Source organism: Rhodococcus sp. AG1013 (assembly GCF_003350365.1).
Classification (GTDB): domain Bacteria; phylum Actinomycetota; class Actinomycetes; order Mycobacteriales; family Mycobacteriaceae; genus Prescottella.
Window position 1 is genome coordinate 115,344 of record NZ_QQAT01000008.1, and the last position, 56,136, is coordinate 171,479.

General features: G+C 68.9%; 56 protein-coding genes and 2 pseudogenes (2 of these 58 running past the window's edge). 28 read left to right on the plus strand and 30 right to left on the minus strand.

Annotated elements, in window-relative coordinates:
* Both DEU38_RS12435 and DEU38_RS12440 read left to right on the plus strand, forming a co-directional pair.
* On the plus strand, window positions 1-398 hold the final stretch of the coding sequence (locus tag DEU38_RS12435; protein ID WP_114721564.1) for an SDR family NAD(P)-dependent oxidoreductase. The gene continues 427 nt to the left of window position 1, outside the view; 398 of the gene's 825 nt are visible here — the last part of the coding sequence; its start codon lies off the left edge, out of view; it ends in the stop codon at window positions 396-398.
* Window positions 399-543: 145 nt separating this feature from the next.
* Window positions 544-2,121, plus strand: a complete 1,578-nt coding sequence (locus tag DEU38_RS12440) for an AMP-binding protein (protein ID WP_114721760.1) — start codon at window positions 544-546, stop codon at window positions 2,119-2,121.
* A 60-nt stretch (window positions 2,122-2,181) separates the two neighbouring features.
* Here DEU38_RS12440 and DEU38_RS12445 read toward each other — a convergent pair whose 3' ends face one another.
* The 6 genes and pseudogenes from DEU38_RS12445 to DEU38_RS12470 all read right to left on the minus strand — a co-directional run bounded on the left by DEU38_RS12445 (window position 2,182) and on the right by DEU38_RS12470 (window position 7,858).
* Window positions 2,182-2,910 carry a hypothetical protein gene (locus DEU38_RS12445; RefSeq protein ID WP_114721566.1) on the minus strand — a complete coding sequence of 243 codons (729 nt, stop codon included), beginning with the start codon at window positions 2,908-2,910 and terminating at the stop codon, window positions 2,182-2,184.
* A 172-nt stretch (window positions 2,911-3,082) separates the two neighbouring features.
* Window positions 3,083-3,853 carry an FAD-binding oxidoreductase gene (locus DEU38_RS12450; RefSeq protein ID WP_114721568.1) on the minus strand — a complete coding sequence of 257 codons (771 nt, stop codon included), beginning with the start codon at window positions 3,851-3,853 and terminating at the stop codon, window positions 3,083-3,085.
* 35 nt (window positions 3,854-3,888) lie between these two features.
* Window positions 3,889-4,642: pseudogene (locus tag DEU38_RS12455) on the minus strand (NmrA/HSCARG family protein).
* A gap of 123 nt (window positions 4,643-4,765) precedes the next feature.
* A pseudogene (locus DEU38_RS12460) lies at window positions 4,766-4,987 on the minus strand (nuclear transport factor 2 family protein); the annotation flags it as partial.
* Window positions 4,988-5,023: 36 nt separating this feature from the next.
* A complete protein-coding gene (locus tag DEU38_RS12465) occupies window positions 5,024-6,241 on the minus strand; it encodes an ABC transporter substrate-binding protein (protein WP_114721570.1) in 1,218 nt (405 codons plus the stop codon).
* Between the two features lie 453 nt (window positions 6,242-6,694).
* The gene (locus tag DEU38_RS12470; protein WP_114721572.1) at window positions 6,695-7,858 is read right to left on the minus strand and encodes an FAD-binding oxidoreductase; all 1,164 of its coding nucleotides are present in this window, start codon (window positions 7,856-7,858) and stop codon (window positions 6,695-6,697) included.
* Window positions 7,859-8,102: 244 nt separating this feature from the next.
* Here DEU38_RS12470 and clpB point away from each other — a divergent pair, with 244 nt between their 5' ends.
* The gene (clpB, locus tag DEU38_RS12475; RefSeq protein ID WP_114721574.1) at window positions 8,103-10,655 is read left to right on the plus strand and encodes an ATP-dependent chaperone ClpB; all 2,553 of its coding nucleotides are present in this window, start codon (window positions 8,103-8,105) and stop codon (window positions 10,653-10,655) included.
* 59 nt (window positions 10,656-10,714) lie between these two features.
* Here clpB and DEU38_RS12480 read toward each other — a convergent pair whose 3' ends face one another.
* From DEU38_RS12480 to DEU38_RS12490, 3 genes are all read right to left on the minus strand, one after another.
* Window positions 10,715-11,293, minus strand: a complete 579-nt coding sequence (locus DEU38_RS12480; RefSeq protein ID WP_114721762.1) for a DUF1707 domain-containing protein — start codon at window positions 11,291-11,293, stop codon at window positions 10,715-10,717.
* Window positions 11,294-11,429: 136 nt separating this feature from the next.
* The gene (locus DEU38_RS12485; protein ID WP_114721576.1) at window positions 11,430-12,374 is read right to left on the minus strand and encodes a triacylglycerol lipase; all 945 of its coding nucleotides are present in this window, start codon (window positions 12,372-12,374) and stop codon (window positions 11,430-11,432) included.
* Between the two features lie 180 nt (window positions 12,375-12,554).
* Window positions 12,555-14,177: an NAD(P)/FAD-dependent oxidoreductase gene (locus DEU38_RS12490; protein ID WP_114721578.1), complete on the minus strand. Its 1,623-nt coding sequence runs from the start codon at window positions 14,175-14,177 to the stop codon at window positions 12,555-12,557.
* Window positions 14,178-14,442: 265 nt separating this feature from the next.
* On the opposite strand from DEU38_RS12490, the gene DEU38_RS12495 reads away from it, so the two are divergent.
* The 7 genes from DEU38_RS12495 (at window position 14,443) to pyrE (ending at window position 20,021) form a co-directional block, all read left to right on the plus strand.
* Window positions 14,443-14,826: an RNA-binding S4 domain-containing protein gene (locus tag DEU38_RS12495; RefSeq protein WP_114721581.1), complete on the plus strand. Its 384-nt coding sequence runs from the start codon at window positions 14,443-14,445 to the stop codon at window positions 14,824-14,826.
* A 102-nt stretch (window positions 14,827-14,928) separates the two neighbouring features.
* Entirely contained in the window at window positions 14,929-16,494 is a 1,566-nt protein-coding gene (locus DEU38_RS12500; RefSeq protein ID WP_114721583.1) for a DHA2 family efflux MFS transporter permease subunit, read from the plus strand.
* Window positions 16,478-17,071, plus strand: coding sequence for a TetR family transcriptional regulator (locus DEU38_RS12505; protein ID WP_254622639.1), 594 nt, complete (start codon window positions 16,478-16,480; stop codon window positions 17,069-17,071). Before DEU38_RS12500 ends, DEU38_RS12505 begins: the two co-directional genes overlap by 17 nt.
* 70 nt (window positions 17,072-17,141) lie before the next feature.
* Window positions 17,142-18,029 carry a DUF5666 domain-containing protein gene (locus DEU38_RS12510; protein ID WP_114721586.1) on the plus strand — a complete coding sequence of 296 codons (888 nt, stop codon included), beginning with the start codon at window positions 17,142-17,144 and terminating at the stop codon, window positions 18,027-18,029.
* Between the two features lie 62 nt (window positions 18,030-18,091).
* Complete coding sequence (locus tag DEU38_RS12515; protein WP_114721588.1) at window positions 18,092-18,760, plus strand: hypothetical protein; 669 nt, start codon at window positions 18,092-18,094, stop codon at window positions 18,758-18,760.
* Window positions 18,761-18,839: 79 nt separating this feature from the next.
* A complete protein-coding gene (locus tag DEU38_RS12520; protein WP_258557852.1) occupies window positions 18,840-19,403 on the plus strand; it encodes a LemA family protein in 564 nt (187 codons plus the stop codon).
* 84 nt (window positions 19,404-19,487) lie between these two features.
* On the plus strand, window positions 19,488-20,021 hold the full coding sequence (gene pyrE / locus DEU38_RS12525; protein WP_114721592.1) for an orotate phosphoribosyltransferase: 534 nt from the start codon (window positions 19,488-19,490) through the stop codon (window positions 20,019-20,021).
* Between the two features lie 191 nt (window positions 20,022-20,212).
* Here the strand turns inward: pyrE and DEU38_RS12530 are convergent, their stop codons facing one another.
* Window positions 20,213-21,409, minus strand: a complete 1,197-nt coding sequence (locus DEU38_RS12530; RefSeq protein WP_114721594.1) for a hypothetical protein — start codon at window positions 21,407-21,409, stop codon at window positions 20,213-20,215.
* Window positions 21,410-21,736: 327 nt separating this feature from the next.
* Complete coding sequence (locus tag DEU38_RS12535; protein WP_114721596.1) at window positions 21,737-22,246, minus strand: hypothetical protein; 510 nt, start codon at window positions 22,244-22,246, stop codon at window positions 21,737-21,739.
* A gap of 153 nt (window positions 22,247-22,399) precedes the next feature.
* Between DEU38_RS12535 and galT the strand changes: the two genes are divergently transcribed.
* Window positions 22,400-23,515 (plus strand): galactose-1-phosphate uridylyltransferase, encoded by a 1,116-nt coding sequence (galT, locus tag DEU38_RS12540; protein WP_114721598.1) that lies wholly within the window; start codon window positions 22,400-22,402, stop codon window positions 23,513-23,515.
* On the plus strand, window positions 23,512-24,687 hold the full coding sequence (gene galK, locus DEU38_RS12545; protein WP_114721600.1) for a galactokinase: 1,176 nt from the start codon (window positions 23,512-23,514) through the stop codon (window positions 24,685-24,687). The genes galT and galK overlap by 4 nt, the downstream gene beginning before the upstream one ends.
* A 193-nt stretch (window positions 24,688-24,880) precedes the next feature.
* Here galK and DEU38_RS12550 read toward each other — a convergent pair whose 3' ends face one another.
* Complete coding sequence (locus DEU38_RS12550) at window positions 24,881-26,128, minus strand: MFS transporter (RefSeq protein ID WP_114721602.1); 1,248 nt, start codon at window positions 26,126-26,128, stop codon at window positions 24,881-24,883.
* Window positions 26,129-26,147: 19 nt separating this feature from the next.
* Window positions 26,148-26,594, minus strand: a complete 447-nt coding sequence (locus DEU38_RS12555) for a MarR family winged helix-turn-helix transcriptional regulator (RefSeq protein WP_114721604.1) — start codon at window positions 26,592-26,594, stop codon at window positions 26,148-26,150.
* A gap of 151 nt (window positions 26,595-26,745) precedes the next feature.
* On the opposite strand from DEU38_RS12555, the gene DEU38_RS12560 reads away from it, so the two are divergent.
* Entirely contained in the window at window positions 26,746-27,483 is a 738-nt protein-coding gene (locus tag DEU38_RS12560) for a lysoplasmalogenase family protein (protein WP_114721606.1), read from the plus strand.
* Here DEU38_RS12560 and DEU38_RS12565 read toward each other — a convergent pair.
* Window positions 27,480-27,926 (minus strand): hypothetical protein, encoded by a 447-nt coding sequence (locus tag DEU38_RS12565; protein ID WP_114721764.1) that lies wholly within the window; start codon window positions 27,924-27,926, stop codon window positions 27,480-27,482. The genes DEU38_RS12560 and DEU38_RS12565 overlap by 4 nt on opposite strands.
* Before the next feature lie 99 nt (window positions 27,927-28,025).
* Between DEU38_RS12565 and DEU38_RS12570 the strand changes: the two genes are divergently transcribed.
* Genes DEU38_RS12570 through DEU38_RS12585 form a run of 4 tightly spaced genes read left to right on the plus strand, consistent with a single transcriptional unit; the run spans window position 28,026 to window position 31,351 of the window.
* On the plus strand, window positions 28,026-28,820 hold the full coding sequence (locus DEU38_RS12570; RefSeq protein ID WP_114721608.1) for an SDR family oxidoreductase: 795 nt from the start codon (window positions 28,026-28,028) through the stop codon (window positions 28,818-28,820).
* Window positions 28,821-28,852: 32 nt separating this feature from the next.
* Window positions 28,853-29,500: a DUF6636 domain-containing protein gene (locus DEU38_RS12575; RefSeq protein ID WP_181818761.1), complete on the plus strand. Its 648-nt coding sequence runs from the start codon at window positions 28,853-28,855 to the stop codon at window positions 29,498-29,500.
* On the plus strand, window positions 29,497-30,195 hold the full coding sequence (locus DEU38_RS12580) for a TrmH family RNA methyltransferase (RefSeq protein WP_114721610.1): 699 nt from the start codon (window positions 29,497-29,499) through the stop codon (window positions 30,193-30,195). The genes DEU38_RS12575 and DEU38_RS12580 overlap by 4 nt, the downstream gene beginning before the upstream one ends.
* Before the next feature lie 34 nt (window positions 30,196-30,229).
* Window positions 30,230-31,351, plus strand: a complete 1,122-nt coding sequence (locus tag DEU38_RS12585) for a glycoside hydrolase family 76 protein (protein ID WP_114721612.1) — start codon at window positions 30,230-30,232, stop codon at window positions 31,349-31,351.
* 7 nt (window positions 31,352-31,358) lie between these two features.
* On the opposite strand, the gene DEU38_RS12590 is transcribed toward DEU38_RS12585, so the two are convergent.
* Window positions 31,359-32,021: a DedA family protein gene (locus DEU38_RS12590; RefSeq protein ID WP_114721614.1), complete on the minus strand. Its 663-nt coding sequence runs from the start codon at window positions 32,019-32,021 to the stop codon at window positions 31,359-31,361.
* 2 nt (window positions 32,022-32,023) lie between these two features.
* Entirely contained in the window at window positions 32,024-32,755 is a 732-nt protein-coding gene (locus DEU38_RS12595; RefSeq protein WP_397484694.1) for a VTT domain-containing protein, read from the minus strand.
* Between the two features lie 194 nt (window positions 32,756-32,949).
* Here DEU38_RS12595 and fbaA point away from each other — a divergent pair, with 194 nt between their 5' ends.
* Window positions 32,950-33,987, plus strand: a complete 1,038-nt coding sequence (fbaA, locus tag DEU38_RS12600) for a class II fructose-bisphosphate aldolase (RefSeq protein ID WP_114721616.1) — start codon at window positions 32,950-32,952, stop codon at window positions 33,985-33,987.
* Window positions 33,988-34,083: 96 nt separating this feature from the next.
* Here fbaA and DEU38_RS12605 read toward each other — a convergent pair whose 3' ends face one another.
* Window positions 34,084-34,608 carry a hypothetical protein gene (locus DEU38_RS12605; RefSeq protein ID WP_114721618.1) on the minus strand — a complete coding sequence of 175 codons (525 nt, stop codon included), beginning with the start codon at window positions 34,606-34,608 and terminating at the stop codon, window positions 34,084-34,086.
* A 92-nt stretch (window positions 34,609-34,700) separates the two neighbouring features.
* Here DEU38_RS12605 and DEU38_RS12610 point away from each other — a divergent pair, with 92 nt between their 5' ends.
* The 3 genes from DEU38_RS12610 to DEU38_RS12620 are packed head-to-tail and all read left to right on the plus strand — an operon-like array spanning window position 34,701 to window position 37,236.
* Window positions 34,701-35,117, plus strand: coding sequence for a DUF3151 domain-containing protein (locus DEU38_RS12610; protein WP_114721620.1), 417 nt, complete (start codon window positions 34,701-34,703; stop codon window positions 35,115-35,117).
* Entirely contained in the window at window positions 35,104-36,249 is a 1,146-nt protein-coding gene (locus tag DEU38_RS12615; RefSeq protein ID WP_397484674.1) for an aromatic acid exporter family protein, read from the plus strand. The genes DEU38_RS12610 and DEU38_RS12615 overlap by 14 nt, the downstream gene beginning before the upstream one ends.
* Window positions 36,250-36,309: 60 nt before the next feature.
* Window positions 36,310-37,236, plus strand: coding sequence for a cation diffusion facilitator family transporter (locus DEU38_RS12620; protein WP_114721622.1), 927 nt, complete (start codon window positions 36,310-36,312; stop codon window positions 37,234-37,236).
* 18 nt (window positions 37,237-37,254) lie between these two features.
* Here DEU38_RS12620 and DEU38_RS12625 read toward each other — a convergent pair whose 3' ends face one another.
* Both DEU38_RS12625 and DEU38_RS12630 read right to left on the minus strand, forming a co-directional pair.
* Window positions 37,255-38,178 (minus strand): SDR family oxidoreductase, encoded by a 924-nt coding sequence (locus tag DEU38_RS12625; RefSeq protein WP_114721772.1) that lies wholly within the window; start codon window positions 38,176-38,178, stop codon window positions 37,255-37,257.
* Window positions 38,175-38,639: a pyridoxamine 5'-phosphate oxidase family protein gene (locus DEU38_RS12630; RefSeq protein ID WP_114721774.1), complete on the minus strand. Its 465-nt coding sequence runs from the start codon at window positions 38,637-38,639 to the stop codon at window positions 38,175-38,177. Before DEU38_RS12630 ends, DEU38_RS12625 begins: the two co-directional genes overlap by 4 nt.
* Window positions 38,640-38,701: 62 nt before the next feature.
* Here DEU38_RS12630 and DEU38_RS12635 point away from each other — a divergent pair, with 62 nt between their 5' ends.
* Window positions 38,702-39,658 carry a YafY family protein gene (locus tag DEU38_RS12635; protein WP_114721624.1) on the plus strand — a complete coding sequence of 319 codons (957 nt, stop codon included), beginning with the start codon at window positions 38,702-38,704 and terminating at the stop codon, window positions 39,656-39,658.
* 16 nt (window positions 39,659-39,674) lie between these two features.
* Here the strand turns inward: DEU38_RS12635 and DEU38_RS12640 are convergent, their stop codons facing one another.
* A complete protein-coding gene (locus tag DEU38_RS12640) occupies window positions 39,675-40,637 on the minus strand; it encodes a DUF389 domain-containing protein (RefSeq protein ID WP_114721822.1) in 963 nt (320 codons plus the stop codon).
* A 111-nt stretch (window positions 40,638-40,748) separates the two neighbouring features.
* Between DEU38_RS12640 and DEU38_RS12645 the strand changes: the two genes are divergently transcribed.
* Both DEU38_RS12645 and DEU38_RS12650 read left to right on the plus strand, forming a co-directional pair.
* Window positions 40,749-41,663: an aminotransferase class IV gene (locus tag DEU38_RS12645; protein WP_114721626.1), complete on the plus strand. Its 915-nt coding sequence runs from the start codon at window positions 40,749-40,751 to the stop codon at window positions 41,661-41,663.
* A 72-nt stretch (window positions 41,664-41,735) separates the two neighbouring features.
* On the plus strand, window positions 41,736-42,041 hold the full coding sequence (locus DEU38_RS12650) for a chorismate mutase (protein WP_114721628.1): 306 nt from the start codon (window positions 41,736-41,738) through the stop codon (window positions 42,039-42,041).
* 63 nt (window positions 42,042-42,104) lie between these two features.
* Here the strand turns inward: DEU38_RS12650 and DEU38_RS12655 are convergent, their stop codons facing one another.
* Together DEU38_RS12655 and DEU38_RS12660 are read right to left on the minus strand one after the other, a co-directional pair.
* Window positions 42,105-42,884 (minus strand): site-2 protease family protein, encoded by a 780-nt coding sequence (locus tag DEU38_RS12655; protein ID WP_114721630.1) that lies wholly within the window; start codon window positions 42,882-42,884, stop codon window positions 42,105-42,107.
* A 27-nt stretch (window positions 42,885-42,911) separates the two neighbouring features.
* Window positions 42,912-43,586 carry a hypothetical protein gene (locus tag DEU38_RS12660; protein WP_114721632.1) on the minus strand — a complete coding sequence of 225 codons (675 nt, stop codon included), beginning with the start codon at window positions 43,584-43,586 and terminating at the stop codon, window positions 42,912-42,914.
* 357 nt (window positions 43,587-43,943) lie between these two features.
* Between DEU38_RS12660 and DEU38_RS12665 the strand changes: the two genes are divergently transcribed.
* The gene (locus DEU38_RS12665) at window positions 43,944-45,233 is read left to right on the plus strand and encodes an adenylosuccinate synthase (RefSeq protein WP_114721634.1); all 1,290 of its coding nucleotides are present in this window, start codon (window positions 43,944-43,946) and stop codon (window positions 45,231-45,233) included.
* Window positions 45,234-45,316: 83 nt separating this feature from the next.
* Here the strand turns inward: DEU38_RS12665 and DEU38_RS12670 are convergent, their stop codons facing one another.
* Window positions 45,317-46,519 (minus strand): FAD-binding oxidoreductase, encoded by a 1,203-nt coding sequence (locus DEU38_RS12670; protein ID WP_114721636.1) that lies wholly within the window; start codon window positions 46,517-46,519, stop codon window positions 45,317-45,319.
* 194 nt (window positions 46,520-46,713) lie between these two features.
* Here DEU38_RS12670 and DEU38_RS12675 point away from each other — a divergent pair, with 194 nt between their 5' ends.
* The gene (locus DEU38_RS12675; protein ID WP_114721638.1) at window positions 46,714-48,078 is read left to right on the plus strand and encodes an ammonium transporter; all 1,365 of its coding nucleotides are present in this window, start codon (window positions 46,714-46,716) and stop codon (window positions 48,076-48,078) included.
* A gap of 144 nt (window positions 48,079-48,222) precedes the next feature.
* On the plus strand, window positions 48,223-48,774 hold the full coding sequence (locus tag DEU38_RS12680) for a GbsR/MarR family transcriptional regulator (protein ID WP_114721640.1): 552 nt from the start codon (window positions 48,223-48,225) through the stop codon (window positions 48,772-48,774).
* On the opposite strand, the gene DEU38_RS12685 is transcribed toward DEU38_RS12680, so the two are convergent.
* The 7 genes from DEU38_RS12685 to glnT all read right to left on the minus strand — a co-directional run bounded on the left by DEU38_RS12685 (window position 48,775) and on the right by glnT (window position 55,523).
* Window positions 48,775-49,824, minus strand: a complete 1,050-nt coding sequence (locus DEU38_RS12685) for an iron-siderophore ABC transporter substrate-binding protein (protein WP_114721642.1) — start codon at window positions 49,822-49,824, stop codon at window positions 48,775-48,777.
* An 83-nt stretch (window positions 49,825-49,907) separates the two neighbouring features.
* Window positions 49,908-50,285: a VOC family protein gene (locus DEU38_RS12690; RefSeq protein WP_114721644.1), complete on the minus strand. Its 378-nt coding sequence runs from the start codon at window positions 50,283-50,285 to the stop codon at window positions 49,908-49,910.
* A gap of 16 nt (window positions 50,286-50,301) precedes the next feature.
* Window positions 50,302-50,949: an XRE family transcriptional regulator gene (locus DEU38_RS12695; protein ID WP_114721646.1), complete on the minus strand. Its 648-nt coding sequence runs from the start codon at window positions 50,947-50,949 to the stop codon at window positions 50,302-50,304.
* 155 nt (window positions 50,950-51,104) lie between these two features.
* Window positions 51,105-52,454 carry an FMN-binding glutamate synthase family protein gene (locus tag DEU38_RS12700; RefSeq protein ID WP_114721648.1) on the minus strand — a complete coding sequence of 450 codons (1,350 nt, stop codon included), beginning with the start codon at window positions 52,452-52,454 and terminating at the stop codon, window positions 51,105-51,107.
* Window positions 52,455-52,479: 25 nt separating this feature from the next.
* Window positions 52,480-53,175, minus strand: coding sequence for a protein glxC (locus tag DEU38_RS12705; RefSeq protein WP_114721650.1), 696 nt, complete (start codon window positions 53,173-53,175; stop codon window positions 52,480-52,482).
* Window positions 53,163-54,059, minus strand: a complete 897-nt coding sequence (locus tag DEU38_RS12710; protein WP_114721652.1) for a glutamine amidotransferase family protein — start codon at window positions 54,057-54,059, stop codon at window positions 53,163-53,165. The genes DEU38_RS12705 and DEU38_RS12710 overlap by 13 nt, the downstream gene beginning before the upstream one ends.
* 36 nt (window positions 54,060-54,095) lie before the next feature.
* The gene (glnT, locus tag DEU38_RS12715) at window positions 54,096-55,523 is read right to left on the minus strand and encodes a type III glutamate--ammonia ligase (RefSeq protein ID WP_114721654.1); all 1,428 of its coding nucleotides are present in this window, start codon (window positions 55,521-55,523) and stop codon (window positions 54,096-54,098) included.
* Between the two features lie 289 nt (window positions 55,524-55,812).
* Between glnT and DEU38_RS12720 the strand changes: the two genes are divergently transcribed.
* Window positions 55,813-56,136, plus strand: the 5' portion of a protein-coding gene (locus tag DEU38_RS12720; protein ID WP_114721656.1) for an ethanolamine utilization protein. 54 nt of this gene lie beyond the right edge of the window; only the first 324 of its 378 coding nucleotides appear in the window; the start codon lies at window positions 55,813-55,815; its stop codon lies off the right edge, out of view.

A 56,136-nucleotide genomic window follows, 5' to 3' on the forward strand; every position in this document is an offset into this window, starting at 1 on the left:
CCTGCTCGGTGGGCGGCATCGCGATCACCCCGCGGATGACGGCGTACGCGGCGACGAAGCACGGTGTGCAGGCGCTCACCGAGTGCGTCTACCTCGAATGCGCGGAGGCGTTCCCGCAGATCCGGGTGTCGGTGTTCAGTCCGGGGCAGGTCGCGACGCGGATCTTCGAGGACGCCCCGGTGCACGACGCGACCGCGGCGGACGCCGGCTTCTGGCGTGACCAGATCCGGGAGGGGATGACCCCGGACGAGGCCGCGAAACTACTGTTCGACGGGATCGCGCGGGACGAGTTCTGGATCCTCACGCACCCCGACGCGTTCGAACGGCTCGCGTCCAAGCGCGCCCGGGTGCTGAGCGAGAAGCTGCGGCCCGACGCGCTGTTCGACGGCCGGAACTGACCGATCCTCTCGGTGTAACAGGTTCCAGTTCTGCGCAAATCCGGTTATCGTGTCGGTGACCCGGACCACACTGGCCGACCGTGGCGCGACCGGCGCTCGCAGCGCCGTGTCCGTGTCCGCGTCCGCGCGCGTAGAAGGAACACACATGACCGACGAGTTCACCGACGTTCTCCACCGCCCCCGCTTCCTGGCGGACCTGCTCATCACCGCGCTGGATCGCAACGCCGGCCGGCCGGCGCTCTACCTCGGCGACGTCGTGCTGACCGGCGGCCAGATGCGCGACCAGATCAGCTGTTTCATCCAGGCGCTCGAGTCGCTCGGCATCGGCAAGGGCTCCACCGTCGCGATGCTGTCGAAGAACCGCCCCGAGGTCCTCATCAGCGTCGGCGCGCAGATGATCCAGGGCTGCCGCAACACCGCGCTGGCGCCGATGGGCTCGGTCGACGACCACAGCTACATCTTGGGCGACGCCGAGATCGAGACGTTGATCTTCGATCCGACCGCGTTCGAGGGCCGTGCGGCCGACCTGAAGGCCGCGGTGCCGTCGCTGAAGAATCTGTTCTCCCTCGGGCCGTCCGAGGTGGGCGTCGACGTGCTCGCGCTGGCGGCGACGTTCACGCCGGAACCGCTGGTGGCCGCGGACGTCGACGGCGACGATCCGTCGAGCATGGTCTACACGGGCGGCACCACCGGCAAGCCGAAGGGCGTGGTCAACACCTTCCGATCGGGTGTGACGCTGCCGCAGATCCAGATGGCGGAGTGGCAGTTCCCGGACGAGATGCGGTTCCTGGCATGCACCCCGCTCTCGCACGCGGGCATGGCGTTCTTCGTGCCGACGCTGATGCGTGGCGGTTCGCTCGTGGTGCTGCCGGCGTTCGAGCCGGGTGCGGTGCTCGAGGCGATCGAGAAGTACAAGATCACCTCGACGATGCTGGTGCCCACCATGATCTACATGCTGCTCGACCATCCGGACCTGAAGACCCGCGACGTCTCCAGTCTGGAGACGCTGTTCTACGGCGCCGCCGCGATGTCTCCGACCCGGCTCCAGGAGGGCATCGCCAAGCTCGGCCCGATCTTCTTCCAGTACTTCGGCCAGAGCGAGTGCGGCATGACGATCACCGTCATGCGCAAGGAGGAGCACGACCCGGAGAACATCGAGCGGCTCGCGTCGTGCGGGCGCCCCGTGCCGTGGCTCGACGTGCGCCTGCTCGACGACGACCTCGACGAGGTGCCGCGCGGTGAGCTCGGCGAGATCTGCGTTCGTGGACCCTTGGTGATGAAGGAGTACTGGAAGAAGCCGGACGAGACCGCCGAGGCGCTGCGCGGTGGCTGGCTGCACACCGGCGACATCGCCCGCGCCGACAAGGACGGATTCCTGTTCATCGTCGATCGCAAGAAGGACATGATCGTCACGGGCGGGTTCAACGTGTTCCCGCGCGAGATCGAGGACGTCATCTCGGGGCACCCGGCCGTCGCGAGCGTCGCGGTCGTCGGAGTGCCCGACGAGAAGTGGGGTGAGGCCGTCAAGGCATGCGTCGTGCTGCGTGACGGCCAAACCGTGGAGGCGACCGAGTTGGCCGAACGAGTCCGCGCCGCAAAGGGTTCGGTGCACGCACCCAAGTCGGTCGACTTCGTCGACGCGCTGCCGCTCACCCCGCTCGGCAAGCTCGACAAGAAGGCCCTGCGCGCGCAGTTCTGGGCAGGGGCCGCGCGCTCGGTGTGACAAGAACGCCCGGCCGACGAGAATCCGTCGGCCGGGCGTTTCCGTGTCGGTGTTCGTCGGTCAGCTACCGGCCACCGCGCCGAAGATCTTGCCGAAGTCGATGCCGTTGATCACGTCGCTGACGGACCCGGTCGGGTTGGTCAGCGACCCGAACATCGAGGTACTGGCCGTGCTGACCGAGCCGAGGCCGGCGGAATCCAGGCTGCCGTTCGCCGACTCGACCGGGTTCTTGGCCCGCACCTTCACGCAGGCGCCGGTCGTCGGCCATTCCTGACTGGTGCTCCAGCCGAGGGGCTTGGCCTGCACGCCGCTGACCAGTTCGCTACCGGCCTGGGCGTCGTCGGAGACGCGGTAGGTCATTTCGAGGACCGCGTAGTTGCCGCCGGTCATGTCCCAGCCGCTGCCGCTCTCCCAGTACAGATTCTTTGCGGGGTCGTTGTTCAGATGGGTGGCGCCCCACTTCTGGCCTCCGGCCAGGTACCAGACGTTCAGCTTGGAGCTGTCCAGCGTCAGTGCCGGGTCGTGGAACTGCCCGATTTCCTTGAGCATCCAGATTCCGCTGCCGCGGCTCACCTTGGTCTGGTAAGTGACGGTGCCGCCGGGTGCGACCTCGGCCTTGTCGGCGGTCTGCTCGACGACGATGCCGTCACTGTTGAAGTTCTTGGTCGGCTGGCAGGCGGACTCCTGGGCGGCGGCGGTTCCGGCGCCGAGAGAGACGGTCATGCCGGTGGCGATCATGGCGGCACTGGCGCCGGCGGCGGCGACTCGTCGTAGCGTCGTACGGTTCACGGAAGAGCTCCATTCGGTCGGAAGTGGTGTCGGCTACTGCAGCCATCAGGACGCGTACCGCACCGCATCACCTGGAGCCGTACCCCCGAACGCGTCCTCGCTGACTATATGGACGCCCGTCCAGACCTGCAGGAGATTCGTTCATTTCATGCCGGGCGGACCCGACGAACTGCTAGTCGAGCGGGTCGAACCGGATGGCGTCGGCGGGGGTTCCGGTGGCGATCAACCGATCCCGGGTGGTTCGCACCATGGCAGGGGAACCGCACACGAGGACCTGGTGGTCGACGAACGCGCCGTGCGCCGCGACGACGTCGCCGAGCGTGCCCTCGAGCAGGTGGTCGTCGCCGAAGCCGGCCAGCGCACTGTCGCCCACGTGGTCGCGGATGCGCTCGTACCAATCGTCGGGGGCGCCGGGGTCGGTCACGTCCTCGACGACGGGAATCGTGGTGAGCCACGGCAACTGCTGCGTGAGCAGCCACAGCATGTCCGACGCGTACAGGTCCGCCACCGTCCGCCCGCCCACGAACAGATACACCTGCGGCGGGTTCGGCACCTGCACCAGGTCGAGAATGATCGAGCGCAGCGGGGCGAGGCCGGTGCCGCCGCCGACCATGACGACCGTCGGTCCCTCCTCGTCGACCGTGAGATCACCGCGCGGAGCGGAGATCTGCCACTGATCGCCGGGGCGTGTGTCCTCGACGATGCTGCGGCTCACCCAGCCGCCGGGGACAGTGCGGACGTGGAACTCGAGCTTGCCGTCGAGCGACGGAGGCAGCGCGGGCGAGAGGCGCCGGGGCAGGCGCGGATGCCCCGGCACGCTCACATCCACGTACTGGCCGGCGCGGAACGGCACGGCCTCACCGATCAGGCGCACCACCGCGACATCGCGGCGCAGGCGGTGGTGTTCGACGACGGTCGCGGTCCAGGAATCCTGCTGTTGCATACGACCATTGTTCCCGGTGATCGGGTCCGCCGCTGCTATCGCGCCGCGCCGAACGTGCTACCGGCCCAATCCGCGAACGACGTCCACCCCACGTCCGGGAACCTGGAATGCAGCCGCTCGAGGTCGACCCGGTAGCCGGGGCCGCGGCCATGGTGTCGGGAGTGGGTGCGTCACTTGCCAGTTCGATCCGCTCGCCGGCGAAGCGCTCGGGGGAGAGCAGACGTGGGCCGCGAACGCCCCGAGATCCCTGCGATCGAGTTGTTGCAGTGGGCGATCCGGCGGCAGCGGCAGGTCGAGCACGCCCTCCGTGCGGATCCGATCGGCGCCGCCGAGTGCATTGTCGAAGAAGTACGTCGGCCCCAGGATCGTGTGGGCGAGCCCGCTGGACGTCAGCTCGGCCTCGATGACGGCCTTGCTCTCGAAGTGCGGAACACCGCTGTGCTGGTCGGCGCCGGCCACCGAGCTGAACACCAGGTGCGGTACCCGGGCCCGACCGGCGGCCGCGACGATCGTGCGGCCCTGGGTGATCTCCTCCTCGACCCCGCCCTCGAACGGCGTCGTCATGGCGAAGACGGCCGCCACGTCGCGCATGGCCGCCGCCAACGACTCTCCGTCGTCCAGCGATCCGGTGACGATGTCGGCGCCCCGGTCGGCGAGGGATCGTGCCCTGGCCGACGTCGGGTTGCGCACCAGGGCACGCACCGGCGCGCCCCGGTCGAGGAGGGCCGTGCTGACCGCTCGCCCCTGTCCGCCCGTGGCGGCGAGAACCAGTATCGGATGGGTGGCCATCGGATCTCCTCCGGTCGGTGACACGGGGTGCTTCCCGCCGCGAGCGTACCCCCGGAAACGGCGTGGACACGACGGACCGGGGCCGTGTGCGGGCGAAGCGCCCGAACACGGCCCCGGTGGGTGTCAGTACGAGTAGAAGAAGCCGCGGTCTCGGCGGACCGCCACCTCCCTGCGGTGCGCGATGCGCCATCCGAGTTCGGTCCGTCGGTACCGCACCGTGTAGTGGCCGGCCACGTGGGTGTGTCTCGTCTCGGCGCCCGACCGGAACTCGAAATGCACTCGAGCCGCGGCCTCGTCGCCGTCCAGTTCGATCGACGGAACGTTCAGCAGATGGATGCCGGCGGCGCGTGCAGTGGCTGGATCGTCATGGCGTCTCCTCGATCACGCGGCGGGATTGCCGTACTGGCCGTTGAGCAGCTTGCTCGGCGGCACGAACCGGTACCCGTCGTCGGCCAGGTTGGGCGCGTGCGATTCCGGCGAGTAGTGGTAGCGCGGGAGGAACGCCGTTCGCGCGTTGTCGAGAACTTCCTGGGTCTCGAGCGCCTCGGCGAGCTTCTGCGGATCCGCGGCGGAGCCGACCTTGTCGGCCGCGGCCGCAACGAGCCCGAACGGGTCGTAGTTGTCGGCGAGGATGAGCGTCGAAGGAATCGACCCCATCGATGCCATCGACGACACCATCGTGTTCACCGTCGTGTCCGCGGCGTCGTAGACGGTGCTCGGGAACACCTGCATCACCAGGTTGGAGGCGGCCCGCGTGCCCAGAGCCCCGTCCGGCGCGGGCTTCGCGATCAGGGCAGTGCCGGAGACCGAGGTGTTGCCGATCAACGGGATGTGCCAGTCCAGTCGCTCGAGGCTCGTGAGCAGGTAACCCAGGGGCGCGCCGTACGCGTCGATGACCAGCGCCTGCGTGCCCTTGTTCTTCAGCGCCTGCAACTGGGCGGTCATGTCCAGTGCGGCCACGTCGTACTCCTCGGTGGCCGACATGCTGACGCCCTCGTCGGAGAGGGCGGAGTCCATCGCCTTACCGAATGCCTCACCGTAGGCGCTGCTTCCGTGGATGACGCCCACCTGCTGGTAGCCCTTGCTCTTCGCGTACCGGGCGAGGGAGACGGCGTACTCGGTGGGTGAGGGCGACAGATCGAAGTTGAGGGGGAACTCGCTCGGATCGGACGAGTTGTCGGTGGGGCCGATGTTGAACGACAGGATCTTGTTCTGCTTCAGGATCGGCAGCGTCGCCGCCGAGACCGTGGACGGGCCCGAGTTGAGGTAGAGGTCCGGTTTCTTGCCGGAGTTCACCGCGTCGCGCAGGTTGGACACCGCCTTGGTGGCGTCACCGCCGTCGTCGACGACGGTGAGTTCCACCGTGCGCCCGGCGATTCCGCCGTTCTTGTTGACCTCCTCGACGCCGGCCTTCGCGGCCAGGATCGAGGTCTGGGCATTCGCCGCCAACGAACCCTGGCCACTGATCGCCCCGGTGACCAGGACACGGTAGGGGCCGCTGTCCGAGGCGTCCTCGCCGGACGCCGAGCCGGAGCAGCCGGCGACGGCGACGGCGGAGGCCGCCAGTGCCGCGATGAACGCAGAATGCCGAATCTTCATGCAGGATCCCTCCGAATGGGCACGGCCGATGCCAGGCGATTGCCTGGGCGCGCTGACGCTAAGGGTGTGACGTGGATTACGTCAATAGCCTGTTCCGCCTCTAGGAAGTGGAGAAAGCTTTGTGAGGCAACATTATTGGATGCATGTGAGCGTGCAGGAGCGGGCCGGAACCCGGTGTCGGGTCCGGCTCGTGCTCGTTGGGATCGACGCTAGAGCGGGTGCGGCGCAGCGCCTACGGAGTCTCCCGCTGACCGGTCGGTTTTCTCGGCGCAGGCGGATTCAGGTTCCCGGGCGTATGCCGGTGGTGACGCGATGGTTGTGGAGTGCCTGCGGCCACGATCGTCGTCAACCACGTTGCGATCACCCAGCCGGACGTCGTGTCGGACGAGTCGGGGCCGGTGTTGTCGACCGGTGGCATCGGTGGGAGGTCGTCCATGCCTCGACTGTGCCCCGTCAGCGCAGTGGGTCGTGGGAGATCGACGACGCCGGCGTGCCGGTCCGCTGTAGTGCGTATGCGGTGGTCTTCACCATCGCCGGGGAACCGCAGATCTGCACCTGCCGGTCGGCCCAGGTTCCGAACTGCCCCACCACTCGGCCCAGCGGGCCGAGCAGGCGCTGGTGCATTCCCGGCGGCGGTTCGGGGCTGGGGTACGGGTGCCACCAGGGGTTCTCGTCTTCCTCGGTGACGGGCACGACCGTGAGCCAAGGGTTGCTCAGCGACAGGTGCCACAGCGTCTCGATGTCGTACAGGTCGCACGGGTACGTGCCGCCGACGAACAGGTGCACCCGCGGGTTGATGCCGCGATGGGCCATGTCCATGATCTGTGCGCGCAGCGGCGCGAGTCCGGTGCCGCCGGCGATCATCAGGACGTCCTGGCCGGACTCGCGGTCCACGTGCAGACCGCCGAGCGGGGAACTGAGCTGCCAGCGGTCGCCGACCGCGGTCTCGTTGACCATCGCGGGGCTCACCCAACCGCCGGACACCCGCCGGACGTGGAACTCGAGCTGGCCGAACGGGTTGGTGGGCATCGCCGGCGACAGGTATCGCCACATCTGGGGCCGCTGCGGGATCTGGACGCTGAGGTACTGCCCGGCGGAGTAGGGGATCGGGGAGTCGGACTCGAGCCGGATGATCGCGAGGTCCCGCAGCACCCGCTCGTGGCTGACGACGGTCGCCTCCCACAGCGCGGGGAAGTCGTCGGCGTCGGCGGCGTCGGACATCGTGGTGGTGATCAGGGCGATCAGCTCGCGCCACGCGGCATCGCTGTGCGGGCCCCACGGCCCGTCGGAGTCGGCGTCGCGCATCGCGTCGAGCAGTGCGTTGCCGGCGGCCGCGTAGTGCTCGCGCTGCACCCCGTACTTGCGATGATCGCGGCCCAGCTGCGCGAGAAACGGCAGCAGTCGGTCGGTGTCGTCGAGCCCGCGGACGATGAACTCGACCGCCGCGACGAGCTTGACCCGCTGGCCGTCCATCCCGGCCGGGAACAGCGAGCGGCTCTGCGGGATGCGGCCGAAGAACTGGGTGTAGAAGGTGTGGGCGAAGCGGTCGCGGGTGTCGGTAGACGAGGTGACGGCCGCAAATTGTGCACGAATGAGACTGATCTCGGCCGGTTCCACGTCGTCCTCCCTTGCATGCGGATCGGCTCCGACCGCAGTCGAGGATCGGAGCCGGTTACCAGTGTGCACCGCCGACGAGACCGTCCGGTTGTGGGCCTCGCCTAACCCGGGTGAGAATTCCCGAAGAATTCCGAAGTTGAGCGGAACAGACTCAACATTTCGTTCGTTGAGGAGAACGACAGCCGACCGGAATCCTCCGGCACGGCACAATGATCTTGTTCGTTCGTCGCAAGGAAGGTGACCAGTGGACTCATTCTCCCCCACCACCAAGACCCAGGCCGCGCTGACGGCTGCGTTGCAGTCGGCGTCCGCAGCAGGCAACCCGGACATCCGTCCCGCGCACCTGCTGGTGGCGCTGCTCGACCAGACCGACGGCATCGCCGCACCGCTGCTCAAGGCCGTCGGCGTCGATCCCACTGTGGTTCGACGCGAGGCCCAGGTGATGGTGGACCGGCTGCCGCGCGCCACCGGCGCCACCACCCAGCCGCAACTCGGCCGCGAGGCGATCGCCGCGATCACCGCCGCGCAGCACCTCGCCACCGAACTCGACGACGAGTACGTCTCCACCGAGCACGTCATGGTGGGTCTCGCGTCCGGAGATTCCGACGTCGCCAAGCTCCTCGTCGGCCACGGCGCCACCCCCGAGGCGCTGCGGGACGCGTTCACCGCCGTCCGCGGCAGCGCGCGCGTCACCAGCCCGGACCCGGAGGGCACCTATCAGGCGCTCGAGAAGTACTCGACCGACCTCACCGCGCAGGCCCGCGAGGGCAAGCTCGACCCGGTCATCGGGCGGGACACCGAGATCCGGCGCGTGGTGCAGGTGCTGAGCCGTCGCACCAAGAACAACCCGGTGCTCATCGGCGAACCCGGCGTCGGCAAGACCGCGATCGTCGAGGGTCTCGCGCAGCGCATCGTCGCCGGGGACGTCCCGGAGTCCCTGCGCGGCAAGACCGTCATCTCGCTCGACCTCGGATCGATGGTGGCCGGTGCCAAGTACCGCGGCGAGTTCGAGGAACGGCTCAAGGCCGTGCTCGACGACATCAAGAACTCGGCCGGCCAGGTCATCACGTTCATCGACGAGCTGCACACCATCGTCGGCGCCGGTGCGACCGGCGAGTCGGCGATGGACGCCGGCAACATGATCAAGCCGATGCTCGCCCGCGGTGAGCTGCGGCTGGTCGGCGCCACCACGCTCGACGAGTACCGCCAGTACATCGAGAAGGACGCCGCGCTCGAACGACGCTTCCAGCAGGTCCTCGTGGGCGAGCCGTCGGTGGAGGACACCGTCGGCATTCTTCGCGGACTCAAGGAGCGGTACGAGGTGCACCACGGCGTGCGCATCACCGACTCGGCGCTCGTTGCCGCCGCGACCCTGTCGGACCGCTACATCACCTCGCGCTTCCTGCCGGACAAGGCCATCGACCTCGTCGACGAGGCCGCGTCGCGGCTACGCATGGAGATCGACTCGCGGCCCGTCGAGATCGACGAGGTGGAGCGCGTCGTGCGTCGTCTCGAGATCGAGGAGATGGCGCTGACCAAGGAGACCGACGCGGCCTCCCAGGACCGGCTCGAGAAGCTGCGCGAGGAACTCGCCGACGATCGGGAGAAGCTGCGCCAGCTCACCGCCCGGTGGCAGAACGAGAAGAACGCCATCGACTCGGTGCGCGAGGTCAAGGAACAGCTCGAGGCGCTGCGCGGCGAGGAGGATCGCGCCGAACGCGACGGCGACCTCGGCAAGGTCGCCGAACTGCGGTACGGCCGGATTCCCGAGCTGGAGAAGCAACTCGAGGCCGCCGCGGCCGTATCGGACGGGGCGTCCGACGGTGCCGTCATGCTCAAGGAGGAGGTGGGTCCCGACGACGTCGCCGACGTCGTGTCCGCGTGGACCGGCATCCCCGCCGGCCGCATGATGGAGGGCGAGACCGCCAAGCTGCTGCGCATGGAGACCGAACTCGGCAAGCGCGTGGTCGGACAGGCGGACGCGGTGCAGGCTGTGTCCGACGCGGTGCGCCGCGCCCGGGCCGGCGTCGCCGACCCCAACCGGCCCACCGGCTCGTTCCTGTTCCTCGGTCCCACCGGCGTCGGCAAGACCGAGCTCGCGAAGGCGTTGGCCGAGTTCCTGTTCGACGACGAACGCGCGATGGTGCGGATCGACATGTCCGAGTACAGCGAGAAGCACTCGGTCGCGCGGCTCGTCGGTGCGCCCCCCGGCTACGTCGGTTACGAATCGGGTGGCCAGCTCACCGAGGCGGTGCGCCGACGGCCGTACACCGTCGTGCTGTTCGACGAGGTCGAGAAGGCACACCCGGACGTGTTCGACATCCTGCTCCAGGTGCTCGACGACGGCCGGCTCACCGACGGTCAGGGCCGCACGGTCGACTTCCGGAACACGATCCTGATCCTCACCTCCAACCTGGGTGCGGGCGGCGACCGTGAGCACGTGATGGCGGCGGTGCGTTCGGCGTTCAAGCCGGAGTTCGTCAACCGGCTCGACGACGTCGTCGTCTTCGACCCGCTGTCGGAGGAGCAGCTCGAGTCGATCGTCGACATCCAGCTGGATCAGCTGGCGGCCCGGCTCGCGGCCCGACGGCTCACGCTCGAGGTGGCGGACTCGGCCCGGTTCTGGCTCGCTGTGCGCGGCTACGACCCGCTGTACGGCGCGCGTCCGCTGCGCCGCCTCATCCAGCAGGCCATCGGCGACCAGCTGGCGAAGCTGCTGCTCGCGGGTACCGTCCGCGACGGCGACACGGTGCCGGTGACCGTCTCCGAGGACGGCGATCACCTGGTGCTCGGCTAGGCGCTGCGCGCCCGTGCGCCTTGTCGGTAGTAGCAGCTACCGGCTAGGCGCACGGGCCGTCAGGCCTCGAGTTCCTTGATTCGCTCCGCGGCCTCGCGTAACCGCTTCTTGCGTGCCTCGTCCTCGGACTCCTTGAGCTCGCCGTAGAGCTCCTCGTCCGAGTCGCTGAACCCCAGGATCATCCGCGGTAGGCCGAGTGTGACGATCAGGCTGGGCCACACCACCCACGCGTAGTCCCAGTCGACGACGTTGTTCAGGATCAGGAACGCCACCAGGGTGAGGCCGAGTACGAGCCAGTCGAGCGATTCGATCCACTTGCCGCGCCGCAGCAGTGACGCGAGCTCGGTCTCCGTGCTCTGCTGCGACGCCGGCATGGCGGCGTCGGCCGTACCGCTGACGGTGAACGGCACCTTGACGATTGCGCCGCCGTCCGCGCGCAGGGGTACGCCGCCGGGCAGATCCCGGAACGATTGCTGCACGCCGTCGAGCGTGCGTGCGTCCGCGATGCTGCCGGTGCGCTCGTAGAACTCGTCGACGTCCAATCGTCCTGCCGCGTAGTGCTCGCCGATCGCATTCAGCGCGTGCAGGCGCTCGTCGTCACTCAGTCGCAGACCACCGCCGCCGGATGTGCCGGTCACCGCCGTCACCTCCCAGTCGGACCCGAATCGTGTGGGTTCGATGGTAGCCGCCGGTCACACACCGTCTCGGGGTCGCCTACTCGGTCGTGAAACTCTTGCAGCCGGATTCGACGACCCGGTCGACGTGCAGGCCTGGTCAGCCCGTGAACGGCGGGACGAAGAAGCACGGGACCGGCCGCGGATGCTCCGGGTCGAGTGCGTTGAGGACGTGCGTCGCGGCGATCGGATCCGCGGCGATGCCCGCGTGTTCGGCGTAGTCCAGTGAACAGGCGTCCTGTACGACGATGTTGGTGGCGTTCGGGGCCTCGACGAAGCCGGCCGTATACGGCACGACGGCCTCGTCGTAGCGGGTCATGATGTTGGTGTACGTCACCTGCGGGACGTAGGGCCCGCCCTCGTTCATCTTGTTCATGAAGTCGGTGCCGGCCGCCATCTGGAAGCACGCCCCGCACAGCTGCTCGACCGTCTGCGCCTGAACCTCTTGCAGTCCCAAGCGTTTGACCGTCGGAGCCAGTTGGGAGACGCCGAGGGCGTCGATGCCCTTCCACAGCGGCGCCAGCGAGACGTACTTGTCGACCTTGTCGGCACCGCCGAGGAACTTCAGGTAGTAGCTGGGCATCAGCGTGCCCTGCGAGTGCCCGACGAGGTTCACCTTCGTCGCGCCGGTCGACGCGAGCACGCGGTCGACGAAGTCGCCGAACTGCTGCGCACTCTGCTCGATCGGCAGCATCCCGCCGATCGCGCTGACCGGCCACGGCATGCCCGGCACGCCGCCGTACGTCAGGGAGAAGACGCAGTACCCCTCGTTCGCGAGCAGGGGTGCGTACTTGCCCCAGTTGGTCTGCTGTCCGCCGCCGGTGCCGTGCACCAGGATCACCGGTTCGGGGTGCTCGGCCGTCGGCTTGCACGAGAAGTCGTTGGAACCGGGCAGCGATCCGGCGGGATTGGTCAACTCCGGCAGGATGCCGGAGAAGAATCCGTCCGGCACCGGCAACGGGGGAGCGGGAGCCGCCCCGGCCGTGCCGCCGATCAGTAGTGCTCCCGAAACCGCGATTACCAGCCCTGCGAACAACTTTCGCACGTAGTGTCCCTTCGTCCGGTGTGCCGTCCCGACCGCTCGAGGAACCTAACACAGGCGATACCGCCCGTAACGTGAAAATCGTGGACTGAAACACATGTGGTCCCCGCCGCCGACAGCTCGCGATGCACTTCGGCCCGACACCTTCTATGAGGTGCCGGGCCGCGCATGGAGCGGTGCGACTCAGGCTTCGAGGATCGCGAAGCCCTTGTAGCCGGATTCGGCGACCTCGGTGATGATCTCGCGGTAGGCGGAGAAACCGCCGAGGAACGGCATGAACACCCGCGGACGGCCGGGGATGTTGGCGCCGAGGTACCAGGAGTTCGCGGTGTTGAGCAGGGACGCCTCGGCGCGGGTGCGGCATTCCTCGACCCAGTCGGCGACGGACTCGGGGGTGCCCTCGATGCCGGCGGCGCCGCGGTCGTCGAGGTAGGCGATGGCGTCGGCCACCCAATCGACGTGGAGTTCGGAGTGCAGCACCATGTTCGCGAGCACCGACGGGCTGCCGGGGCCGGTGAGGTTGAAGAAGTTCGGGAAGCCGTCGATGCCGAGACCGAGGTAGGTCTCGGGGCCCGCGGCCCACTTCTCCTTCAGGCTGCGGCCGCCGCGTCCGACGATCTCGAGCTTCTCGAGCGAGCCGGTCATCGCGTCGAATCCGGTGGCGAGGACGATCGCGTCGAGGTCGTAGTGCGCGTCGGTGGTGTCGATGCCGTGCTCGTCCATGCCGACGATCGGCGCGGCCCTGAGGTTCACCAGTTCGACGTTGTCGCGGTTGTAGGTCTCGTAGTAGCCGCTGTCGGTGACGATGCGCTTGGCGCCGATCGCATGATCGGTGGGAATCAGCAGTTCCGCGATCGCCGGATCGTCGATGACGGCGCGGACCTTCTCCTCCCAGAACTGCCGAGCGGTGTCGTTCGCGGCGAGGTCGGTGAGCTGGTCGGGGAACGTCTTGGAATACAGGACGCCGCCGAGTTGCCAGCGCTCCTCGTAGGCGGCGCGGCGCTCCTCCTCGGACAGCTCGAGGGCGGAGTGGGGGATCGCGCGGTGCGGGGATCCGCCGCCGGACTCCCGCGACAACCGGCGACGCTCGGCGTAGGTCGCCTTCTGCCCGGCGCGGGTGGCGTCGTCGAGCGGCGCGTTGCCCGCGGGCACGGAGTAGTTCGCGGACCGCTGGAATACGAACAGGCGCTCGGCCTGCTCGGCGATGTGCGGGATGGACTGGATCCCGGACGATCCGGTGCCGATCACACCGACACGCTTGCCGGTGAAGTCGACGCCCTCGTGCGGCCAGTACGCGGTGTGGAAGACGTCGCCGGTGAACGTGTCCAGACCGGCGAAGTCGGGGGTGTTGGCGTTCGACAGCGGGCCGGCGGCGGCGACGAAGAAACGGGCCGACACGACGTCGCCGCGGTCGGTGCTCACCGTCCACCGCAGCGTGTCCTCGTCGAGAACCGCTGAGGTGACCCGGGTTTCGAACTGGATGTCACGACGGATGTCGAAACGATCCGCGACGTGGTTGATGTACCGGAGGATCTCGGGCTGGGTGGCGTACTTCTCGCTCCAGTCCCACTCCTGCTCGAGTTCGGGGGAGAAGGAGTACGAGTAGTCGACGGATTCGACGTCGCAGCGGGCGCCCGGGTAGCGATTCCAGAACCACACCCCGCCCACGCCGCTGGCGGCCTCGAACGCGCGCACCGTCAAGCCCTGCTTGCGGAGCCGGTAGACGGCGTACACGCCGGCGATGCCCGCGCCCACGACCACGGCGTCGTACGAGGCGGTGATGGGTGCCGAATCCTGTCCGTTCACTGAAGAGTCCTTCCATGAGCGCGAGGTGCCCGACCCTGAAGATGGACCAGACCCCGCGGTCCCTGCGATGAATCCACGCTATGGCGGGGTGGCATGCCTGGGCAGCGGACCATCCCGCCCAGCGGGTCGTTTCGGCGGAACAGGGACCTTCGGCGCTCGACGAAAACGGCGTCTTGCAGGGCGGATGTGTCCCGAGCCGGGGCGGGGAAGGTTCCCACCACGAGGGACGCAAGGGGGCCCTCCGCGACCTCGGTAACCTGGCGTCGTGCCTACCCCTACTCCTGACGCGACGAGCGCCCGCGTGGACAGTTGGACCTGGGCGGTGCGGCTGTTCAAGACCCGGTCCCAGGCGGCCACCGCGTGCCGGTCCGGTCATGTCCGGGTGAACGGCACACCGGCGAAGGCGTCCGTGCAGGTCAAGCCCGGCGACGAGGTGCGCGTGCGGGTCTCCGGTGTCGAGCGGATCGTCGTCGTGGTGCGGCCCATCGCGAAGCGGGTCGGCCCGCCGGTCGCCGCCGAGTGCATGCAGGACAACAGCCCGCCGCCGCCCTCGCCCGAGGTGATGGCGTCGCAGCCCCGCCGCGATCGTGGTGCGGGCCGGCCCACCAAGCGTGAGCGGCGCGACCTGGAGAAACTCCGCGGGTTGTAGGCCGGATCCGCGATCCGATCGAGACCCCCGGGACCGTTGACACCCCCGAGAAAGTGGCAGAGACTTTCAAAAGGGATGAGGTGCCAATTCGGAGGTTCTCTCATGATTTCGACCTCGGGTTCTGTTTCTGCCACGTCCCGCCGCCGCTGGTGGGCTCTGACGGCGCTGTCGGTCGCGGTCTTCGCGATCGGCATCGACCTGATGGTGCTCACGGTCGCGCTGCCCACGCTCGCCCGGGACCTCGACGCGACCACGTCGTCGCTGCAGTGGTTCTCGACGTCCTACACCCTGGTGCTCGCCGCGGCCCTGCTGCCCGCCGGCAGTTTCGGGGACCGGATCGGACGACGGAAGTTGCTGCTGATCGCGATGGCGCTGTTCGGTCTCGCGTCGCTCGCGTGCGCCTACTCACAGACCGGTGCACAGCTGATCGGCGCCCGTGCGGTGCTCGGACTCGCCGCTGCCGCGATCATGCCGATGTCGATGGCGGTGCTGCCGATCCTGTTCCCCGACAAGGCGGAGCAGCAGCGGGCGCTGACGATCTGGGTCACCGCCACCGCGCTCGGGTTGCCGCTCGGTCCGATCCTCGGTGGGTGGCTGCTCGGGCACTTCTGGTGGGGTTCGGTGTTTCTCGTGAACGTCCCGCTGGTGTGCGTCGGCCTCGTCGCGGTCGCGCTCCTGGTGCCCGAGTCGCGCAGCAGTGCGCCCGGACGTTTCGACGTCGCCGGCGCGCTGCTCTCCTCCACCGGGCTGCTGGCCCTGACCTACGGCTTCATCACCGCCGGCAGCGACGGCTGGGGTACCGACCAGGTCCTGGTGTCCCTCGGTGCGGGTGTCGTGCTGTTGGCGGCGTTCCTGTTGTGGCAGAGCCGGTCCGGGAACCCGATCATCGACCTCGCGCTGCTCGCCGATCGGGACTACGCGTTCGGCGCGGGGCTGACGACGCTCGTGAACTTCGTGATGTTCGGCCTGCTGTTCTCGCTGCCGCTGTATCTGGGCTCGGTGTTGGGGGCCGACGCGCTCGGTATCGGGGTGCGGTTGCTGCCGATGATCGCCGGACTGGTCCTGGGCACTCGACTCGCCGACCTGCTGGCCCGAATTCTGGGCCCGGGCACGCTCATCGCCCTCGGATTCGCGGCGCTGGTCGGAGCGTGCCTGCTCGGCACCACCATGACCGTCGACTCCGGCTACGGGCCGGCCGCGACGTGGCTGACGATCGCCGGTGTGGGGCTGGGGCTGGTGATGCCCACCGCGATGGCTGCCGCGATCGGCGCGCTGTCGCCCGAACGATCCGGGGCGGGATCGGCTCTGGTGCAAGCGCTTCGGCAGGCCGGCGGAACCATCGGCGTCGCCGTGCTGGGCACCGTCCTCGCCGCCGGCTATCACTCGCACCTGCCGTCCACGGCGCTGCCGGAGCCCGCGCAGTCCGCGGTCTCGGATTCGGTGAGCAGTGGTGTGGCCGTGGCCCGGTCGCTGAATCTGCCCACGCTCGAGGAGCAGGTGCAGGCGGCGTTCGTGCACGGCATGGTCTCGGCGCTGTGGGTCAGTGCCGCGCTCGCGGTCGTCGGCGGGGTGATCGCGATCATCGGCCTGCCCGTGCGCCGACAGGTCGAGACCGAGGCCGACTCGTCCGTCGATGAGGAACACTGGGCGCATGAGCACGTCGACTGAGCAGTTGGGACTGCGCGAACGGAAGAAGCTCCGGACGCGGGCCCAGATTCGCGAGCACGCGATGCGGCTGTTCACCGAACAGGGTTACGCCGCGACCACCGTCGAGCAGATCGCGGCCGCCGCGGAAGTCTCACCGAGCACGTTCTTCCGCTACTTCCCGAGCAAGGAGCAGTTGATCCTCATCGACGACCTCGATGCGCCGATCCTCGAGGCCGTCGCCGCGCAGCCGCCGGAGGTGCCCCCGCTGACTGCGTGTCGGCAGGCCTTCGAGCAGGTCCTGTCGGCGCTCTCGGCGGAGGAGCGAGAGGCGGAACGCACCCGGCAGCGGTTGCTGTTCGGTGTGCCCGAACTGCGCGCGGCGATGATTGGTGAGCTCACCCGATCGATCGGCGTCCTCGCGGACGCGATCGGTTCTCGCGTCGGCCGACCCGCCGACGAGTTCGAGGTTCGGGTTCTCGCCGGTGTCATCGCGGGCGCCGTGCTGGGCGCCGTCGGCGGTGATGCCGCAGATCCGCCGGATCTGGCCGTATTCGTGCGGGCGATCGAATTCCTCGAGCAGGGTATGCCCCTCTCGTGAGGTTTCAGACGCATCTCAGAATCCGGCTCTACCCTGAACTGTCGGCCGAAGAGAGTAGGTGTCTCGCACCATGACGAACCCCGAGGATCCGCGCGATCCCCGCACCCCGCAGGAACGCGCGTACGACCCAGCCGAACAGGCGCGGCCGTCGGACGAGACCGTCCAGTGGGCACGTACCGGCGACGACAGCACACAGCAGATTCCGCCGGTTGCCCCGGACCAGCCCACCGAGCAGTACTACACGGCCGATCCCTACCAGGCGTACGGTTCGCCGCCGCCGAATGCGACCCAGGCGTATCCCACGTACGACCCGCGCCTCGATCCGCAGGCTCCGCCGTCGAATCCGACGCAGGCGTACCCGACGTACTACGCGCAGGGCGGGTACCCGCCGCCCGGCTATCCGCCGCCCGGCCAGCCGCCGACCGGTGAGGTGCCGTCCATCGAGAACACGCCCGAGCACAAGCCCGGCCGCAGGGTGGGCCTGTGGGCGGCCGTCGGCGCCGGCGCCGTGCTGCTGGCGCTCGGCCTGGGCATCGGGTTCCTGCTGAACAGCGGCGGCCCCGACAACTCGACCACCGCCTCAGCCCCGTCGATCCGCACGTCGGCACCCACGGTGCCCGGGCAGCCACGCAGCACCCCGCCACCCACGTCGGCGCCCGACACGACGTCCCCGCTCGAGAGCATTCCCGGCGGTGTCGGCGAACTGATCGGCAAGGCGGGCACGGCGATGGGCACCATCACCGCCAACGACGGCGGCACGCTCACCGTCGACTCGATCGGCGGAACCAAGGTCACCGTGTTCACCACTGCCGACACCACGCTGATCTCCCTCACCGCGAACACCATCGCCGATCTGAAGCCCGGCGAATCGGTGCTGGTGCAGGGTGACAAGGTCGAGGGCGGCGCCGTCACCGCGAAGTTGATCATCGGCACGACACTTCCCAACTTCGGTAACTGACGCGCGGCACCGGATGCCCGGATCAGGCCCGGGAGTGGCTAGGCTGACCCTCGATGACGGCTATGTGGTTCGGATTGGCAGTGATAGCGCTCGCGGGTGCTGTCGCGCTGCTCTATGTCGATCGTTCGCGACGCGACCAGACAGGTCGAGTCCGGCAGATCTGGGCGAAGGCGCAGGGATACACGTACAACTCCTCCGACGAGCATCTGCCGTCGGAGTGGCATCGTGCGGCCCTGTCCAAGCAGGAGTATCTCGGTGCGGTGGACGTCGTGCGGGGTATCCGCCGGGGTGAGCAGTTCGTGCTCTTCGACCTCGAGGACACCGCCACGATCGTCGCGGTGCACCGCGAGGTGGGCTCGGACGTCGACATCGACCTGCGTCTGAAGTCGACCCCGCCGCCGCGCGACACCGACCTGAACCTGCTCGGGGCGATCGGGCCGCGCGTGGTGTTCGCGACCGATCTCGAGATCGCGCGCCGGGTGTGCGACCAGCGCATGGTGGCGTTCACCGAGACGGTGCCGCCGCAGCTGCAGATGCTGTGGAGCGAGGGCCAGTGGACTCTGGGCTCGTTGCCGGTGGGCAGCTCCGGGCGGGACTGGGACGCGGCGATCGAGGCCGTGGCCCGGCTGTCGGGAATGCTCCGGGTGCTACCGCCCGCCACCGAACCGCCGGCCATGGAGCCCGCCGCGCACGATCCGGGTCGCCCGGTGGCGCAGGAGCCCGTCGAATAGCGGCCTCCGCCCCGTCCCAGTAGATTCCGCATCTGTGGTTGTTGTGTCGGGTGTTGTTCTTGTTCTTGTTGTGGCTGTAGTGAGTGCTGCGGTCTGGGTGACGGTCTCCGTCCGGCAGCTCCGCCGGACCGACGCCAGCGTGCGTGCGGCCCTCGGGTTGGTCCACGTCGAGCTCGATCGCCGGTACCAATACATCCCCGGCCTGGTCCTGGCCGCCGCGGAGACGGTGGGCCGTGAGCTCGTGAACACCGTGTCGGGGGCCCGCAGCCTGGCCATGCGGATCCGCGAGGAGGACCTCGACCCGCGCCGGCAGGCTGGCGCCGAGAATGCGTTGTCCGAGGCGCTGCAGTCCCTGCTCGCCACCGCCAACCGTTACCCGGCGCTGCGCAACGACTGGGCGTTCACGCGGCCGAGCCACGAGATCGAACAGACCGAGGCGCGGCTGGCCGGCGCGATCCAGGTCTACAACGACATGGCCGGACGCCTCGACCGCTCGCTCACGACGTTCCCGACAGGGCTGATCGCGCGCCGAATCGGGATCGTGGGGGCGCAGCCGTTCGAGGCGACGATCCTCGAGGTGCCCACGTCGGGAACGAAGGATGCGGACGCCGGGGACGACGGCGTCACCGACGTCGCGGCCTGAGGGCCGCAGGCACTGTGACCGGGCCCCCTCGCTAGGCTCGACCCGACTAAATATGTCTGACTTCGAAGGTGATGGGAGCGGCCGATGACGGATCGCGACGAGCTCGCTGCGTTGGTGCGCGAGCTGGCGGTGGTGCACGGAAAGGTGACCTTGTCCTCGGGCAAGGAAGCCGACTACTACGTGGACCTGCGCCGCGCGACGCTGCACCACCGCGCCGGCCCGCTGATCGGCAAGCTGCTGCGCGAACTGGTCGCCGACTGGGATTTCGTGTCCGTCGGCGGTCTGACGATGGGCGCCGACCCGGTCGCGATGGCCGTCATGCATGCGGAGGGACGCCCGATCGACGCGTTCGTGGTCCGCAAGGCCGCCAAGGCGCACGGCATGCAGCGCCAGATCGAGGGCCCCGACGTCGTCGGCAAGCGCGTCCTGGTCGTCGAGGACACCACCACCACCGGCAACTCGCCGCTCACCGCCGTCAAGGCGCTGCGTGACGCGGGCGCCATCGTGGTGGGTGTCGCCACCGTCGTCGACCGGGCCACCGGCGCCGACGCGATCATCGCCGCCGAGGGACTCGAGTACCGCTCGCTACTGGGTCTCGACGACCTGGGTCTGAGCTAGTTCTGAGCTAGTACTGCAACGGCACTCGTAGCGGGCCCCCGGGCTCGGTAGTGCGGTACCCGGCAATGCACTGGCTGTTCACGTCAGGCCCCCACGGGCCGTGCCGGTGGCGGCCGACCGCCGGTGCGGGATCACGCACAGGTTTGCGCGATCCCACACCGGCGACGGTCTAGTTCAGTCGTTCTTCTCGGTCAGCTCGCTACAGCATTGCGACGACGGATCATGACGAATCCGCCCGCCCCGAGTGCCAGCACTGCGCCGGCGGCGCCGGCGACGGCCGGGTTGATCATGGGTACGGCTGCGGTCTCGGCGGCCGGGTTCTCGAGGCACAGTGGACCGCCCGCACACGAAGCGGGGACTCCGGCAGGAATGTCCGCACGCTCCGACATCACCGTGACGAGGTTGTGGTCACCCTGACTTGCGTACGGCTTGACCGCGACCGCGTAGGTCACTGTCACCGACTGGCCCGGAGCCAAGGTCCCCGCGATACCGTGCACTCCGGAGCCTGAATCAGTCACGGACAGAGCCGCATTCTCGCTCGTCGGACCGGACACCAGGTCCGCGTCGTCGAGCAGACCGGAAAGCGTCAGGGCGCGATCCACCGCAATGGGTTGCTCACCGGTGTTGGTGAACGTCGAGGTGTAGTTCACGACCTGGCCGTCGGTGACCGGACCTGATGCGTCCGAGGTGTGGGTCACCTCGAGTGCGCCGGCAGAGGGAGTCTCGAGCTTCATGGAGACGTTGTCGATGTAGGAATCGAACGTCGTCCCGGTCCTCAGGCCATCGAGAAAAATATTGACGCTGCGACTGCCGGAGGGTACCGGAACCGTGATGGACTGGAGAGTGAACCCGGCGGTGTTGCCACGCTCCGCCGCGGCACCGAATGGTCCCAGGATATTGAGCATGCCCGCTTGTCCGAACCTGAAGCGCAATCTCATGCTGTCGTCGGAATCTGCGGTACCACCGAAGTAGGCCGACAGCTTCACACTCACAATTCCGGCGTCGATCTGGGTCAGGGCTGCGGCCGGCAGATTGAACGTCTGTAGCGCGCTCGCTGTGGGTTGGGATCCTGCATAGGTCATGGCGTTGTTGCCTCCGTCGAATGTTCCGACCTGGGCTCCGGTGCTGTCCACCACCGTCGGCGACACGCCGATGTCGGCATAAGGCGCGCCGGCAATGTTCACGTTCTTGAACCAACCCCCGCCGCCCTCGCCGTCGCCGTTGACCACCAGTTCCCCGGGAAACGTGTCCAGGGGTACTGCGCTCGACGGGGCTGCTGTCAGCATTCCTGCCGCACCTGCTGTCACGGCAACGAGCGTCGCACCGACCATGCGCCGGACCAACGAATTCACCTTCACGAAGTTCGCTCCATTCTCATGCGGCGTCATGTGCGCATGGAACGCGCTGCACTGCCACTGAATTCGACCTTCGCAGAATAGGGATCTCGCTGGCGGTGGGCGGCACGCGCAGGGTCAAGAGTGCGCGATCCCGCACCCGCCGTTCGCGTTACCGCACTACGGTGCGCCGTCCACTGGAGTCCACTCACGACGAGGACCACGGGCGCGCCGCCCCGGCATCGACCAACCCACCCGATCGATCACCGAACCGGACACAGACCTCCGAAAACGACACGGTCGCCGCAACCTCTCGGATCGAGAGTGTTGCGACGACCGCGTGAACCCGAGCGTGCGAAGGAACCCTTCAGCCGTTCAGCGTCAGGGGACGAGGAAGAAGGCGCTGACCGTCCCGTAGCCCGCCTGCGGGCGGAGTTCGTTGTACCACGGGCTGACCGGGCTCACCCCCATCGTCAGCGACGCGACCCCGGAACCGGGATTGATCTCCGTCCGGACGGTCTGGCCCGAGACCGCGAGAAGTTCGACGTCCTTGACCTGTCCGGCGAGGCGTCCGAAGTTCCATCCGACGCTGACCTTCACCTTGCAGACCGGATTCTGGGCCCAGCCCGGGCCGATGCCGTTCATGCCGCGCGGCGTGAAGGCGATGGTTGCGAGTCCCCGGCGTGCGGGATCGGTCTCGACGACGGTGTCGATGAGGCCGTTGCAGAAGTCGTTCTGCCCGAGCACCGGCAGAGTGGGCCCGTTGAACGTCGCGTGCACGAGCGGCGCGGGCGCCGGTGCGGCGCTCGCGGTTCCGGCGACGCCCGTGATTGCGGCCGCCGCGACAGCCGCGGCGCCGAATGCGCGCACGGCAAAGCTACGAAGCTTCATGTGAATCCCCCGTTGTTTCGATGTGTTTCGTTCCCCCGGCTGCCGGGTCGTCCGAGACGCCGCGACAGCCTCGAGCATGCTCACACAGAACGCGTTCCGACGCCAAACCGGGTGGTGGGTGGGGAATCGGGGGAGGTCGCATATCGTGATCCGATGCCGATCCGGAAGACGCGGACGACCCTGTCCGACGGGCGCGAGCTGATCTACTTCGACGACACCGAGCCGTATGTCGGCGGGGACGCGACCCGTGAACTGCACGACGGGCGCGGCCTGACGCCGGTCACCGCGCTGTCGACGATGCGCTACGACGTGCTCTCGGGGGAGTGGGTGACGCTCGCGGCGCACCGGATGGACCGCACGTTCCTGCCGGCGGCCGACGAGTGTCCGCTGTGCCCCACCCGGCCCGGACATCCGGCGACCGAGATTCCCGCCGACGACTACGACGTCGCGGTGTTCGAGAACCGCTTCCCGTCCCTCGCACCCGGTGCGGTGCTCGACTCCGATCACGTTGACGGAGTGACGCTCTGGCCGCAGCGGCCCGCGGACGGTCGATGCGAGGTGGTCTGCTTCACCAGTGACCACGACCGTGCGTTCGCCCAGTTGCCGCTCTCCCGTGTGCGCACGGTGCTCGACGCCCTCCGAGACCGGACACGCGAACTGTCGGCGCTGCCGGGTATCGCGCAGGTCTACTGCTTCGAGAATCGCGGCGAGGAGATCGGGGTGACGCTGGCGCACCCACACGGGCAGATCTACGCCTATCCGACGCTGCCGCCGCGCACCGCCGCGCTGCTGCGACAGGCCGAGCAGCACCGCACCCGCACGGGACGTTCGCTCCTGCGCGACGTCCTCGACGCCGAACGCCGCGCCGGCACCCGGGTGGTCGTGGAGGGGGAGCACTGGACGGCGTACGTGCCGGCAGCCGCGCGCTGGCCGGTGGAGTTGCACGTGGCGCCGCACCGGGACGTCGTGGACCTCACCGAACTCGACGACGCCGAACTCGACGAACTCTCGCACCTGTACCTCGACCTGCTGGGCCGCCTCGACCGGTTCTTCGACGGTGTCGACCGTCTGCCGTACATCGCCGGCTGGCACCAGGCGCCGGTCGGCGAGGGGCGCGAACTGGGAAGGCTGTACCTGCAGGTCTTCTCGCTGATGCGCTCACCGCACCGGATGAAGTTCCTCGCCGGCTCCGAGTCGGGGATGGGCGCGTGGATCAGCGACACCACACCCGAACGCATCGCGGCACGATTCCGTGAGGTTGCTCCGTGACCGCCTCATGGTTCCGTGCGGAGACCGACGGCGCGCTGTCCGCGGCGGCGGGCGAGTTCTTCCGGGTCGAGTTCGGGGCAGACCCGGCCGGTGCCTGGGCGGCCCCCGGCCGGGTGAACCTGATCGGCGAGCACGTCGACTACGCGGGCGGTCTGTGCCTGCCGATCGCGCTGCCGCACAGCACGGTTGTGGCGGTTTCGCCGCGAACGGACGGGCTGATCCGGGTGCGCTCCACCGACGGCGCCGGGTGGGAGGGGCGCCTCGACGACGTCGGACCCGGCCGCCCGCACGGCTGGGCGTCGTATCCGGCCGGCGTGGTGTGGTCGCTGCACGAGAGTGGGCTGCTGCCGGACGGATTCGGCGGCGTCGACGCGGCATTCGTGTCGACGGTGCCGATCGGGGCGGGACTGTCGAGTTCGGCGGCGCTGGAGTGTTCGCTGGCGCTCGCGCTGGCACCCGACGCGGACCGCGCGGACCTGGCCGCAGTGTGCGTCCGCGCCGAGAACGACATCGCGTTGGCTCCGACGGGTGGCATGGACCAGGCGGCGTCGCTGCGGGCATCGGAAGGTCATGCGCTGCTGCTCGATTCGGATTCGGGTGCGATCTCGCACGTGCCGTTCGCGCCCGAGGGGCTGTCGCTGCTGGTCGTCGACACCCGCGCCCCGCACCGCCTCGTCGACGGGCAGTACGCGAAACGTCGGGCCGCGGTGGAGCGCGCGGCGCGCCGGCTCGGAGTGCCGCTGCGTGATCTCGCCGACCGCGGCCGCGGCGGGATGGACGCGGTGCGGGGGTTGAAGGACGACGTGCTGCGCCGCCGGGCGTGGCACGTGATCAGTGAGATCGCGCGCGTCCGGCTCGCCGTGGAGGCGTTGGAGTCCGGCGACTTCGCCGAGTTCGGGCGCCTGCTCTACGCGTCGCACATGTCGCTCGCCCGGGACTTCGAGGTGTCGTGCCCCGAACTCGACAACGCCGTCGAGAGCGCCAGGATCGCCGGGGCGCTGGGTGCGCGGATGACCGGCGGCGGGTTCGGTGGATCGGCGATCGCGCTGATGCCGACCGGCCGCGTGGACGAGGCGACCGATACGATCCTGCGCCGTGCGCGGGAGCGGGGCCTGACCGAGCCGGCGTTCGCGACCGTCGCCGCGTCGTCCCCGGCGCGCCGGCTGCACTGACCTCTCGCGTTTCGCGCACTTATCGGTGTTGCGAGGGCCTCCGCGGGACCGATAAGTGCGCAAAACGCGGGGTGGGTTCCCGTGGATCGGGACGAGCGGGTCCGTCGGGCGGCACCGCCGCGTCATGCTCGGGGCACGACGCTGCGAGCGTGTGAAGGGACCCTTCTGCTGATAGGCGGGAACGGCCAGAAGCTCAGTCCGCGTCGCCGACCGTGACGGCCGTGGCCTCCTCGATGCTGTGCGGCTCCGGATCGTGATCGTCGACGTGCGCCAACACCTTTCGTCCGGTCGACAGGACGACGATCGCGGCGACGGTAAGCAGTGCGCCGAGCCAGAACGGAGCGTGGACGTTGTGCTCGCCGAGCTTGCCGGCGACGTACGGGGCGGCGGCGCCGCCGACGAAGCGGACGAAGCTGTACGCGGCCGACGCGGTCGAACGTTCGACGGGCGCGGAGATCATGACGGTCTCGGTGATGAGGGTGTTGTTGACGCCCAGGAAGAGTCCGGCGAGGACGACGCACACGACGAGGGCCGGCTTCGAATCGGTGAACAGGCCCATCGCGGCGAGGTCGACCGCGAAGAGGGCGAGCGACGCCATCATCATCGGCAGCGTGCCGAACCGGCGCTGCAGGCGCGGTGCGAGGAACACCGACGAGATCGCCAGCATCACGCCCCAGCCGAAGAAGATGAAGCCGATCGAGTACGCGCCCATGTCCAGCGGGAACGGGGTGTACGCGAGCAGCGTGAAGAACCCGTAGTTGTAGAGCAGCGCGGTGATCGCGACCGTCAGGAGACCGCGGTGGCGAAGGGCCAGGAACGGTGCGGCCAGCGACGTCCGGTGCTGCGGCTTGGGCGCTTTCGGCAGCATCACCGAGATGAGGATGAACGCGATGGCCATCAGCGTCGCGACGCCGAAGAACGGTGCGCGCCAGCTGATGTTGCCCAGCACGCCGCCCACGAGCGGGCCGACGGCGATGCCGATGCCGAGCGCGGCCTCGTACAGGATGATCGCCTGCGCCACACCGCCACTCGCGGCCCCGACGATCGCGGCCAGCGCGGTCGCGATGAACAGCGCGTTGCCCAGGCCCCAGCCGGCGCGGAAGCCGACGATCTGGTTGATGGTGTCCGAGGCGCCGGCCGCAGCCGCGAACACCACGATGATCGCCAGGCCCCACAGCAGCGTCTTCTTGGCGCCGATGCGGCTGGAGATCACGCCGGTGAACAGCATCGCGACGCCCGTGACCAGCATGTAGCTGGTGAACAGCAGCGACACCTGCGACGGGGTCGCGTCGAGCTGTTCGGCGATGGGCTTGAGGATGGGGTCGACCAGGCCGATGCCCATGAAGGCGATGACGCTGGCGAAGGCGACGGCCCACACCGCCTTCGGTTGCTGCAGAATGCCGGGCTTCTCGGTTCCGGCGGCGACGGTCGCGGTGCTCACATGCCCCTCCTCGGGTGTGTCAGTTGTCGGTGGCGGCGGTCCGGATGATCGCCCTGAGTTCGCCGAGACCCTCGGCCAGTCGCTGCAACTGCACCGGCTCGAGGTGCGCGAAGTGCGGGGCCAGGTCGGCGGCGACGGCCCGGCGGGCCTCGGTGAGCCAGCGTCGGCCGTCGTCGGTGATGCCGACCAACACGGCGCGGCAGTCGTCGGGGTCGGGCTCCCGCGAGACCAGTCCCTCCTCGCCGAGCCGTTTGAGCAGTGCCGTGGCGGACGGTTGGGAGCAGCGGTCCAGGCGCGCGAACGTGCTGACCCGCACCGCGCCCTGTTCCTCGAGCAGCGACAGTGCCCGCATCCACGGACGCGGGTGGTCGTCGGTCGCGAGGGCCGACGCGAGGCGGGTGAAGCGGTGCGCATTGCTGACGAGATCGACGAGTAGGTCGCGAAGCTGGGGATCTGGCGAACTCACGCCAAAAGATTACATAAGCTAACTATCTATGTAAACCCTCTCGATTCGGGGTGCTCGCGCGAATCCCCGGCGACCCGCGCCGCGACATGTCCGCAGAAGCCGGCGGTGCGGCGGTACGGTCGAGCCCGAATCCGGACACGAGGGAGTGGGTATGGCGTTCGCGAGCATCAAGAAGTGGGGAATCGAGCATGCGGTGTTCGTGGGCGCCACCGCAGCCACGGTGTACGGCGCGGTGACCGGGAGCGAACGCGTCCAGCAGGTCGCCAAGCCGCTCATGGCCCCGGCCCTCGCGACCCGGGTGCTGCGCCGGCGTGACGACCTGGACACCGCCGACACCGTCCTGCTCGTCGCCGGACTGGCCGCGGCCACCGTCGGCGACGTGTTCATGATCGACCCCGACGTCGACGCCCGCCTGCGCCGCGGTGCGACGTCGTTCGGCGTCATGCAGACCAGCTACTCGTCGCTGCTGCTCCGCCGCGGCGCCAGGCCTCGCCGCGCGACCGCCCTGCCGCGGCTCGGGGCGTGGGCGGGGGCATCGGGACTGCTGCACGCCAAGGCGCCGACAGTGGCGAAGACGCTCACCGGCTACGGATTCCTGCTCGGCACCACCGCGACGCTCGCCGCCGATCCGGCTCTCGCGCCGGGCGCCTCCGACGTCGTGGGGCTGCCGGTGCCGAACCGTCGCGATCGACGCAGCTGGCTCGGCCTCGGTGGGCTGCTGTTCACCGGCTCCGACGGCCTGATCGTGGTGCGGAAGCTGTTCCTGCGCGGCGAGAAGCCGCGTGCCGTCGCGGAAGGCGCCATCCTCGCGTCGTATGCCGCGGCCCAGCTGTTGCTCGTCGAGGGGATGATCGAGCTCGGGCGTCGCGCCACGGCGCGGAACCGCTAGGGGCAGATCAGGATGCGGTCTCGGTTGCGCGGATCGACGCGGATCGAGATGGTCTCGCCCGCGACGAACCGGTCCCGGTTCTCCGGGAGCACCTCGTAGAGGACCTTGCCGGTGTACGACTCCGATCCGGGCACCGTCAGCGCCAGATCCAGCTCGGTGAGTTCGCCGTTGTCGACGGTGCGCCGGATGGGCTGGGCATGCTTGATCTTCGCCCAGCCCTCGAGGCCGTGCCGGGCGAGTCTGCGCTCGGAACGCGTGGGGCGGTCGGCCCACATCATGCCCAGCCCCAGCGCCGAGCCGTAGGCCGCGAGGAGCCCGCCGACCTGGTACGGGATGGTCCCGGGAGCGGTGTGATCGATCAGCCATCCCAGCCAGATCGACAGGACGATGACGTAGCTGACGCTGATGAAGCAGACGGTGCGAACAATGCGTGGGTGGTTCATGGCCTTCTTCGTCCGGGGGCCGACGCCGGAAGTCGACCGCGCGAACGTCACTCTCTCCGATCGCCTCCAGCCTATCCATCCGGCGCCTAGCCTGTCGGCATGCCTCCCACATCACGACGCACCGTGTTCATCACCGGCGCGGCCGCTGGCATCGGCCGCGCGACGGCCCTGAAGTTCGCCGACTCCGGTTACGTCGTCGGCGCCTACGACATCGACGAGGACGGTCTCGAGTCGCTCCGCGCGGAGATCGCCGGCCGTGGTGGACGAGCGCGGACCGGTGTCCTCGACGTCACCGCTCCGGACGAGTGGAAGGACCGTCTGGCCGAGTTCACGTCCGACGACAGGCGGCTCGACATCCTCGTCAACAACGCCGGAGTGCTGTCGTCGGGGCGCTTCCAGGACATTCCCACCGAGGTGCACCGTCGGATGATCGACATCAACGTCGGCGGCACCGTGAACGGGACGCTCGCGGCGTTCGAGTACCTGAAGGAGACGCCGGGCGCCCAGGTGGTGAACCTGTGTTCGGCGTCGGCCATCTACGGTCAGCCCGAACTGGCGACCTACAGTGCCACCAAGTTCGCGGTACGCGGTCTCACCGAAGCGCTCGACCTGGAATGGCGCGCCCACGACATCCGGGTGATCGACATGTGGCCGTTGTTCGTCGGGACGGGGATGGTGCGCGGAATGTCCATCGGCAGTACCCGATCGCTCGGTGTCCGACTCAACGCGGAGGAGGTCGCCGACGCGATCTTCGACACGACACGGGGCCGCCGTCGCCTGCTGCCCAAGGTGCATTATCCCGTCGGCCGGCAGGCGAAGGTGATGTCGGCGGCCGCGCAGTTCTCCCCGCAGTGGCTCACCCGGATGACGAACCGGCTGCTCACCCGCAGTTGAGAACAGTCGCCCGGGGCGGCGACTAGAGTTCGATGTCGGTCGATCGGTCGGGAATTCGTCAGGAGTGCACTGTGCGTCGGGTATCGCTGCTGGGTGTGGGGGCCTGCGCCGCCGTGGCCGCGGTCCTGACTCTGAGCGGGTGCGACGGATCGCCGGACACCCCGGCGCAGGCCGAGGCGACCAGCGCCGCCGTGGCGCCGACCACGACGACGACCGCCCCGGCGCCCACCACGACGACGGTGCCGGTCACCACGACGACGGAGAGCACCACGACGTCCGCGGCGGCCACCACGACGCTCACCGACGTGCAGTTCCAGCGCAACGAGTCGTATTTCTTCACCTCGCCCGACGGCACTTTCAGCTGCGGCATCGTGAGGCTGCCGAGCCGCACCGAGGCGGGCTGCGAGGGGCCGACGAGCCCGATCCCGCCCCGGCCCGACGACTGCATCGTCAGCTGGGGCAACGGGATCCGCGTCGAGAACGTCGGTCGTGGCGGGTTCATGTGCTCGGGCGGACGGGTCTACACGTCCGGGGCGGGCGCCGATCCGGTGCTGGCGCCCGGCGTCGAACTAGCCCAGCTCGGCTTCACGTGCACGACCACGGCGACCTCGGTGACATGCGCCAATGACGAGACCGGCCACGGCTTCACCGTCGCCCCCGATTCGAACGAGACGTTTTGAGCACTGACGACACGAAACCGACCGCCGTCACCGACGAGGCCGACGCACCCGGCCCCACCGAATGGGGTGAGCATCCGTACGGCGTCGGCCCGTGGCTCGAGGAGCACGGGGCGCCGCTGCCCGACGATCCGCGGTACGACCCGCAACTGCTGGCCGAGGGGGACCGCCGCAATGTCGTCGATGCCTACCGCTACTGGACGCGGGAGGCCATCGTCGCCGACATCGACGTCCGGCGGCATCCGCTGCACGTCGCGATCGAGAACTTCGCGCACGACGCCAACATCGGCACCGTCGTGCGGACCGCGAACGCGTTCGCGGCGGCGGCCGTGCACATCGTCGGCCGACGACGCTGGAACCGGCGCGGCGCCATGGTCACCGACCGCTATCAGCACCTGGTGCACCATGCCGACCTGGACGAACTCGCCGTGTTCGCAAGGGACAACGGGCTGACGGTCGTCGCGGTCGACAACACTCCCGGCTCGGTCCCGATCGAGACGGTGGAGCTGCCACGCGACTGCCTGCTGTTGTTCGGGCAGGAGGGCCCCGGCGTCACCGAACAGGGGCACGCGGTGGCGTCGATGACGGTGTCGATCGCGCAGTTCGGGTCCACTCGCAGCATCAACGCGGGCGTCGCGGCGGGCATCGCGATGCACACCTGGATACGTCAGCGCGCGAATCTCGGCCGCGCCTGGTAGCGGAAGTGTCCACGTCCGGGCAAGATCGGTAGGCATGCAGCGCGAATGGTCCGCTCGTGCGGACGCCGCGGAGAACGCGGTGATCACTCGGCACATTCGCCGCGTCTGGGGGATACCGGGTACTGCACTCGCAGTTGTCGCGTGGCCCGCGGTGCGGCGGGAACGAGTGTTCGTGCACTGGCACTACTGGTGGCAGGCACATCTCATCAACTGCACCGTCGACGCCGCCGAACGAAATCCCACCACGCGACGTCGGCGCCGGTTGGCGAGACTCATTCGCGGTCACCGCATCCGGAACTTCTCCGGGTGGACCAACAGCTACTACGACGACATGGCGTGGCTCGGGCTCGCACTCGAGCGTGCCCAGCGGATGCAGCTGATCGACAATCGCAAGGCCCTGGCAACGCTCGAATCGCAGCTGTTCGACGCCTGGTCACCCGACGAGGGCGGCGGTATCCCGTGGCGCAAGCACTCGGATTTCTTCAACACTCCCGCGAACGGCCCGGCCGGGTTGATGCTCGCCCGGAGCGGTCGGTTGTGGCGGGCGCAGGCGATGGCCGATTGGATCGACGACACGCTCCGGGATCCGGAGACGGGTCTGATCTTCGACGGAATCCGCAGCGACGGGACGATCGAGCGCAACATCTACTCGTACTGCCAGGGGACGGTGCTCAGCCTCGAGACGGAGCTCGCGGTCCGCATGGGCTCGCCACGTCATCGGCTGCGGGTGCATCGGTTGGTCGACGCCATCGACGAGCGGCTCACCAAGGGTGGTGTCATCCGCGGCGGGGGCGGCGGCGACGGCGGATTGTTCAACGGGCTCCTCGCCCGGTATCTGGCACTGGTCGCGCTCATGCTGCCGGGGGACGCCCCGGAGGACCTGCGGGCGCGGCGCATCGCGGCGCAGCTGGTGCTCGGTTCGGCCGAGGCCGCGTGGGAGAACCGACTGCAGGTCGAGGAGCTGCCCCTGTTCGGCAAGGACTGGAGCCAGCCCGCGTTGCTGCCGGGGCTGGGAGCGGGAATCGCGACCGTCTCCGCTGGATCGGTGCACTCGTCCGACATCGCGGAACGGGATTTCTCGGTGCAGCTCAGCGGGTGGCTGCTGATGGAGTCGGCCTATCTGGTCTCGGCGGCGGGATATCCGAAACGGCGGTGACGGCCGGTCAGTCGTGCACCTCGTCGACGAGCACATCCTCGGCGGGCTTGGACATCTCGCGTCGGTACCCCCACACGCCCAGCCCGGTGGCGATCACCAGCAGGGCCACCATGGTGCCGAGCACGACCGGCATCAGCCACGGCACGCGCTCGAGCACGGAACCGAAGTAGTAGCCGAGGAGCAGCAGCACCGGCGCCCAGATGACCGCGCCGATGCTGCTGGCCGTGGTGTAGCGGCGATGGTCCATGTTCGCCGCGCCGGCGACCATCGGACACAGCGTGCGGACCCACGGGATCCAGCGCGCCACCAGCACCGCCCAGAACCCGTGCCGGTCCAGCAGGACGTTGACCTTGTGCAGGTTCTTCGCGTTGACGTACTTGCCGTTGCGCCGGGCCACGAGGTGATGGCCGCTGCGTTTGCCGATCGCGTAGCCCACCTGGTTGCCGGCGATCGCGGCACCCATCGCACCGACGGACAGCGCCCAGGTGTGCTGGGCGCCGGACCCGTGCGTGGCCAGCACGATGCCGGCGGTGACCAGCATGGAGTCGCCCGGCAGGAACAGCCCGACGAGGAGAGCGCATTCGAGGAAGACGAAGGTGAGTACGACGATCCACACCAGTGCGGGACCGGCGGATTCGAGCGGTCCGAATGATCCGGCCGCAGTGATCATCGTCAAACGGTCGGGTCTTGGGGAGCGCTGACCCGATCGGGCTCGGTGGCGGTCTCGGCGGGCCGGGACTTACGGGACGAGAAGAAGCGCTTGCCGATCTCGACGATGATCGGGATGACCGACACGAGGACGATTCCGATGAAGATGTAGTCGATGTTGTCGGCGATGAACTGGAACTGTCCGAGCCAGAAGCCGAGGAGGGTGACGCCCGCGCCCCACGCGATGCCGCCGACGATGTTGTACGTGATGAACGTCGAGTACTTCATCTTCGAGGCGCCGGCGACCAGCGGTGCGAACGTGCGCACGATCGGCACGAAGCGGGCCAGGAAGATCGTGATCGGGCCGTGCTTCTCGAAGAACGCGTGGGACTCGTCGATGTAGCTCTTCTTGAAGAACTTCGCGTCGTCGGACTTGAAGAGGGCCGCGCCGCCCTTCGTGCCGATGAAGTACCCCACCTGGTCGCCGAGGATGGCGGCGATGGGAATGGTCACCATCAGCACCCACAGCGGGGCGAACGGCTCGACCTCGGCGGACTTCGACGCCGCGATGAGGCCCGCGGTGAAGAGCAGCGAATCGCCCGGCAGCAGCGGGAACAGCAGGCCGGACTCGATGAAGACGACCAGCAGGAGGCCGACCAGCATCCAGGTGCCGAACGAGTTCAACAGGTTGACGGGATCGAGGAATCCCGGCAGCAATGCCAGATTCGTGGTCACGGACTCCGAGGCTGCCAGCACATTCACGCGCACAAGACTACCGGCGGCCGCTGAGAGCGCGCTGAGTCGACCGTGCCCGGCGAGCCGACACCGAGCCGACACCGAGCCGACACCAGGGGAGGCGCTTACGCGCCAGGGTTGCCATACTGCATAGACCACCGGCGCGCCGTCACAGTCGGCCGCGCCCCCGAACCGTCACATGGAGGACAGCCGCCGTGCCTATCGCAACTCCCGAGGTCTACGCCGAGATGCTCGGTCGGGCCAAGGAGCACTCCTTCGCCTTCCCCGCCATCAACTGCACCTCGTCCGAGACCATCAACGCGGCCATCAAGGGCTTCGCGGACGCCGGCAGTGACGGCATCATCCAGTTCTCGACCGGTGGCGCGGAGTTCGGTTCGGGCCTCGGCGTCAAGGACATGGTGACCGGTGCGGTCGCGCTCGCCGAGTTCGCGCACGTCATCGCCGCCAAGTACGACGTGACGATCGCGCTGCACACCGACCACTGCCCCAAGGACAAGCTGGACACCTTCGTCCGTCCGCTGCTCGCGATCTCGCAGGAGCGCGTCAACAAGGGCCAGAACCCGCTGTTCCAGTCGCACATGTGGGACGGCTCGGCCATCCACATCGACGAGAACCTGGAGATCGCCCAGGATCTGCTGAAGCTGTCGAAGGCCGCGAACATCATCCTCGAGGTCGAGATCGGCGTCGTCGGCGGTGAAGAGGACGGCGTCGAGGCCGAGATCAACGACAAGCTGTACACGTCGCGCGAGGACTTCGAGAAGACTGTCGACGCCCTCGGTGTCGGCGAGAACGGCAAGTACCTGCTGGCCGCGACGTTCGGCAACGTGCACGGTGTCTACAAGCCGGGCAACGTCGTCCTCAAGCCGGAGGTGCTGGCCGAGGGCCAGGCCGCGGCCGTCGCGAAGCTGGGCCTCGCGGACGGCTCCAAGCCGTTCGACTTCGTCTTCCACGGCGGCTCGGGCTCGCTGAAGTCGGAGATCGAGGACTCGCTGCGCTACGGCGTCGTGAAGATGAACGTCGACACCGACACCCAGTACGCGTTCTCGCGCCCCATCGCCGGCCACATGTTCGCCAACTACGACGGCGTCCTGAAGATCGACGGCGAGGTCGGCAACAAGAAGGTCTACGACCCGCGCAGCTACCTCAAGAAGGCCGAGGCCGGCATGACCGCCCGCGTCATCGAGGCCTGCAACGACCTCAAGTCCGCGGGACGTTCCGTCTCCGCCGGCTAGTCCGAGGCTTCTTCCTCACCATCGCATTCTGCGCACCTGCCACCGAGTGGCAGGTGCGCAGAATGCGTTGCGGGGGCCCGACGGGGCGCGGGTGCCTCAGTCGGGGTCGCAGACCTTCCAGGTGCCGTCGACGCGTTCGAGGTCGAACGTGCGCGGCGAGGCGTCCGTCGGGTTGGCCTGCGTGTGTGCGGTGACCTGCGCGATGGCGGAGTCGCCGGTGATCTGGACCGTGTCGATGCCCGTGACGACCGGGACGTTCCCCTGCGCGACGGCGTCGCGGTGCACGCTCGCGAACTCGGTGGGCGGGATGTCGCGGTAGAAGTCGGCGAGCGTGCCGCAGGTCGACGACTGCAGGGTCGCCAGGTCGCCGGACCCGAGGGCGCCGACGAACGTGTCGACGGCGTCGCGGACCTTGGACTCGTCGGCCCCGTGCGCGCCGCCGCGGGCGATGACGAAGCCGGTGACCCCGAGAGCGGCGAGCACGCCGACGACTGCGACAGTCGACGCGATGATCCAGCCGCGCCGCCCACCGGGCTTCGTGGCCGGGGCGACCGGATCGATGCGCTGCGGGCCGGCGCCGGCCGGTGTGGCGCGAGACTGGTTGTCGTTCGGGTCGGGCACGGGACGCCTCTCGGTCCGGGAGTGGGATCGACTGGTGGGCAGCCTATCGGCCCGCGTACGACGCCGGGCACGGTGGACGTAACCTGGACGCCATGACGTCTTTCGGTGATCTTCTCGGCCCGCAGCCCACCCTGCTCCCCGGTGACGAGGACGCGGAGTCGGACCTGCTCAACCACGAGGACCCGGCGAAGGTCGCCGCGGCGCACCCCACCGCGTCGATCGCGTGGGCGTACCTGGCGGAGGCGGCTCTCGAGCAGGGGCAGACCATCACCGCGTACGCGTACGCGCGCACCGGCTACCACCGCGGGCTCGACCAGTTGCGCCGCAACGGGTGGAAGGGCTTCGGTCCGGTCCCGTTCAGCCACGAGCCCAACCGCGGCTTCCTGCGCTGCGTCGCGGTCCTGGCGAAGGCCGCCCAGGCAATCGGTGAGAACGACGAGTACGCACGCTGCCTGGACCTGCTCGAGGACTGCGATCCGCGGGCCGCAGAAGCACTTGGTCTCGGCTAGCCGCTTCGTTCCCCGCCCGGCAGCGGGTAAGGAGCGCGCGCAGGCGTCGGTCCGTCGCCTGCGCGCGTCGGCGCTGCCGGTGCTGCAATGCGCCCTGGCGGCGGGCCTCGCGTGGTGGTTCGCCACCGAGATCGTCGGACACACCCGACCGTTCTTCGCGCCGATCGCGGCGGTGGTCTCGCTGGGCCTGTCGCTCGGTGCACGCCTGCGCCGATCGGTGGAGTTGGTCTGCGGTGTGACGGTCGGCATCGGTGTCGGCGACCTGCTGATCTCGCTGATCGGCACCGGAGCGTGGCAGATCACGCTCGTCGTCGCCTTGGCGATGTCCACGGCGGTGCTGATCGGCAGCGGGCCCATCTTCTCGATGCAGGCCGGCACGTCCGCCGTGCTGGTCGCGACGCTGCTGCCGCCGGGCGACGCCGCCGGCGTCGACCGGATGGTCGACGCCCTGGTCGGCGGACTGGTGGGTATCGCGGTGGTCGCGATCGTGCCCACGCATCCCGTGCGCCGGGCCCGGCGGGACGCCGCCGGCATCCTCGCGACCGCGGCCGAGGTGCTGCAACTGGTCGCCGACGGGCTCATCGAGAACGATCCCAAGCCGATCGAGAAGGCCCTGCGCAAGGCCCGCGCGACGCAGTCGGCGATCGATTCGCTGCGCAGCAATCTGTCGGGTGGCAAGGAGATCAGCCGGATCTCACCGCTGTACTGGGGCAGTCGCGCCCGCCTGGCCCGGCTCACGGCGACAGCCGATCCGATCGACAACGCGATGCGCAACATTCGGGTGCTCTCGCGCCGGTCGCTCTCGCTGGTGCGCGACGACGAGATCCTCGACCCACGTCTCGTCGACGAGATCGAGAAGCTCTCGCACGCCCTCGACGTGCTGCGCCGGATGATTCTCGCCGAACCGGGGGAGCAACCGGATCAGGCGGAGGCGGCCCGGGTGCTGCGGACCGTCGCGTCGGGCATGAAGCCCGAGCTCGTCGAGAGGGCCGGCATCTCCGCGACCGTGGTGTTCGCGCAGATCCGGTCGCTCATCGTGGATCTTCTGCAGGTCGCGGGACTCGAGCGGATCTCGGCGATCGCGACGCTGCCGCCGACAGTTCCCAACCCCGCCTACAAGCCCGAACTCTGACTCCTTTTCATATATGCGAATGTATGCATATGATGGGCCGGACTTACGAGGAGGGTGATCATGGGAGCCGGTCACGGGCACAGCCACGGCAACACTTCGGGCGTCGGCGCCGCCGGTCCGTCGCATACACGGATCCGCAAGATGGTGATCGCGCTCGGGATTCTGATCGCGTTCCTGATCCTCGAGGTGGTCGTCGGCCTCGCGATCGGATCCCTGGCGCTGCTCGCCGACGCCGGGCACATGCTCACCGACGTCGTCGGCATGTCGATGGGGCTCGTGGCGCTGTTGCTCGCGAAGCAGGGGTCCAAGGCCGCGGCCCGCACGTTCGGCTGGCACCGTGCCGAGGTTCTCACGGCGATGGCCAACGCCGTGCTGCTGCTGGGCGTGGCCGCGTTCGTGATGTACGAGGCCATCGGCCGGATCGGTGACGTCCCCGAGATCCCCGGCGTCCCGCTGATGGCCACCGCGGCCGCGGGCCTGGCCGCCAACATCGTGGTGATGCTGATGCTGCGCGGCGACGCGAAGGACTCCATCGCCGTCCGCGGCGCGTACCTCGAGGTGCTCGCCGACGCGGTCGGCAGCGTCGGTGTCCTGATCGCCGGCGCCGCGCTGGTGTTGTTCGACTGGACCTACGCCGACGTCGTCGTCGGTGTGCTGATCTCCCTGTGGGTGGTGCCGCGCGCACTCAAGCTCGCCGGTTCGGCGCTGCGGATCCTCACGCAGGCATCGCCCGCCAATATCGACGTCGACGCAGTCCGGGCGGATCTGTGTGCGGTGCCCGGGGTGTCGGACGTCCACGACCTGCACGTGTGGACCCTGACCACCGGCATGGACGTCGCGACGGTGCATCTGACCACCGATTCGGACTCGCAGCGGGTGCTGGCGTCGGCCAAGACCGTGCTGGACACGCACGGCCTGAGCCACGCCACCGTTCAGGTGGAGTCCGGGGCCGAGGGCTCGCGCTGCCAGGAGGACCTCACTTGGTGACGCGGTGACGCGGAGCGGTCACCGATAGCCCTCGGTGTTCGCGGGCAGGTCCCGGTCCTGCACCTCGACGATGTACCGCCAGCAGTCGGGGCGGGAGCCGTCCACGTCGGTGAAGCCGTATCGCGCGGCCAGTTGGCCGCTCGAGACGACCTGGCCGCTGTATCCGCCTGCATCCGGCGCCGCCGCCAGCGCCGCGACCGCCCGGCCGACGAATGTCGGGGACTCCGAGATCGCGAAGTGCGGTACTTGATCGAGGGCGTCGCGCCAGTTGTCCTCGGTGACGCCGAACACCTCCAGCATCATCTCCGACCGCAGCCAGCCGGGGGTCACCGCGACGGCGGCGCCACCGTGCGGGGCGAGCTCGTACACCTGCGCGGTCGTCATCCGCTGCACCGCCGCCTTGACCAGGTCGTAGTAGAACCCGACCTGGTGCCGGTAGGCGACGTTGTAGTCGGCGGTGCCGTCGGTCATCTCGACGACCAGCCCGCCCGGCCGGCGGATCAGCAGGGGCAGCGCGAAGTGGCTGGTGATCACATGGGTGTCGATGCCCATACGCAGCATGCGCAGGCCGCCGTCGAGGTCGTGCTCCCACAGTGTGGTGCCGAACTGGGCGTAACGGTCGCCGCCGAAGATGTCGTTGACCAGGATGTCGAGGCGGCCGTGTTCGGAGTCGATCCGGTCGATCAGTGCGCGCACCTGGTCGGGTTCGAGATGGTCGACGCGCAGCGCCACACCGTCGCCGCCGGCGGCAGCGATGAGTTCGCCGGTCTCCTCGATGGTCTCGGGTCGCTCGATCTCCGACGGCCCGGCCACCCGGCTGCTGCGGCCGGTCGCGTAGACGGTGGCTCCGGCCCGCGCCAATTCGACCGCGATGGCCCGGCCGGCACCCCGTGTCGCACCGGCGACGAGGGCGACCCGCCCGGTCAGGTCCGGCGCGGTCACCGGCTGGTCCTGGTGACGTCGGCGCCGGGCCGCCACAGGTCGACGTGCAGGCGATCCTCCGACACCGTGGTCAGCACCACCTCGTCGACGCTCAGTTCGAAGATCTGTGCGTCGTCGCCGGGGTTCTCGGGATAGGAGTCGAGGATCGCCTGCTTCTCGGTGCCGGTCAGTTCGCGGGCGCGACCGGAGATCTTGGCGTCGCCGCCCTCCATCGAGTGGTGGCCCGGATTCGAGTGCAACGAGTACCGCGGATCCCGTTGCAGGTCCCGGACCTTGCGGGCGCCGGGCATCGAGCCGAGCACGAGCAGCCCCCGGAAGATCTCGACCTCGGTGCCGCTCACGCGCGGTGAGCCGTCGGCGCGCAGCGTCGCGATCACGTGGTGCTTGTGCGCGGTCAGTCGCGCACGGACTGCCTCGGCCAGCGCCGGGGCCTGCTCGGAGAACTCCTGCCAGGTTGTCATGCCGTCAGTGTGCGCGCCGATCACTGACATCTTGTGTCAGTGATTATTCGTAGACTTTCCGGGTGCGCTCCTCCCGACTGCTCAATCTGATGCTGCGCTTGCAGGGTGGCCCCGGCACCACTGCCGCCCGGCTGGCCGAGCAACTCGGCGTCTCGGTGCGGACGGTCTATCGCGACGTCGCGGCGCTACAGGCCGCCGGGGTTCCGGTGTGGACCGAGAGCGGGCCCGGCGGTGGGATCCGTCTGCTCGACGGCTGGCAGTCCAAGCTCAGCGGCATGACGGGCGCGGAGACCTCCGCGCTCATGCTGCTCGGTATCCCGGACGTCGCGCAGGACCTCGGGCTCGCCGACGTCGCGGCCCGCGCGGAGTCGAAACTGCTGGGGGCGCTGCCGCTTCCGCTCCGGGCCGGCGCCCTGCTGTGGCGCGAGCGCCTGCACGTGGACGCGCCGGGCTGGTTCGAGTCGACGCCGTCGGGGGAGCACCTGCCGGCGGTGGCGGCCGCGGTGTTCGAGGGGCGACGGCTCCGCATCCGGTACCGGCGTCGGGGTGGCGAGGCCACCCGCACCCTCGATCCTCTCGGCCTGGTCGCGAAGGCGGGTGTCTGGTACCTCGTGGCGCGGCACCGGGATCGGACGTTGTCGTACCGGGTCTCGCGGATCGACGGCGCGCAGGTGCTGGATGCGCAGGCCGCGCGCCCGGACGACTTCGACCTGGCCGCGTGGTGGGCGGCGTCGATGGCGGAGTTCGACCGGGCGTTGCTGCGGTACCCGTGCCGGCTGCGGCTGTCGCCGTACGCGTGGCGACGGCTGCCGGACGTCGTGGGGGAGGAGGCGGCGCGTGTCGAACCGTCCGAGGCGGACGAGCAGGGCTGGGTGACGGTCGATCTGATGCTCGAGGCCGAGGAGGTGGCGCTCGATCAGCTCACCGCGCTCGGCGGCGGCGTCGAGGTGCTGGAGCCCGCTTCGTTGCGCGCCGGGTTGCGGGCGGTCGCCGAGGAGGTGGCGCGCCGCAATCGGTGATCCGCGCTGCCGGCCGTCACAGCATGCGGCGCCGCCGGTCCAGCGCGCGGGCTCGGCGCACCGACACCCGAGACCACACGGCCTGCTGGATCGCCAGTGTCGCCCACCCGGCCAGCGCCATCCCGGACAGGTTCAGCAGCAGCTGCTGGGTGCTGCCCCAGACCTCGTGCCAGGCGCCGAAGGCCAGTGCGAGGCCGATGTTGCCGGCCGCGGGAACCGTTGTCACCGAGATGAACACACCGGACAGCCCGCCGAGCTTCGCCGAGGTGATCGACAGCACCCCCGCGGCCGCCGCGATGACGGCAACGATGAACGACCACTTGTCGGGTGAATAGATGAACGCGGTGTCCGGGCGGGGTCCGGTGACGTCGTCGATCGTCATCCAGCCGAGCATCCGTCCGCCCACGGCGGCCAGCGCGGTCACCCCGATCGCGACGGCGAATCCGACCAAAAGGGTCCGCACGGCGGTCGCGAGCAGCACGAAGCGGCGCTTGACCAGGGCGACACCGAGCGCGGCGATCGCGCCGAACTCGGGGCCGAGGACCATCGCACCGATGACGAGGATCTGCGAGTCGGTGATGATCGCGATCCCCGCCAGCAGCGTCGCCATCGTCATGAAGCTCAGGTACGTCCAGTTCAGTTCGACGTCCTCGTAGGACCGCTGCGCGACCTCCGCCCACACCACGGCGTCGGCGCTGCTGCCCGGGCTGCTGAGCTCGGCGTCGAGTCCGCTCCGGGACAGCCAGGTCGTCACCGGCTCGATCTCGATGCTGCCGCGGTGGTGCAGGTCGGTGGCGCGGAGCTTCTCGATCACGTCGTTCGCGACCTCGCGGGCGATGTCGGCGTGGACGAGGTCGCCGGTCGGGCGCACCGCCGCGCCACGGAGGACGGCGAGCCCGCTGACGGCCGGTTCGTCCTCCAGGATGCGGACCGCGTCGTCCGTGAGATCGGTGGGCGAGAGGATCCGCAGATGGAGCATGCGCACAGTGTGCCGGGCCGGGCCGGGCGCGGTGACGGTGGGATGCCGCGGCGGCCGGGCGGGCACGAATTCGCTTTCCGCCGGGGCGCGGCGTCGATAGCATTCCCGGCCATGGCTATCCCGCATCCGCACGTGTACTACGGCGACCGACTCGTTCCCGCGTCCGAGGCCACTCTGGGAGTCGCCACGTCCGCCGTCCTGTACGGCCTGAGTGTCTACACCGTCTTCCCGGTGCGCGCCGACGGTGGTGTCCGCTCGGCCTTCCGCCTGGCCGACCACTACCGACGTCTCGTCGAGTCCTGCAAGATCATCGGCATCGACCGGTTCGCCGACGAGTGGAGTTTCGACCGTTTCGTCTCGGCCGCAACCGAACTCGTCGACGCCAACGCGCCCGGCTCGGACGTCTTCGTGCGGGCCACCGTGCACGTCGACGAGTCGATTCCCGGCACCCGGGTGCGTGGTTGCCGGACCGTCGTGTCGATGTTCGTTTACGACGCGGTCCCGATCGTCCCGCAGGACGGCATGCGACTGAAGACCAGCACGTGGCGGCGTATCCCCGACTTCGCGATCCCCTCGCGTGCCAAGGTCAACGGCGCATACGTGAACTCGGTGCTGGCCAAGCAGGACGCGATCGATGCCGGCTACGACGACGCGATCTTCCTCGACGGCGCCGGGCACGTGTGTGAGCTCAGCGCCGCGAACATCTTCCTGGTCCGCGGCGGGACCCTGATCACGCCCGACGTCTCGTGCGACATCCTCGACGGCATCAACCGGCGCACGCTGCTCACACTTGCCGCGGAGGACGGCATCCCAGTCGTGGAGCGCACGGTCGATCTCACCGAGCTGTACATCGCGGACGAGGTCTTCGCCACCGGCACCTCGGCCGGTGTGGCTCCGGTGACCGAGGTGGACGGCCGCATCGTCGGCGATGGCACGACGGGCCCGATCTGCGAGGCGCTGCGGAAGCGGCACACGGCGGCGCTGCGTTCGGACGCCCTGCACGGTTGGGTCACCGTCCTCGCCTGACGGCCGGCGCCGGCGAGATCGGGTAGTGAACTACCTACGTGTCCGCGCGACCGCGTACCTAGCGTTGTTGGCATGACCAGCGCACAGGTGACGAACATGTCGACGAACCGGGAGGCGGACCGCCGACCGGACGTCGACATCGAGCAACTCCGGGGCGAGATCGACCGTCTGGATTCACAGATCCTCGCGGCGATCCAGCGGCGCACCGAGATCTCCCGTCTGATCGGTGAGGTGCGAATGCTCGGCGGCGGTACTCGTTTGGTGCACACCCGAGAAATGAGTGTGCTGTCGCGTTTCGACGACCTGGGGCCGGAGGGGCACACGCTTGCGTTGCTGCTGCTGCGGCTCGGGCGGGGGCGTCTGGGTCATGCCATGTGACCGGCTGACCCCGGTCAGGAACCGACCGGGGTCGGCGCGGTCACGTGCGATGAACTGTGCGGGTCAGGTCCGCCAGAACTGCATCAGGTAGCTGCCGAAGGCGGCGTAGTAGTCGGGGATGCCCGACAGTCCGAACAGCCAGTAGATCGCGTCGAAGAACGCGGAATTGATCTGCGGGACGAACAGCAGCGCGATCAGCAGGAGCAGCCCGTACGGTTTGATCTTGTCGAGCGATTCGCGCGTGCGTGGCCGTAGATGCGGTTCGAGGGCGCCGTATCCGTCGAGCCCCGGCACCGGCAGCAGGTTCAGCACGGTGGCCATCACCTGTAGGAACGCCAGGAAGCTCAGCCCACTCCAGAACATCTGGTTGTGCCCGTCCAGTCCGAACAGCCGGATCACCACCAGCAGCACGACCGCGGCCGCCGCGTTCACCGCGGGCCCGGCCAGGGAGATCCGCGTCTGTACGCGGGGCGGCATCGACCCGGTCCTCAGGTACACCGCGCCGCCGGGCAGTCCGATACCGCCGATCGCAAGGAACAGCACCGGCAGGCCGATCGACAGCAGCGGCTGGGTGTACTTGCGTGGATCGAGGGTGAGGTAGCCGCGCATGACGACGTCGTGGTCGCCGTGTCGCCACGCGACGAACGCATGGGCGAACTCGTGCAGGCACAGCGTGACCACCCAGCCCGCGACGACCAGCAGGAACACGCCGATCCGGCCCGACGTCGCGTAGTCCGTGGACCGCCACGCGAGGACACCACCCAGCACGGCGACCGCCACGATGCCGAGGAACACGGGGCTCGGCCGGACCGTGGAGGAGCGGGTACGCGAGTCGGGATACATGCCTCCCAGTATCCAGGCGAGCGTGGTTCAGGCGCCGTAGACGAGAAGCCAGTCCTCGTGGTGGCGGTAGAAGGTCGAGCGTTTGACCGCCCGCGGGGTGCGGACACCGTCGCGGGTCAGTACCGCCGCCGGCGATCCGAGTTGGACGGCGCGTCCGGTGAGCCAGCGGTGCCCGCCGAACCAGCGTCGCTTGTCGACCGTCGCGCGCACGCCGGGCAGTTCGGGAATCGGAACGATGCGCATTCCGGGGACGGTGCCGGAGAACAGCCGGGTGTCGTCGACGTACGCCTCGCCGATCAACTCGCCCGCATGCTCGGATCCGTAGATGCGGGCCTCACCGACGAGGGCGATGCCGGCGTCGTCGCGGATCAGGGGCAGCGGCCGCGCCACACCGGAGACGGCGATCGAGGCCGCCTTGGATCCGGTCCGCAGTCCGTACGCGTGGGTGGCGTCGGTCCGCTCCTCCGGAACGTAGGCGAGTTCGATGTGCAGGCGCTCGGTGCGCATCAGCCGGGTCAGCGCGGCCGCGAACGCGCCGTCGTCGCCGACGATGACCAGTCGGGGCTTCTCGACCGTCTCGAGCTTGGCGAACGCCTCGTCGAAGTCGTCCTTCTCGGGGAGGGCGGGCGCGTTGAACACGTCGAGCGACCGCAGCGCCAGCGGTAGCGGCCCGTCGCCGCACTTGAGCACTACCGGGGTCATGACACTCCTTGCTTGTCCCCGACGCTGCGGTTCGGATCCGGCGATTCGGAGGATGGGCGTGTGGGTGAGCAGTTCGAACCTGGAGCCACGAACCGCCCGTCTTCTCACGTTCGTCGCCACGCCACGGCAGCGGCGACGGAGCATCCGTCGCGCGCAAAGGCATTTCGATGTCTACCCGAACGCGGGCGGGCGTCGCAAACGGTCGGGCCGCTTCGCTGCCCGTTTTGGGCGGGTTCGGAGGGCTAGTGGGCTGGACGACGGTCGGTCTCGGCTAGACTGTGCGTCCGGCCACTGCCTACACCACGGCAGGACCATGCAGTCGGATACGTCTGCACGTCGACCGTAGGAGACAGGGAAATGCCGGCAATCGTCCTCATCGGTGCCCAGTGGGGCGACGAAGGTAAGGGCAAAGCTACCGATCTACTGGGCGGAAGCCTGCAGTGGGTCGTGCGGTACCAGGGCGGCAACAACGCGGGACACACCGTGGTCCTGCCGAACGGTGACAAGTTCGCACTCCATCTGATCCCGTCGGGCATCCTCACGCCGGGCGTCACGAATGTGATCGGCAACGGCGTGGTGGTGGACCCGGGCGTGCTGCTCGAGGAACTCGCCGGGCTCGAGGAGCGTGGCGTCGACACCAGCGGGCTGCTGATCAGCGCCGATGCGCACCTGATCATGCCGTACCACGTGGCCATCGACAAGGTCACCGAACGCTTCCTGGGCGCCAAGAAGATCGGTACCACGGGTCGCGGGATCGGCCCCTGCTACCAGGACAAGATCGCGCGTGTCGGTGTCCGCGTCGCCGACGTCCTGGACGAGAAGATCCTCACCCAGAAGGTCGAGGCCGCCCTGGAATTCAAGAACCAGGTGCTCGTCAAGATCTACAACCGCAAGGCCCTCGATCCCCATCAGGTGGTCGACGAGGTCCTGACGCAGGCCGCGGGCTTCAAGCACCGCATCGCCGACACGCGTCTGCAGCTCAACCAGGCGCTCGAGCGCGGCGAGACCGTCCTGCTCGAGGGCTCGCAGGGCACGCTGCTCGACGTGGACCACGGCACCTACCCGTACGTGACGTCGTCGAACCCGACGTCCGGCGGTGCCGCGGTCGGTTCCGGCATCGGCCCCACCAAGATCGAGACGGTGCTCGGCATCCTCAAGGCGTACACCACGCGTGTCGGCTCGGGTCCGTTCCCGACCGAGCTGTTCGACGAGTCCGGTGAGTACCTCGCGGTCAAGGGCGGCGAGGTGGGTGTCACCACCGGTCGCGCGCGTCGCACCGGCTGGTTCGACGCCGTGATCGCGCGCTACGCGACCCGCGTCAACGGCATCACCGACTACTTCCTCACCAAGCTGGACGTGCTGTCGAGCCTGGACACCATCCCGATCTGCGTCGCGTACGACGTCGACGGTGTGCGCGTCGACGAGATGCCGATGACGCAGACCGACGTCCACCACGCCAAGCCGATCTACGAGGAGATGCCGGGCTGGTGGGAGGACATCTCGCACTGCCGCACCTTCGAGGAGCTGCCGGTCGCGGCGCAGAACTACGTGCTGCGGCTCGAGGAGCTGTCGGGTGCGCGGATCTCCTGCATCGGTGTCGGCCCGGGCCGTGACGAGACCATCGTCCGCCACGACATCCTGGCCTGACCCTCCCCGTGTGACCGAATGTCACATGCGTTCAGTTCGACTGAACGCATGTGACATTCGGCGTTTCGGGGGTCTTCTCGGGCTCAGCGCATCTCGCCCGCGCCGGCGTACGGGTGCAGGCTGGCGAGGGGTTTGCCCTCGTCGAAACGGCTGTAGCGGAAGTCGTTCCCGTCGACGGCGGGGTCGCTGCTGATGCCGTCGAGCAGCAGGTCCGCGGCCAGGCGTCCCACGGCCGGGGAGATCTTGAAGCCGTGGCCGCTGAAGCCCACCGCGAGGAACAGGCCCTCGGCGGGGGCGGGGCCGATGATCGGGTTGTAGTCGGGCGTGATGTCGTAGCAACCCGCGTACGACGACGCGAGCCGCGCGTCGGGCATGTGGGGCAGGATCCGGTCGAGTTTGCCGATCGCGGTCTCGACGAACCCGTCGGTGGCGCGGTTGGGGTAGTTGTCCGGATCGGCGAACTCGGGTGCGGAGTGGTCGCTGTTGCCGACCAGCAGGTGCCCGTTCGGCTCGCGTCGAATGTATTGCAGATTGACCAGATCCGAGAACGTCGGGACATCGGGGGTGGGTTCGCCCTGGTCCACCAGGACCAGTTGCTCGCGCTGCGCGCGGATCGGCACATGCACGCCGGCGGTCGCCGCCAGTGCGGGACTCCACACCCCGGTCGCCAGTACGACGGTGTCGCAGAGGATCTCGGAGCCGTCGCCGCACGCGACGCCCACCACGCGCTCGGTCTCGTCCTGGATCAGTCGAACAACGCTGGTGGACTGCCGGATTCGGACGCCCAGTGCGCGGGCGCGGGCGCCGTACGCCATGCCCGTCATGTACGCGTCGCCGTGCCCGCCGAGCGGTTCGTAGGCGAACCCGGCGAAGTCGTCGAGGTGGAGTCCCGGCCACATCGTGCCGACGGCGTCGGCGTCGATCAGTTCCACCGGGACGCCGAGGCCGCGGTGCATCTCGACGTTGGCGTGCAGTGGCGTCAGGTTGGCCGCGTCGACGCCGACGACGTATCCGGTCTGCCGGAAGCCGATGTCGGTTCCGAAGATGTCCTCGGCGCGGGAGAACACGTCGACGCCGTGCCACGCCATCGCGGCGAGTGACGGAACTCCGTAGTGGCACCGGACGATTCCGCTGGACTTGCCCGTCATGCCCGAGCACAGCGTGTCGCGTTCGAGGACGATGACGTCGGTCTCGCCGCGTTCGGCCAGGGACCACGCGATGGCCAGTCCCTCGAGTCCGCCGCCCACGATCACGATTCGTGCGTGCTCCGTCGTGCTGTCTGTCATCTCGACCTCCGGTCACCGATGTTTCTTGATGATGGACAGTGTTGCATGAAGTGAAACAGACGCAACCCCGGATTTGCTGTGCGAACCCTGTTACGCACTGTTCACCGGAGCTACTCGCAGCCCTTACAGCCGCCGTTCACTCTCGGATGACCTCGATTCCCCGTGTAAAACGGGCCGACACAAGGTGGGCAGATATGGAGCAGGCTCTCGCGGCGGCCGATACCGCATGGTTACTGGCAGCCTTCACTGCTGTTGCGTTGATGATCCCCGGGCTCGCGCTGTTCTACGGCGGCATGGTGAGCATTCGCAACTCGCTCAACATGATGATGATGACGTTCGGCTCGTTCGCCGTCGTCGGTGTGCTGTGGGTGCTCTTCGGCTACTCGGCCGTCCTCGGTAACTCCTTGGGCGGCTTGGGTATTCTCGGCGATCCGCTCGAGTTCGTCGGGCTGGGGCAGTTGCTCGAACCGGCCGCGGAGCCCGCTCTGCCGCCGGCCCTGGTGGCGGGATTCCAGATGCTGTTCGCGGCCATCACGGTCGCGTTGATCTCCGGCGCACTCGCCGACCGGATCAAGTTCGGTTCCTGGATGCTGTTCGCCGGATTGTGGGTCAGCCTCGTGTACTTCCCGGTGGCGCACTGGGTGTTCGCGTTCGACTCCGACGACGGCAGCGTCATCGGTGGCTGGATCGCGAACAAGCTGGGGGCGATCGACTTCGCGGGCGGCACGGCCGTCCACATCAACGCCGGCATCGCGGCGCTGGCGATGGTGCTGGTGCTGGGCAAGCGGTACGCATTCCCGAACATGCCACGCCCGCACAACCTTCCGCTGACCCTGCTAGGCGCGGGCATCCTGCTGTTCGGTTGGTTCGGCTTCAACGGCGGCTCCGCGCTCGCGGCCGACAATGCGGCGTCCGTCGTCGTCCTCAACACGGTGTCCGCGGCGTGCGCCGGGATCTGTGGCTGGCTGCTCGTCGAGCGTCTGCGTGAGGGCCGGCCGACCTCGCTCGGTGCGGCGTCGGGTCTCATCGCGGCGCTGGTCGCGATCACCCCGGCCTGTGGTGCGGTGTCGCCGATCGGTGCCCTGCTGATCGGCGCGGCCGCCGGCGCGTTGTGCTGCTTCGCGGTGTCGCTGAAGTTCCGCCTGGGCTACGACGACGCCCTCGACGTGGTCGGCATCCACCTCGTCGGCGGCATCCTCGGCACGCTGCTGATCGGTCTGCTCGCCACCGAGGACGCCCCGAACGGCGTCGCCGGACTGTTCTACGGCGGTGGCTTCGCACTGCTGGGCAAGCAGGCGCTGGCAGTGGGTGTGGTGCTGGCCTACTCGTTCGCGGTGACGTGGATCATCGCGAAGGGCATCGACCTCACGCTGGGCCTGCGGGTGCGGCCCGAGGACGAGCACGAGGGCCTCGACGTCACCGAGCACGGCGAGACCGCGTACGTGACCGAGACGGTGTCGGTGACGGTGTCCGGGTCGGGTCCGGTGGATCCGGCGGCCGTCGCGGATGCGGCCGAGGCGCTCGTGACACGCGCTGCGAACACCGAACAGCGCACGTAGCGGCGCATCGCACGATCGGGGCGACCGCTGCCCGTCCTCTCCGAGGCGGGCAGCGGTCGCCCTGCCGTGTCGTGAGTCTCGGCCCGGACGTCGGCATAATGTTCGACGGCAAGGTACTTCGATGAATCGGGATTTCGAGGCGGCATGAGCGAGGACAGGAACACCGGACGCGGAGGTCCAGCGGAGGGAGAGGACTTCTCGCACTGGTTCGTCGAGAGTTTCGCCGACTACTGGCAGTCGGCCGGAGCGTCACGGATCGAGGGCCGCATCGCCGGGTACCTGCTCATCGACGAGTCGCCCGGGGTGACCGCCGAGGAGCTGGCCACCGAACTCGGTGCCAGTCGCGGTTCGGTCTCGACGTACGTCCGGCGGTTGATCGATCGCGGGTTCGTCAAAGTGATCCGCAAGCCGCGAGACCGAACTCATTACTACGCAATGGATTCGGACGTGTGGGGCGGATTCCTCGAGAACGAGCACGCGTACCTGGAGAACCAGCGCCGCCTCGCGACCGAGGCGCTTGCGCACACCGACCCGAAGGGGCCGGCGCACATCCGGGTGCTGAACATGCGGGACTACATGGGGTGGATCATCGACAACCGGATGCTCCGCAGCGAGTGGAACCGCTTCAAGGCCGAACGCGATGGGGGAGAACGCGACGGCGGAGCATCCGGTAGCGAGAATGCCGGAACGGCCTGACTAGTTGGCCTGGGCGGCGGGCTGGTCGAGCTTGGCGACCGCCTCGTCGATCATCGGCACGTAGCGTTCGAGCGACCACGGCACAGTCAGCGGATTGATCATCGACGAGCCGGTGACGAACGGTTGGTTCGTCGGGGCCACGACGGACCCGCGCGCGACGGCCGGAATCTGGGCGTACACCGGCTGTGCCTCGGTCTCGGCGCGGTTCGCCGGGTCCGAGTAGAACGTGAACAGCAGGTCCGAGTCCTTCAGCAGGTGCGCGTTCTCGAGCCCGATCACCGACGAGTCGGTGCCGTCGGTCTCCGGCAGGGTGTTCACGATCGGATCGACCTGCAGGCCGAGGCCGCGCACCATCGCGACCCGCTGCTCGTTCGGGAAGAACACGCCCAGCGTGCCGGGGCCGGTGTTGTAGATGAACGAGAACGAGACGTCGGCGTACTCGGGGTGCGCGGCAATGCTGTCGGCGAACTGGGACTTGATCTTCGCGATCTCCTGTTCGGCCTCGGCTGACTTGCCCATGGCCTTGCCGATCATCTTCATCTGGTCCTCCCACGTGATCGTCCACGCCTTCTCGGCGTAGGCGACGGTGGGGGCGAGGGTGGTGAGTGCGTCGTACTGCTGCTGCGTGATGCCCGACCACGGCGCGAGGATGAGGTCCGGATCGAGCGTGGCGACCGCCTCGATGTCGATCTCGCTGCCGCCGGTCAGCTGTACGGGAAGCTCCGCGCCACGCTCGGTGACCGCCTCGCGGATCCACGGCAGGTAGCCGGTCTCGTCGCTGCCCCACTTGTATTCCTCGACGCCGACCGGCACGGTGCCGAGCGCGATGGCGGTCTCGGCCGAGCCCATGCCGAGGGCGACGATGCGTTCGGGCTGCTCGGTGATGACCGCCTTGCCGAGGGCGTGTTCGATCGTGACGGTCTCGAAGTCGGTGCTGCCGGACTCGGCCGGCGACTCGCTCGAACTGCAGCCCGCCAGGACGAGGGCCGCGGCCACCAGGCCGGACAACAGTCCGGACCGGCGTGCGGTCCCGGATCGAGCGAATCTCATGGAGGAGCCTTCCGACGCGTGCGTCAGTGAGCATAGGCTTACCTTCATCGAAATTTCAACTCAATTGAAAGTTCGTGCTGTGATCACTCGCTCAACGGGCCCACGGGCAGACAGACGCAGAACGGATGTCCGGCCGGGTCGATCAGGACGCGGCTCACCGCGGGTGCGTACTGCTCGGGCGCGAGCCGTGCGCCGAGTTTCACGGACTCGACTACTGCGGCATCCAGATCGTCGACGACCACGTCGAGGTGAATCTGCTTGGGAAGTTCGCCGCCCGGCCAGGTGGGCGGCCGGTAACCCGGCACGCGCATGGCGGTGAGCAGGCCGCCGGCGAACCGGACGCTGACGTATCTCTCGCCCGAGCGGGAGATCTCTCCGCCGAGTAGGTCTCGCCAGAAGGCAGCCAGAGTCGGAGGGTCGGAACAGTCCAGAGTGATCGAACCCATTCGCGCTATCGCCATGGGGCGACGCTACCCGTCACTCCTGGTGATTGTCCGGGTACGCGGTGACGGCCAGGAAGCGGATCGGCAACTGCGCCAGTTCGTTCGGGCCGTGCAGGCCCTCGCCGTCGAGCAGCAGCGAGTCACCCGGACGCAGTCGGTACTCGCTCTCGCCGTGCCCGTAGACCATCTCGCCCTCGAGCATGTAGATCAGTTCGGTGCCGGGGTGCTGGAAGAGCGGGAACACCTCGCTGGCGTTGGTGAGCGTGACGAGCACCGGTTCGAGGCGCTTGTGCTGCCCGCGCAGGGCGCCGAGCAGTTCGTAGTGATGCCCGACCCGCGTGCCGCGGCCGACGATCACCGCGCCGTTGCCGGACTCGACGAACACCGCGTCCCGCGTGGTGTCGGCGCCGCGGAACAGGGACGTCACCGGCACATCCAGTCCCGCGGCCAGACGGGCGAGGGTCGAGAGACTGCAGGAGGTCTGCGCGTTCTCGATCTTCGACAGCATCGCCTTCGAGATGCCGACCCGCGCGGCCATGTCGCCCACCGACAGCCCGCTCGCCAGGCGCAGCTTGCGGACCTGCGCCGCGATGACGCGTTCGAGGTCGACGCCGGTGGGGGTGTCGGCCGGCACCTCGCGCTCGGTGGTGTCGCGGTGCACGGGGCGCTGGGACGGGCTCATTGCCTCACAGTAGCGCCCCGTCCACTGTCGGTGGACGGGGCGCGGTGGTCGGGCGGTGAGCGTTGTGGAGGGTGCCGGCACCGCAAAGGTTCTGTCGGCATCGCACACCTTTTCAGTACTGAATACCTATGCACGCCGGCAAAAGGTGTGCGACGTCAGAGCTGACCGGGAATCCAGCTCGTCCCGGCCAGCGGCACCCGGGCCATCGCCGACGCCTCGATGGTGAGTGCGACGAGGTCCTGCGGTTCGAGGTTGCGCAGGTGCGACTTCCCGCACGCGCGGGCGAGGGTCTGCGCCTCCATCGTGAGCACTCGCAGGTAGTTCGCGAGCCGGCGTCCGCCCTCGACGGGGTCGAAGTTCTGCTGTAGCTCGGGATCCTGCGTGGTGATCCCGGCGGGGTCGCGGCCGGCCTGGAAGTCGTCGTAGAAGCCCGCCGACGACCCGATCGCCTCGTACTGCCTCTGGAAGCGGGGATGGTTGTCGCCCAGCGCGATCAGCGCGGCGGTGCCGATCGCGACGGCGTCCGCGCCGAGGGCCATCGCCTTCGCGACGTCGGCGCCCGAGCGGATGCCGCCCGACACGATCAACTGCACCCCGCCGGATCCCCCCGTCGCTCCGCTCGCCCCGCGCCGATGGACGTCCATCTCCTGCAGCGCCTGCACGGCCTGCGGGATCGCGGCGAGCGTCGGGATGCCGACGTGCTCGATGAACACGTCCTGCGTCGCGGCGGTGCCGCCCTGCATGCCGTCGACGACGATGACGTCGGCTCCGGCCTTCACCGCGAGCTTGACGTCGTAGTACGTGCGGGTGGCGCCGACCTTGACGTAGATCGGCTTCTCCCAGCCGGTGATCTCGCGGAGTTCGATGATCTTGATGGCGAGGTCGTCCGGCCCGGTCCAGTCCGGGTGCCGGCACGCGCTGCGCTGGTCGACGCCGACGGGCAGCGTCCGCATCCCCGCGACGCGGTCGGTGATCTTCTGCCCCAGCAGCATTCCGCCACCGCCCGGCTTGGCGCCCTGCCCGAGGACGACTTCGATCGCGTCGGCCTTGCGCAGGTCGTCGGGATTCATGCCGTACCGCGACGGCAGGTACTGGTACACAAGGTTCTTGGACTGGCCGCGTTCCTCGGGCGTCATGCCGCCGTCGCCGGTGGTGGTGGAGGTGCCGACCTCGCTGGCCCCACGGCCCAGGGCCTCCTTCGCCCGCCCGGACAGCGCGCCGAAGCTCATGCCCGCGATGGTGATCGGGATATCCAGGTGCAGAGGGAACTTCGCGTGCCGATCGCCGAGCACCACGTCGGTGTCGCAGCGTTCGCGGTAGCCCTCGAGCGGATAGCGCGACATCGAGGCGCCGAGGAACAGCAGGTCGTCGAAGTGGGGGAGCTTGCGCTTGGCACCCCAACCGCGGATGTCGTAGATGCCGGTGTCGGCGGCGCGCTGGATCTCGTGGATGACGTCGCGGTCGAACGTCGCGGATTCGCGCAGGCCGGGGGTGTGCGTGGTCATTCGGGCCTCCTGGGGGTGGCGCGCGTCAGTAGGACGAGGCGTTGTCGACGTGGAAGTTGTAGAGCCGGCGGGCCGAGCCGTACCGGCTGAATTCGGTGGGGTCGGCGTCGAATCCGGCCGCGCCCAGTAGTTCTCGCAGTTCGGTGAGGTGCTCGTCGCGCATTTCCTTCTTGATGCAATCGGCGCCGAGCGAGGCGACGGTGCCGCGCACGTAGATGCGGGCCTCGTACAGCGAATCGCCCAGGGCCTCACCGGCGTCGCCGAGGACGACGAGGCGTCCGGCCTGTCCCATGAACGCGCTCATGTGGCCGATGCTGCCGCCGACGACGATGTCGACGCCCTTCATCGAGATGCCGCACCGGGCGGCGGCGTTGCCCTCGATCACCAGCAGCCCGCCGTGCGCGGTGGCACCCGCGGACTGGGACGCGTCGCCGGTGACGCGGACGGTGCCGGACATCATGTTCTCGGCGACACCGACGCCCGCGTTGCCGTCGACGACGACGTTCGCCTGCTGGTTCATCCCGGCCGCGTAGTAGCCGACGTGGCCCTCGATGCGGACGTCGATCGGAGCGTCCAGACCGCATGCCAGGGCATGTGCGCCTGCGGGTTCGACGACGGTGACGGCCGCGGGGGCTGCGGTCGACTGCAGCGCGGCGTTGAGTTCGCGGGTGCCGATCTCCGACACGTCGTACGTGGTCGGGGTGGCGGTCAGCGGTGCCATACGTAAACCTCTTCCGGCTCGGGTTCGAAGATGCGGGCGTCGGCGATGCCGGGCAGGCCGGCCAGGGCGCGGTACTCGGACGCCATCGCGACGTACCGGTCGTGCTCGGCGATGATCGCGGGCTTGCATGCGATGGGATCGCGCACGACGGCGAAGGAGTCCTCGGTGGACACCAGTAGGGTGTAGAAGCCGTCGAAGCGCTCGCCGAGCAGGCGCAGTGCCTTCTCGAGGTCGACGCCCTCGGCGAGTTGCTTCGCGACGAAGCGGGCACCGACCTCGGTGTCGTTCTCGCTGTCGAACGCGACGCCCTCGGCCTCGAGCTCGCGCTTGACGCTCAGGTGATTGGAGAACGAGCCGTTGTGGACCAGGCACTGGTCGGGGCCGACGGCGAACGGGTGCGAACCCGCTGCGGTGACAGCGGATTCGGTGGCCATCCGGGTGTGCGCGACGCCCTGCCAGCCGGATGTCTGCGGCAGTCCGAACCGGTGCGCGAGATCGACGGGGTCGCCCATGCCCTTGAGCACCGCGACGTCGTCGCCGAACCCGATGAGGATGGCGCCGGGGGCCTCACCCAGTGCCGCGTCGGCCAGTGCCGAGGCCGGAACCGGCGCGTGCAGCACCGCGTTCGGTCCGGCGCCGATGCCGACGACCGTGGTGCCGAGCGCGCTCCCGACCGCGGCGGCCAACGCCTCCGCACTGACGCCGGCGTCGAGCAGGGTAACGGTCGCGTGCCCGGGCGGCGACCACGTGGGGTCACCGTAGATGGCCATCCCGGCCGAGTCCGGCCCGCGGTCCACCATCTGGCCCAGCATCCCCGTGAGTAGCTCACCGAGTTTCGGGTACAGCGAGGGCTCCCGCAGATGGAGCCCGACGATTCCGCACATATGTTGTCTCCCTTGGATGTCAGATGCTGGCGGTGGTCAGAACGCGGTCAGGTAGCTGTCCACTTCCCACGGCGTCACCGTGTTGTGCCAGTCGAAGAACTCGTCACGCTTGAGGGCAGTGAAGTAGTTGGCGACACCCGCCCCGGCCGCGTCCAGCGCGCCGGTCACGACGATGTCCGCGGCGAGGGCGTCCATCGCGTGCAGCAGCGTCATCGGCAGGACGTCGGCGCCGGAGCCGCTCCCCGCCGTGCCGGGGTCGATGCCGCTCCCCGCCGTGCCGGGGTCGATGCCACTGCCCGGCTCGCCGGGGTCGATGCCGCGGCGGATCCCGTCGAGCCCGGCCGCGACGGTCGCGGCGGACGCGAGGTACGGGTTGGCGGAGCCGTCGCCGCCGCGCAGCTCCACCCGGTTGCCGTCGGGCACGCGCAGGTAGTGGGTGCGGTCGTTGCCGCCGTACGTGGGCCGCCGTGGCGACCACGTCGCGCCGCTGCTGGTGGACAGCGCACCGGTCCGCTTGTAGGAGTTCACCGTCGGCGCCAGCACGCCCTGCAGCGCGCAGGCGTGGTCGAGGAGACCGCCGATGAACGAGTACGCGGTGCTCGACAGGCCCAGGCCGCGGGGGTCGGCGGCGTCCGGGAACACCGGGGAGCCGTCGCGCCACAGCGACAGGTGCATGTGCATGCCGCTGCCGGTGCGGTCGGCGAACGGTTTGGGCATGAACGTCGCCGTCATGCCGCGCTGTTCGGCAAGCACCGAGATGAGGTAGCGCAGGGTCATGACGCGGTCGGCGGTGGTGAGGGCGTCGGCGTACTGGAAGTTCTGTTCGAACTGGCCGTTGCCGTCCTCGTGGTCGTTGGCGTAGTTGCCCCAGCCCAGCTGGTTCATCGCGGCCGAGATCGCGGTGAGGTGTTCGTACATGCGGGTGACGTCGCGGGCGTCGTAGCAGGGTCGGCGGGAGGTGTCGAGGGCGTCGGCGGTGCGCAGCACCCCGTGCTCGTCGCGGTCGACGAGGAAGTATTCGATCTCGGTGCCGATCTTGACGTCCAGGCCCAGTTCGGCGGCCTGCGCGAGCACCTTTCGCAGAATCACCCGCGGCGCGAACGGCCAGGGGGTGCCCTCGACGTGCGGGTCGCAGTGCACCAGCGCGAGACCGGGCCGGACGAACGGGATCGGGGTGAAGGACGTGAGGTCGGGGATCGCGACCAGATCGGGGTCTTGTGGCTGCTGGCCCATCGCCGCGGCGGCGTAGCCGGCGAATCCGACGCCGTCGTGCTGGAGTTCGTCGGCCGCTTCGACCGGGACGAGCTTGGCGCACGGCTTGCCGGTGAGGTTGGTGAACACCGCGAGGATGAAGCGGGTGTCGGTGGCCCGGGCCAGCGCGGCGAGGTCGGCGTGCGCGGGGGCGTCCGGTGTCGCGGTGGCCGGCAGGCGCATCACGGTCAGATCGGCGGGGTCGAGCGCCATGTGGACTCCTCGGGATTCGACGACGAGTGTTTCATTAGGTGAATCGGTGTCGCATGTCAGGAAACATGCCGTCGATGACGGCCACGTTACGGGTGAGTGAGGTTGTCGTGACGGCCGGGTCGGGGCGGTGCGTACGGGGATGGCGGGCTGGGAACTGTTGTGACGAAGGAGGATTCGGTTGCAAGGGTTAACCGGCATGTAATCGCTTCCGGGTTTCATCTCATTACTGTGCGTTTCACTCCAGCGATCGGCGCCCCCTACTACTGTCGCCGCACCACGAGGAGCAGACATGTCCGACACCGCCACCACGCCCGCGTTCCGGGTCACCCCGGACTTCTGGAAGTCGCTGCCGCAGATGCCCCGGACGGAGTTCCCCGGCACCGAGGGCTACATCGCCGACGTCTACCCCAACCCCGACGGGTCGGCGATGGCCGCCGGCTACTTCGAGCTGGTCCACACCGACGCGCCGCTCGACTACGTCTACGAGTACGACGAGATGAAGGTGGTGCTCGACGGCCGGTTCCGGCTCGAGAACCTCGACACCGGCCAGGTGGAGGAGGCGGGGCCACACGATGCGATCTTCTTCCCGGCGGGCTCCCGGATCCGGTTCACC

Bases quoted from the DNA above. Each gene is read 5' to 3' on its own strand.
- DEU38_RS12440 (WP_114721760.1), top strand. From the start codon at position 544: ATGACCGACGAGTTCACCGACGTTCTCCACCGCCCCCGCTTCCTGGCG.
- DEU38_RS12450 (WP_114721568.1), bottom strand. From the start codon at position 3,853: ATGCAACAGCAGGATTCCTGGACCGCGACCGTCGTCGAACACCACCGC.
- DEU38_RS12465 (WP_114721570.1), bottom strand. From the start codon at position 6,241: ATGAAGATTCGGCATTCTGCGTTCATCGCGGCACTGGCGGCCTCCGCC.
- DEU38_RS12500 (WP_114721583.1), top strand. From the start codon at position 14,929: ATGATTTCGACCTCGGGTTCTGTTTCTGCCACGTCCCGCCGCCGCTGG.
- DEU38_RS12505 (WP_254622639.1), top strand. From the start codon at position 16,478: ATGAGCACGTCGACTGAGCAGTTGGGACTGCGCGAACGGAAGAAGCTC.
- DEU38_RS12510 (WP_114721586.1), top strand. From the start codon at position 17,142: ATGACGAACCCCGAGGATCCGCGCGATCCCCGCACCCCGCAGGAACGC.
- DEU38_RS12515 (WP_114721588.1), top strand. From the start codon at position 18,092: ATGTGGTTCGGATTGGCAGTGATAGCGCTCGCGGGTGCTGTCGCGCTG.
- pyrE (WP_114721592.1), top strand. From the start codon at position 19,488: ATGACGGATCGCGACGAGCTCGCTGCGTTGGTGCGCGAGCTGGCGGTG.
- DEU38_RS12530 (WP_114721594.1), bottom strand. From the start codon at position 21,409: ATGACGCCGCATGAGAATGGAGCGAACTTCGTGAAGGTGAATTCGTTG.
- DEU38_RS12535 (WP_114721596.1), bottom strand. From the start codon at position 22,246: ATGAAGCTTCGTAGCTTTGCCGTGCGCGCATTCGGCGCCGCGGCTGTC.
- galT (WP_114721598.1), top strand. From the start codon at position 22,400: ATGCCGATCCGGAAGACGCGGACGACCCTGTCCGACGGGCGCGAGCTG.
- DEU38_RS12560 (WP_114721606.1), top strand. From the start codon at position 26,746: ATGGCGTTCGCGAGCATCAAGAAGTGGGGAATCGAGCATGCGGTGTTC.
- DEU38_RS12565 (WP_114721764.1), bottom strand. From the start codon at position 27,926: ATGAACCACCCACGCATTGTTCGCACCGTCTGCTTCATCAGCGTCAGC.
- DEU38_RS12570 (WP_114721608.1), top strand. From the start codon at position 28,026: ATGCCTCCCACATCACGACGCACCGTGTTCATCACCGGCGCGGCCGCT.
- DEU38_RS12575 (WP_181818761.1), top strand. From the start codon at position 28,853: ATGTCGGTCGATCGGTCGGGAATTCGTCAGGAGTGCACTGTGCGTCGG.
- DEU38_RS12585 (WP_114721612.1), top strand. From the start codon at position 30,230: ATGCAGCGCGAATGGTCCGCTCGTGCGGACGCCGCGGAGAACGCGGTG.
- DEU38_RS12590 (WP_114721614.1), bottom strand. From the start codon at position 32,021: ATGATCACTGCGGCCGGATCATTCGGACCGCTCGAATCCGCCGGTCCC.
- DEU38_RS12610 (WP_114721620.1), top strand. From the start codon at position 34,701: ATGACGTCTTTCGGTGATCTTCTCGGCCCGCAGCCCACCCTGCTCCCC.
- DEU38_RS12620 (WP_114721622.1), top strand. From the start codon at position 36,310: ATGGGAGCCGGTCACGGGCACAGCCACGGCAACACTTCGGGCGTCGGC.
- DEU38_RS12630 (WP_114721774.1), bottom strand. From the start codon at position 38,639: ATGACAACCTGGCAGGAGTTCTCCGAGCAGGCCCCGGCGCTGGCCGAG.
- DEU38_RS12640 (WP_114721822.1), bottom strand. From the start codon at position 40,637: ATGCTCCATCTGCGGATCCTCTCGCCCACCGATCTCACGGACGACGCG.
- DEU38_RS12645 (WP_114721626.1), top strand. From the start codon at position 40,749: ATGGCTATCCCGCATCCGCACGTGTACTACGGCGACCGACTCGTTCCC.
- DEU38_RS12650 (WP_114721628.1), top strand. From the start codon at position 41,736: ATGACCAGCGCACAGGTGACGAACATGTCGACGAACCGGGAGGCGGAC.
- DEU38_RS12655 (WP_114721630.1), bottom strand. From the start codon at position 42,884: ATGTATCCCGACTCGCGTACCCGCTCCTCCACGGTCCGGCCGAGCCCC.
- DEU38_RS12660 (WP_114721632.1), bottom strand. From the start codon at position 43,586: ATGACCCCGGTAGTGCTCAAGTGCGGCGACGGGCCGCTACCGCTGGCG.
- DEU38_RS12665 (WP_114721634.1), top strand. From the start codon at position 43,944: ATGCCGGCAATCGTCCTCATCGGTGCCCAGTGGGGCGACGAAGGTAAG.
- DEU38_RS12670 (WP_114721636.1), bottom strand. From the start codon at position 46,519: ATGACAGACAGCACGACGGAGCACGCACGAATCGTGATCGTGGGCGGC.
- DEU38_RS12675 (WP_114721638.1), top strand. From the start codon at position 46,714: ATGGAGCAGGCTCTCGCGGCGGCCGATACCGCATGGTTACTGGCAGCC.
- DEU38_RS12680 (WP_114721640.1), top strand. From the start codon at position 48,223: ATGAGCGAGGACAGGAACACCGGACGCGGAGGTCCAGCGGAGGGAGAG.
- DEU38_RS12685 (WP_114721642.1), bottom strand. From the start codon at position 49,824: ATGAGATTCGCTCGATCCGGGACCGCACGCCGGTCCGGACTGTTGTCC.
- DEU38_RS12690 (WP_114721644.1), bottom strand. From the start codon at position 50,285: ATGGCGATAGCGCGAATGGGTTCGATCACTCTGGACTGTTCCGACCCT.
- DEU38_RS12695 (WP_114721646.1), bottom strand. From the start codon at position 50,949: ATGAGCCCGTCCCAGCGCCCCGTGCACCGCGACACCACCGAGCGCGAG.
- DEU38_RS12700 (WP_114721648.1), bottom strand. From the start codon at position 52,454: ATGACCACGCACACCCCCGGCCTGCGCGAATCCGCGACGTTCGACCGC.
- DEU38_RS12705 (WP_114721650.1), bottom strand. From the start codon at position 53,175: ATGGCACCGCTGACCGCCACCCCGACCACGTACGACGTGTCGGAGATC.
- DEU38_RS12710 (WP_114721652.1), bottom strand. From the start codon at position 54,059: ATGTGCGGAATCGTCGGGCTCCATCTGCGGGAGCCCTCGCTGTACCCG.
- glnT (WP_114721654.1), bottom strand. From the start codon at position 55,523: ATGGCGCTCGACCCCGCCGATCTGACCGTGATGCGCCTGCCGGCCACC.